This is a genomic window from Streptomyces sp. NPDC036813 (genome assembly GCF_055609245.1).
In genome coordinates this window covers 56042-112591 of record NZ_JBVJPV010000008.1, presented here as the reverse complement: position 1 = coordinate 112591, position 56550 = coordinate 56042, and the positions used below count along the sequence as shown (strand labels likewise).

49 protein-coding genes and 1 tRNA gene (2 of these 50 only partly in view) are annotated in these 56550 nt (G+C 71.7%); 23 read left to right on the top strand and 27 right to left on the bottom strand.

The window, feature by feature from the left end:
* Positions 1–494, top strand: partial view of a LacI family DNA-binding transcriptional regulator gene (locus ACZ67Q_RS18365; RefSeq protein WP_471182973.1) — the final stretch only. Its footprint begins 568 nt before the window's first position; the window shows 494 of its 1062 coding nt (coding positions 569–1062); the start codon falls outside the window, past its left edge; it ends in the stop codon at positions 492–494.
* Between the two features lie 6 nt (positions 495–500).
* Here ACZ67Q_RS18365 and ACZ67Q_RS18360 read toward each other — a convergent pair whose 3' ends face one another.
* The 5 genes from ACZ67Q_RS18360 to ACZ67Q_RS18340 form a co-directional block, all read right to left on the bottom strand.
* Positions 501–1016: a GNAT family N-acetyltransferase gene (locus tag ACZ67Q_RS18360; protein WP_471183435.1), complete on the bottom strand. Its 516-nt coding sequence runs from the start codon at positions 1014–1016 to the stop codon at positions 501–503.
* 119 nt (positions 1017–1135) lie between these two features.
* Positions 1136–1208, bottom strand: a tRNA-His gene (locus ACZ67Q_RS18355).
* 111 nt (positions 1209–1319) lie between these two features.
* Positions 1320–1928, bottom strand: a complete 609-nt coding sequence (orn, locus tag ACZ67Q_RS18350) for an oligoribonuclease (RefSeq protein WP_471182970.1) — start codon at positions 1926–1928, stop codon at positions 1320–1322.
* Positions 1929–2517: 589 nt separating this feature from the next.
* Complete coding sequence (locus ACZ67Q_RS18345; protein ID WP_471182968.1) at positions 2518–3732, bottom strand: helix-turn-helix domain-containing protein; 1215 nt, start codon at positions 3730–3732, stop codon at positions 2518–2520.
* Between the two features lie 378 nt (positions 3733–4110).
* A complete protein-coding gene (locus tag ACZ67Q_RS18340; RefSeq protein WP_471182965.1) occupies positions 4111–4425 on the bottom strand; it encodes a hypothetical protein in 315 nt (104 codons plus the stop codon).
* A 311-nt stretch (positions 4426–4736) separates the two neighbouring features.
* Here ACZ67Q_RS18340 and ACZ67Q_RS18335 point away from each other — a divergent pair, with 311 nt between their 5' ends.
* Positions 4737–5264, top strand: coding sequence for a universal stress protein (locus ACZ67Q_RS18335; protein ID WP_469813503.1), 528 nt, complete (start codon positions 4737–4739; stop codon positions 5262–5264).
* A gap of 147 nt (positions 5265–5411) precedes the next feature.
* A complete protein-coding gene (locus tag ACZ67Q_RS18330) occupies positions 5412–5963 on the top strand; it encodes a hypothetical protein (protein ID WP_471182962.1) in 552 nt (183 codons plus the stop codon).
* Between the two features lie 206 nt (positions 5964–6169).
* Here ACZ67Q_RS18330 and glmS read toward each other — a convergent pair whose 3' ends face one another.
* Both glmS and ACZ67Q_RS18320 read right to left on the bottom strand, forming a co-directional pair.
* On the bottom strand, positions 6170–7987 hold the full coding sequence (gene glmS, locus ACZ67Q_RS18325; RefSeq protein WP_471182959.1) for a glutamine--fructose-6-phosphate transaminase (isomerizing): 1818 nt from the start codon (positions 7985–7987) through the stop codon (positions 6170–6172).
* Between the two features lie 13 nt (positions 7988–8000).
* Positions 8001–8258, bottom strand: coding sequence for a hypothetical protein (locus ACZ67Q_RS18320; RefSeq protein WP_471182957.1), 258 nt, complete (start codon positions 8256–8258; stop codon positions 8001–8003).
* 165 nt (positions 8259–8423) lie between these two features.
* Between ACZ67Q_RS18320 and ACZ67Q_RS18315 the strand changes: the two genes are divergently transcribed.
* The gene (locus ACZ67Q_RS18315) at positions 8424–9989 is read left to right on the top strand and encodes a purple acid phosphatase family protein (protein ID WP_471182954.1); all 1566 of its coding nucleotides are present in this window, start codon (positions 8424–8426) and stop codon (positions 9987–9989) included.
* A 30-nt stretch (positions 9990–10019) separates the two neighbouring features.
* On the opposite strand, the gene ACZ67Q_RS18310 is transcribed toward ACZ67Q_RS18315, so the two are convergent.
* Positions 10020–10907: a DUF4429 domain-containing protein gene (locus ACZ67Q_RS18310; protein ID WP_471182951.1), complete on the bottom strand. Its 888-nt coding sequence runs from the start codon at positions 10905–10907 to the stop codon at positions 10020–10022.
* A gap of 62 nt (positions 10908–10969) precedes the next feature.
* Here ACZ67Q_RS18310 and ACZ67Q_RS18305 point away from each other — a divergent pair, with 62 nt between their 5' ends.
* On the top strand, positions 10970–12604 hold the full coding sequence (locus ACZ67Q_RS18305; protein ID WP_471182948.1) for a beta-N-acetylhexosaminidase: 1635 nt from the start codon (positions 10970–10972) through the stop codon (positions 12602–12604).
* A gap of 65 nt (positions 12605–12669) precedes the next feature.
* Here the strand turns inward: ACZ67Q_RS18305 and ACZ67Q_RS18300 are convergent, their stop codons facing one another.
* From ACZ67Q_RS18300 to ACZ67Q_RS18255, 10 genes are all read right to left on the bottom strand, one after another.
* Positions 12670–14442: an IucA/IucC family protein gene (locus ACZ67Q_RS18300; RefSeq protein ID WP_471182945.1), complete on the bottom strand. Its 1773-nt coding sequence runs from the start codon at positions 14440–14442 to the stop codon at positions 12670–12672.
* Complete coding sequence (locus ACZ67Q_RS18295) at positions 14439–14963, bottom strand: GNAT family N-acetyltransferase (protein ID WP_471182942.1); 525 nt, start codon at positions 14961–14963, stop codon at positions 14439–14441. The genes ACZ67Q_RS18300 and ACZ67Q_RS18295 overlap by 4 nt, the downstream gene beginning before the upstream one ends.
* The gene (locus ACZ67Q_RS18290; RefSeq protein ID WP_471182940.1) at positions 14960–16240 is read right to left on the bottom strand and encodes a lysine N(6)-hydroxylase/L-ornithine N(5)-oxygenase family protein; all 1281 of its coding nucleotides are present in this window, start codon (positions 16238–16240) and stop codon (positions 14960–14962) included. The genes ACZ67Q_RS18295 and ACZ67Q_RS18290 overlap by 4 nt, the downstream gene beginning before the upstream one ends.
* On the bottom strand, positions 16224–17666 hold the full coding sequence (gene desA, locus ACZ67Q_RS18285; RefSeq protein WP_471182937.1) for a lysine decarboxylase DesA: 1443 nt from the start codon (positions 17664–17666) through the stop codon (positions 16224–16226). The genes ACZ67Q_RS18290 and desA overlap by 17 nt, the downstream gene beginning before the upstream one ends.
* Positions 17667–17775: 109 nt before the next feature.
* Positions 17776–18630: a siderophore-interacting protein gene (locus tag ACZ67Q_RS18280; protein WP_471182934.1), complete on the bottom strand. Its 855-nt coding sequence runs from the start codon at positions 18628–18630 to the stop codon at positions 17776–17778.
* Between the two features lie 34 nt (positions 18631–18664).
* Positions 18665–19714, bottom strand: a complete 1050-nt coding sequence (locus tag ACZ67Q_RS18275; protein ID WP_471182932.1) for an ABC transporter substrate-binding protein — start codon at positions 19712–19714, stop codon at positions 18665–18667.
* A gap of 182 nt (positions 19715–19896) precedes the next feature.
* Positions 19897–21057, bottom strand: a complete 1161-nt coding sequence (locus ACZ67Q_RS18270) for an acyl-CoA dehydrogenase family protein (RefSeq protein WP_471182928.1) — start codon at positions 21055–21057, stop codon at positions 19897–19899.
* Positions 21058–21062: 5 nt separating this feature from the next.
* On the bottom strand, positions 21063–22004 hold the full coding sequence (locus ACZ67Q_RS18265; protein WP_471182925.1) for a hydroxymethylglutaryl-CoA lyase: 942 nt from the start codon (positions 22002–22004) through the stop codon (positions 21063–21065).
* Positions 22001–23932, bottom strand: a complete 1932-nt coding sequence (locus ACZ67Q_RS18260) for an acetyl/propionyl/methylcrotonyl-CoA carboxylase subunit alpha (RefSeq protein WP_471182922.1) — start codon at positions 23930–23932, stop codon at positions 22001–22003. Before ACZ67Q_RS18260 ends, ACZ67Q_RS18265 begins: the two co-directional genes overlap by 4 nt.
* Before the next feature lie 11 nt (positions 23933–23943).
* Complete coding sequence (locus ACZ67Q_RS18255) at positions 23944–25560, bottom strand: carboxyl transferase domain-containing protein (protein ID WP_471182920.1); 1617 nt, start codon at positions 25558–25560, stop codon at positions 23944–23946.
* A gap of 95 nt (positions 25561–25655) precedes the next feature.
* On the opposite strand from ACZ67Q_RS18255, the gene ACZ67Q_RS18250 reads away from it, so the two are divergent.
* Entirely contained in the window at positions 25656–26252 is a 597-nt protein-coding gene (locus ACZ67Q_RS18250) for an SACE_7040 family transcriptional regulator (protein WP_471182917.1), read from the top strand.
* A gap of 196 nt (positions 26253–26448) precedes the next feature.
* On the top strand, positions 26449–27021 hold the full coding sequence (locus tag ACZ67Q_RS18245) for a hypothetical protein (RefSeq protein ID WP_471182915.1): 573 nt from the start codon (positions 26449–26451) through the stop codon (positions 27019–27021).
* Positions 27022–27036: 15 nt separating this feature from the next.
* Here the strand turns inward: ACZ67Q_RS18245 and ACZ67Q_RS18240 are convergent, their stop codons facing one another.
* A complete protein-coding gene (locus tag ACZ67Q_RS18240; RefSeq protein WP_471182913.1) occupies positions 27037–27462 on the bottom strand; it encodes a DUF3592 domain-containing protein in 426 nt (141 codons plus the stop codon).
* 160 nt (positions 27463–27622) lie between these two features.
* Here ACZ67Q_RS18240 and ACZ67Q_RS18235 point away from each other — a divergent pair, with 160 nt between their 5' ends.
* From ACZ67Q_RS18235 to ACZ67Q_RS18225, 3 genes are read left to right on the top strand one after another with little or no spacing between them, the layout of a single operon-like run.
* Positions 27623–28780 carry an acyl-CoA dehydrogenase family protein gene (locus ACZ67Q_RS18235; RefSeq protein WP_471182912.1) on the top strand — a complete coding sequence of 386 codons (1158 nt, stop codon included), beginning with the start codon at positions 27623–27625 and terminating at the stop codon, positions 28778–28780.
* A gap of 35 nt (positions 28781–28815) precedes the next feature.
* A complete protein-coding gene (gene tesB / locus ACZ67Q_RS18230) occupies positions 28816–29688 on the top strand; it encodes an acyl-CoA thioesterase II (RefSeq protein ID WP_471182909.1) in 873 nt (290 codons plus the stop codon).
* Positions 29689–29714: 26 nt separating this feature from the next.
* Positions 29715–30743: a cation diffusion facilitator family transporter gene (locus ACZ67Q_RS18225; RefSeq protein WP_471182906.1), complete on the top strand. Its 1029-nt coding sequence runs from the start codon at positions 29715–29717 to the stop codon at positions 30741–30743.
* On the opposite strand, the gene ACZ67Q_RS18220 is transcribed toward ACZ67Q_RS18225, so the two are convergent.
* Positions 30682–31470, bottom strand: coding sequence for a phosphatase (locus ACZ67Q_RS18220; RefSeq protein WP_471182904.1), 789 nt, complete (start codon positions 31468–31470; stop codon positions 30682–30684). The two genes, ACZ67Q_RS18225 and ACZ67Q_RS18220, sit on opposite strands and share 62 nt — an antisense overlap.
* A 104-nt stretch (positions 31471–31574) precedes the next feature.
* Positions 31575–33062 carry a PucR family transcriptional regulator gene (locus ACZ67Q_RS18215; RefSeq protein WP_471182901.1) on the bottom strand — a complete coding sequence of 496 codons (1488 nt, stop codon included), beginning with the start codon at positions 33060–33062 and terminating at the stop codon, positions 31575–31577.
* A gap of 185 nt (positions 33063–33247) precedes the next feature.
* On the opposite strand from ACZ67Q_RS18215, the gene ACZ67Q_RS18210 reads away from it, so the two are divergent.
* From ACZ67Q_RS18210 to ACZ67Q_RS18175, 8 genes are all read left to right on the top strand, one after another.
* On the top strand, positions 33248–34708 hold the full coding sequence (locus tag ACZ67Q_RS18210) for a sodium:solute symporter family protein (RefSeq protein WP_471182899.1): 1461 nt from the start codon (positions 33248–33250) through the stop codon (positions 34706–34708).
* Positions 34709–34766: 58 nt separating this feature from the next.
* Positions 34767–35747: an agmatinase gene (speB, locus tag ACZ67Q_RS18205; protein ID WP_471182896.1), complete on the top strand. Its 981-nt coding sequence runs from the start codon at positions 34767–34769 to the stop codon at positions 35745–35747.
* Positions 35744–37429 carry a thiamine pyrophosphate-binding protein gene (locus ACZ67Q_RS18200; RefSeq protein WP_471182894.1) on the top strand — a complete coding sequence of 562 codons (1686 nt, stop codon included), beginning with the start codon at positions 35744–35746 and terminating at the stop codon, positions 37427–37429. The genes speB and ACZ67Q_RS18200 overlap by 4 nt, the downstream gene beginning before the upstream one ends.
* 105 nt (positions 37430–37534) lie before the next feature.
* Complete coding sequence (locus ACZ67Q_RS18195) at positions 37535–38452, top strand: serine hydrolase (protein ID WP_471182891.1); 918 nt, start codon at positions 37535–37537, stop codon at positions 38450–38452.
* A 53-nt stretch (positions 38453–38505) separates the two neighbouring features.
* Positions 38506–39510 (top strand): esterase-like activity of phytase family protein, encoded by a 1005-nt coding sequence (locus ACZ67Q_RS18190; RefSeq protein ID WP_471182888.1) that lies wholly within the window; start codon positions 38506–38508, stop codon positions 39508–39510.
* A 124-nt stretch (positions 39511–39634) separates the two neighbouring features.
* Positions 39635–43375 carry an ABC transporter ATP-binding protein gene (locus ACZ67Q_RS18185; RefSeq protein ID WP_471182886.1) on the top strand — a complete coding sequence of 1247 codons (3741 nt, stop codon included), beginning with the start codon at positions 39635–39637 and terminating at the stop codon, positions 43373–43375.
* A 280-nt stretch (positions 43376–43655) separates the two neighbouring features.
* The gene (locus tag ACZ67Q_RS18180; RefSeq protein ID WP_471182884.1) at positions 43656–44051 is read left to right on the top strand and encodes a hypothetical protein; all 396 of its coding nucleotides are present in this window, start codon (positions 43656–43658) and stop codon (positions 44049–44051) included.
* 87 nt (positions 44052–44138) lie between these two features.
* The gene (locus ACZ67Q_RS18175; RefSeq protein WP_471182883.1) at positions 44139–45551 is read left to right on the top strand and encodes a S28 family serine protease; all 1413 of its coding nucleotides are present in this window, start codon (positions 44139–44141) and stop codon (positions 45549–45551) included.
* A 1-nt stretch (position 45552) separates the two neighbouring features.
* Here the strand turns inward: ACZ67Q_RS18175 and ACZ67Q_RS18170 are convergent, their stop codons facing one another.
* The gene (locus ACZ67Q_RS18170; protein ID WP_471182882.1) at positions 45553–46164 is read right to left on the bottom strand and encodes a hypothetical protein; all 612 of its coding nucleotides are present in this window, start codon (positions 46162–46164) and stop codon (positions 45553–45555) included.
* A 116-nt stretch (positions 46165–46280) separates the two neighbouring features.
* Positions 46281–48119, bottom strand: a complete 1839-nt coding sequence (locus tag ACZ67Q_RS18165; RefSeq protein ID WP_471182879.1) for a glycoside hydrolase family 3 protein — start codon at positions 48117–48119, stop codon at positions 46281–46283.
* Between the two features lie 446 nt (positions 48120–48565).
* Here ACZ67Q_RS18165 and ACZ67Q_RS18160 point away from each other — a divergent pair, with 446 nt between their 5' ends.
* Positions 48566–49210, top strand: a complete 645-nt coding sequence (locus ACZ67Q_RS18160) for a GNAT family N-acetyltransferase (RefSeq protein ID WP_471182876.1) — start codon at positions 48566–48568, stop codon at positions 49208–49210.
* A gap of 80 nt (positions 49211–49290) precedes the next feature.
* Here ACZ67Q_RS18160 and ACZ67Q_RS18155 read toward each other — a convergent pair whose 3' ends face one another.
* Together ACZ67Q_RS18155 and ACZ67Q_RS18150 are read right to left on the bottom strand one after the other, a co-directional pair.
* Positions 49291–50091, bottom strand: a complete 801-nt coding sequence (locus ACZ67Q_RS18155; RefSeq protein WP_471182873.1) for a sugar phosphate isomerase/epimerase family protein — start codon at positions 50089–50091, stop codon at positions 49291–49293.
* Between the two features lie 46 nt (positions 50092–50137).
* Entirely contained in the window at positions 50138–50734 is a 597-nt protein-coding gene (locus ACZ67Q_RS18150; RefSeq protein ID WP_471182870.1) for a dihydrofolate reductase family protein, read from the bottom strand.
* Between the two features lie 155 nt (positions 50735–50889).
* On the opposite strand from ACZ67Q_RS18150, the gene ACZ67Q_RS18145 reads away from it, so the two are divergent.
* The gene (locus ACZ67Q_RS18145; RefSeq protein ID WP_471182868.1) at positions 50890–51282 is read left to right on the top strand and encodes a tautomerase family protein; all 393 of its coding nucleotides are present in this window, start codon (positions 50890–50892) and stop codon (positions 51280–51282) included.
* Positions 51283–51897: 615 nt separating this feature from the next.
* Here the strand turns inward: ACZ67Q_RS18145 and ACZ67Q_RS18140 are convergent.
* A complete protein-coding gene (locus tag ACZ67Q_RS18140; RefSeq protein WP_471182865.1) occupies positions 51898–52944 on the bottom strand; it encodes a LacI family DNA-binding transcriptional regulator in 1047 nt (348 codons plus the stop codon).
* Between the two features lie 238 nt (positions 52945–53182).
* On the opposite strand from ACZ67Q_RS18140, the gene ACZ67Q_RS18135 reads away from it, so the two are divergent.
* Genes ACZ67Q_RS18135 through ACZ67Q_RS18125 form a run of 3 tightly spaced genes read left to right on the top strand, consistent with a single transcriptional unit; the run spans position 53183 to position 56315 of the window.
* Positions 53183–54334 (top strand): Gfo/Idh/MocA family protein, encoded by a 1152-nt coding sequence (locus ACZ67Q_RS18135; RefSeq protein ID WP_471182863.1) that lies wholly within the window; start codon positions 53183–53185, stop codon positions 54332–54334.
* Complete coding sequence (locus ACZ67Q_RS18130; protein WP_471182860.1) at positions 54331–55482, top strand: dihydrodipicolinate synthase family protein; 1152 nt, start codon at positions 54331–54333, stop codon at positions 55480–55482. Before ACZ67Q_RS18135 ends, ACZ67Q_RS18130 begins: the two co-directional genes overlap by 4 nt.
* Before the next feature lie 32 nt (positions 55483–55514).
* Positions 55515–56315: a sugar phosphate isomerase/epimerase family protein gene (locus ACZ67Q_RS18125; protein WP_471183432.1), complete on the top strand. Its 801-nt coding sequence runs from the start codon at positions 55515–55517 to the stop codon at positions 56313–56315.
* Between the two features lie 180 nt (positions 56316–56495).
* Here the strand turns inward: ACZ67Q_RS18125 and rbsD are convergent, their stop codons facing one another.
* Positions 56496–56550, bottom strand: the 3' portion of a protein-coding gene (rbsD, locus tag ACZ67Q_RS18120) for a D-ribose pyranase (protein WP_471182858.1). Its footprint extends 335 nt past the window's final position; only the last 55 of its 390 coding nucleotides appear in the window; its start codon lies beyond the right edge, outside the window — the gene reads right to left on this strand; its stop codon occupies positions 56496–56498.

Below are 56550 nucleotides of genomic sequence, written 5' to 3'. Positions count from 1 at the left end.
GTGGCCGCTCCCGCATCGCCCACATCACCGGCCGCCTCGACGTCTACGGCGCCCAGCGGCGCGTCGACGGCTACCGGGACGCGCTGCGGGACGCGGGGCCGGGCGTGGACGACACGCTGATCGAGCCCGGCGACTTCACGGAGGAGGGCGGCCGGCGGGCGATGACCCGGTTGCTGGCGCGATGCCCGGAGCTGGACGCGGTGTTCGCCGGCTCCGACGTCACGGCGGCCGGGGCGCGGCAGGTGCTGCGGGAAGCCGGGCGGCGCATTCCGCAGGACGTGGCGCTCGTGGGGTACGACGACTCCGCGATCGCCCGGCACATGGAGCCGCCGCTGACGAGCGTGCGGCAGCCGATCCAGGAGATGGGGCGCCGGATGATCGATCTGCTGCTCACCGAGATCGCGGATCGCCGGCCGGCGGTGTCGCGGGAACTGGATGCCGTGCGGCGCCAGGTGGTGCTGGCGGCGGAGTTGGTGGTGCGGGCGTCGTCGTGAACCCCCTCAGCGGGTGAGGCGCCAGCGGATCTCGCCGTCGTGGTGTTCGTCGGTGGGGTGCAGGCCGGCCGCGCGTGCCACGGCGGCGGAGGCGTGGTGGGCCGGGTGGATGTGGGCCACGATCGTGCGGATCGGGGAGGGCCGGGCTGTCAGCAGGGTCACCAGCTCGCGGGCGGCCTCCGCGGCGTAGCCGCGGCCCTGCCAGGGGGTGCCGATCACCCAGGCGATCTCGGCCTCGGCGGCGCCTGGGGCGATCGTCGCCTGGACGGTGCCGATGAGACGGCCGTCCTCGGGGTGCTCTGCGCGCAGGCGCAGGACCCAGTTGCACCAGATGACGGCCGGGTCGGGGGAGCCGGCGACGAGACGCTCGTAGCGGGTGAGCAGTGCCTGCGGCGTGGCCGGGGAACCGCCGATGAACGTGTGCAGGGCGGGGTCGGCGAGGACCTCTGCCATCTCCGGGGCGTGCTCGGTCCGCAGCGGTACGGCGTCGAGGCGGTCGGTGCGGAATGGCTCGGCGTACAGGGCGGGCCCCCCGGGGGTGCTGGTCGGTGGAGTACCGGTGGTCGAGTACCGGTCGGTTGAGTGTCGGTGAACGCAATCAGCCGGTGACCTTGGATCAAGGTCACCGGCTGATTACTCAGGGTGAGTGACGGGACTCGAACCCGCGGCATCCTGGACCACAACCAGGTGCTCTACCAGCTGAGCTACACCCACCATGACCGGCACCGGGATTCTTCCGTCTCCCTGACCGGCCGAGAAAAAGTGTACAGGGTCCGAAGGGGTGCTCGCGCCCGCCTTTCGCGGCGCCCCCTTCGGGGGGCCCGGTCAGTGCGGTTGAGCTGGGAGGACGTGCTTGGCTGCGATCGTCCTGGCGGTGTCGGAGTCCGGTCCGGGCTGGGGGACGAAGATGGCCTCGCGGTAGTAGCGCAGCTCCGCGATGGACTCGCGGATGTCGGCGAGGGCGCGGTGGTTGCCGTTCTTCTCCGGGCTGTTGAAGTAGGCCCTCGGGTACCAGCGGCGGGCCAGCTCCTTGACGGAGGAGACGTCGACGATGCGGTAGTGGAGGTAGTCCTCCAGCGTGGGCATGTCGCGGAGCAGGAAGCCGCGGTCCGTGCCGACGGAGTTGCCGCACAGGGGGGCCTTGCCGGGTTCCTTCACGTACTCCTTCACGTACGCCAGGACCTGCTCCTCGGCGTCCTTCAGGGTCGTGCCGTTCGGGAGCTCCGCGAGCAGCCCGGACGCGGTGTGCATCTGACGCACCACTTCCGGCATCGTCTCCAGGGCGCGGTCCGGCGGGCGGATGACGATGTCCACGCCGTCACCGAGCACGTTGAGCTCGGAGTCGGTGACGAGGGCGGCCACCTCGATGAGCGCGTCGTCGGACAGCGAGAGGCCGGTCATCTCGCAGTCGATCCACACCATGCGATCGTTCATGTGTCTCACCTTACGGGGGCGAAGGGTGGGTGCGGCGGCCTGTGTGGGTTTCGTTGTGGCTGCTCGCGGGTGCCTGCGGGTGCCTGCGGGTGCCTGCGGCGTCTCGTCGTGGTTCGGCTGCGGGTGGGTGGGGGGTGCTCGCGGGTGCCTGCGGCGCCGGGTTGTGGTTCGGCTGCGGGTGCCTGCGGCGCCGGTTTGTGTTTCGTCTGCGGGTGGGTGGGGGTTGCTCGTGGGTGCCTGCGGCGCCTGGTTGGGTTTCGGCTGCGGGCCGGTGGGGGTTGCTCGCGCCGTTCCCCGCGCCCCTTTTTGCCTGCGGCGGCCCGTTGCGGTCGCGTCGGGGCGTGGTAGCGCCTACGGCCGGTGGTCACGGCGGGGCCGGGGCGGGGGGTGTCCGTCCTCGGTCCGGCCGGCCGTTTCCGACGCGGCGCTGCTGGTCGGTGCCGGCCGCTGCGGGCGGACACCCCCCGCCCCGGCCCCTTCCCGCCGTACGCGGGTGCGGGACGTCGTCACCTCCGTGCGTGCGGGCCCGCCGCGCTATGGCAACGCGAAGGGCCCGTGGGGAGTGCCTCCCCACGGGCCCTTCGCTCGGTCAGGAGCCGCTGCGTTGGCTCGGGAGGGACAGTGGGCCCGGGTTTGCGGAGCTCATCGCGCCTACCGGGGCGCGACGGGACTGCAGGGGGACCGAGGGGTCCGGGTGCAGGGCCGTCGGGGCGGGGGCGCCGGTGTGTGGTCCGGTGAGCGCGGCGGACTGCTGCGTCGGGTCGGACTCGGCCGGTTTCTCAGCCTGGGGGCGCCTGGCCCGGTACGCGGCACGGTACGCCGCCGGGGACGAACCCAGCTGACGGCGGAAGTGGCCGCGCAGCGCCACCGGGGAACGGAAGCCGCAGCGGCCCGCGACCTCGTCCACCGAGTAGTCCGACGTCTCCAGCAGTCGCTGGGCCTGCAGCACCCGCTGCGTGATCAGCCACTGCAAGGGCGCGCTCCCGGTCAGCGAACGGAAGCGGCGGTCGAACGTACGGCGGCTCATGTACGCCCGCGCGGCCAGCGTCTCCACGTCGAACTGCTCGTGGAGATGCTCCAGTGCCCAGGCGACGACCTCGGCGAGCGGGTCGGCGCCGATCTCCTCCGGTAAAGACCGATCGAGATAGCGCTCCTGCCCTCCGGACCGGCGCGGCGGCACCACCAGGCGGCGGGCGAGCGCGCCGGCCGCCTCGTTGCCGTGGTCCGTGCGCACGATGTGGAGGCAGAGGTCGATTCCGGCCGCCGTACCGGCGGAGGTGAGGACGTCTCCGTCGTCGACGAAGAGCTCTCGCGGATCGACGTGCACCGACGGGTAGCGCTTGGCCAGCGTCGGTGCGTACATCCAGTGGGTCGTCGCCGGGCGGCCGTCCAGCAGGCCGGCCGCGGCGAGTACGAAGGCGCCGGTGCACAGCCCGACGATGCGGGCACCTTCCTCGTGCGCCCGGCGCAGTGCGTCGAGCGCCTCCTCCGGTGGCGGTGAGGTGATCGAGCGCCAGGCCGGTACGACGACCGTGCCCGCGCGTGAGATCGCCTCCAGCCCGTGTGGCGCGGAGAGTTCCAGGCCTCCTGTGGTCCGCAGGGGGCCTTCCTCGCCCGCGCACACCAGCAAGCGGTAGCGCGGAACGCCGGCGTCCTGGCGGTCAACCCCGAACACCGACAGCGGAATGGAACTCTCGAAAATGGGGCCGCCGCTGAACAGCAGCACCGCGACGATCTCCTTGCGACGTCGCCCGGACAGCTTCCGGGCCGCGGTTTCCGGCGCGGCAGTGGAGTCGTGGCTCATCCTGCTAAGCCCCCCTCGGTGGTCGCGGCTCCTCGGTTGTGTCGCTCCTGCACGTTTCCCCTCGGTCCTGCACGAGTCCCCCGCCGTAAGACAGTCAAGATCGAATCTACTGTGTCCCGCCAAGCCGCGGTGACCGGTTCGCCACCCCACGGAAAGTCGACATGACAACTTGGCGTAAAGCATTCGATCACGAAGCGTTGCACTCGGGGAGGGCGCAGGGAAGTGCGCCTCGTCGCGGTGGCCAATCCACGTAGGGTGCGGGAGGCCCCCGGGACCCTTTCCTTGCAGGTCGAACGGGGGGTGGCGGGTGTTCGGGGGCGGTCGGGGGCGGTATCCAGAAGTTGGCTGAAAAGAGACGGGTGCGTGCGCGGAAACCGGTCAGCCGACCGGTGTGTTTCCCTCCGTGTGCGCCGGGGGCGCGGAGCGGTGCCCTCCGCGGTGTGTCACGCCCCCTGTGCGCTGGTGGCGCCCGCGCTGCGGCGCCGGTTCCTCCAGCAGCCGGGCCGGACAGCGCTCGGAGCGGCGCAGCAGCAGCCGGCAGGCGGCGGTGACCGCGGCGAGGCCCAGCGCGGTGCCGGTGGCGCCGCCGAGCGAGGTGCCGTACCAGAGCAGCACGACGGGGACCAGGACGCAGCTGAACGCCGCCCAGCGGACGACCTCGGTCGAGGTGTCCTCGGTACGGGTTGCGGGCATGGCGCCTCCTGGAGTCGATCACCGGGTTCAACGCCTGTTCGACCGGTGGGTCACCGTATGACAGCAGCGGGATGATCGTCCGGACCGACGTCAGCCGATCTCGTGGGAACCGCCTGTACGGGGCAGCAACCATTGCGTTGCGGGCGCCGACTCGTGCATGCTCCCTGGAACCCCGCTGTGCAGGCGCGGGATCTGGGCGAAGGAGGCGTGCCGCCGTACCCTTGGGGGTATGGGGTTGGGAAGATGTTTCCCGGACACAGCTCCGCCGCACACTGTCGTCCCCCATAAAGGATCACAACGCCGAGACAGCCATGGCCGGTCACGAATTCTTCGAACCCGCGGACCGCAAGCGGCCGGTCGCCGACCCGTCGGCGATGGAGCCCCAGGCGGCCGAAGAGGCACGCCATCCCTGCGATCCCGCCTTCCAGCACGGTGTGGTCGTCGGCTTCGACGGCTCGACGTCCAGTGAGCGTGCGCTGGCGTATGCGATCGGCATGGCGCACCGGTCCCGTTCGGGGCTGATCATCGTCCATGTCGCCAACCGGCTGCCGACCACGGTATGGGCCGGCTGCGAGCCGCCCGTCTTCGTGGATGTCCCCGACCACCGCACCGAGGTGCTCGGACTGGAACTGGCCTGTGCGGACTACCTCGCCGAAGTGCCGTGGATCCTGGTCGAGCGCGGCGGCGACATCTGCCACGAACTCGAAGAAGTCGGGCGGGAGTACGAGGCCGACGCGATCGTCGTGGGTTCGACGCACGGCATCGTCGGCCGGATCTTCGGCTCCGTGGCCGGACGCCTCGCCAAGCGGGCGAAGCGGCCCGTGATCGTCATCCCCTGACGGGTTCGGCATTCCCGCGCGCCGTTCACGGCGCGTCAACCTCCCTGTGCACTGAGTGAAGTTACTCGCGCGTTGCAGGTGTTTGTGCGGTTGTGAAGGGCATATACCAGTCACCGCACAACTGCACATGCATGAAGGGAGCCCGCCGTGGACAACGACGTCTCTGCGGGAAGCACCACCACCATCGCCGGCCGACTCGCCCTGGGCATCACCCTGTTGGCGTTCGGTCTCGGTACGACCGGTGTCATCGACGGCGTGGCGACGTCCGACGCCATGTCGCTGGCCCACTACGTGGGCGGGGTCGCCCTCTTCCTCGTCGGTCTGCTGGCCCTGCGTGACGGCGCCTTCGGAGTGGGGTACGTCGCTCTCGGCGCCCTGTGGTTCACCTGGGCCGTCTCGGCGCACGGCTCGGCCAACGCGGCGGGGCTCTTCCTGCTGCTCTTCGCCCTCGTGGCGCTCACGCTGACCCTCGCGGGCGGCGACACCCTCGGGCAGGCCACGCACGGGCTGCTGTTCCTGGCGATGCTCGTGCTCGGCGTCGCCGCCTTCGCCGACAGCTCGGCCCTGACCAAGGTCGGTGGCTGGATCGCCGTCGTCTCCGGCGCGGTGGCCTGGTACGCGGCGACCGCGGCGCTCGCGCACTGGCCGACGGCGCTTCCGGGACGTGCGGCGGGCCGGGGGGTGACGGCCACCGGGTAGCTGCCGCCGGCTGGGGAGTGGGCGGCTCCCCGGCGTTGTGAGCGGACCCCTGGGTGATGGGGCATCACCCAGGGGTCCGTTCTGTTGTGCGGCCTCTGCGGGGTGTGTTGCGGTTGCTCGCGCAGTTCCCCGCGCCCCTTTCGGGGCGCAGGCCCCCCGCAAAACCTTGCGGGGCCGCAGGTCACGCGGCCCACAAGGGTGCGCTCCTACTCGACCGTGACCGACTTCGCGAGGTTGCGGGGCTTGTCGATGTCGCGGCCCAGGGCCTTGGCCGTGTGGTAGGCGAGGAGCTGGAGGGGGATGCCCATCAGGATCGGGTCGAGCTCGTCCTCGTTCTTCGGGACGACGATCGTGTGATCGGCCTTCTCCTGGTCCTGGTGGGCGACGGCGATGATGCGGCCGCTGCGGGCCTTGATCTCCTCCATCGCGGCGCGGTTCTTCTCCAGCAGGTCGTCGTCGGGCACGATGGCGACCGTCGGCAGGGCCGGCTCGATCAGGGCCAGCGGACCGTGCTTCAGCTCGGAGGCCGGGTAGGCCTCGGCGTGGATGTAGGAGACCTCCTTGAGCTTCAGGGAGGCCTCGCGGGCCACCGGGTAGCCACGGACGCGGCCGATGAAGAGCATCGAGCGGGCCTCGGCGAGCTCCTCGGCCAGCTTCTTGATGTCGTCCTCGTTCTCCAGCATCGCGGAGATCTGCGCGGGCAGCTTGCGCAGGCCCTCGATGATGCGCTTGCCGTCGCGGACCGAGAGGTCGCGGGTGCGGCCGAGGTGCAGGGCGAGCAGGGCGAAGGCGACCGTGGTGTTGGTGAAGCACTTCGTGGAGACCACGCAGACCTCGGGGCCGGCGTGCACGTAGATGCCGCCGTCGGCCTCGCGGGCGATCGCCGAGCCGACCACGTTCACCACGCCGAGGACGCGGGCGCCCTTGCGCTTGAGCTCCTGGACGGCGGCGAGGACGTCGTAGGTCTCACCGGACTGGGAGACCGCGATGTAGAGGGTGTCGGGGTCCACGACCGCGTTGCGGTAGCGGAACTCGGAGGCCGGCTCGGCGTCGGCGGGGATACGGGCCAGCTCCTCGATCATCTGGGCGCCGATCATGCCCGCGTGGTACGAGGTGCCGCAGCCGAGGATCTTCACGCGCCGGATGCGGCGCGCCTCGCGGGCGTCCAGGTTGAGGCCGCCGAGGTGCACGGTGGAGAAGCGGTCGTCGATGCGGCCGCGCAGTACGCGGTCCACGGCGTCGGCCTGCTCGTGGATCTCCTTGTGCATGTAGGTGTCGTGGCCGCCCATGTCGTAGGAGGCGGCCTCCCACTCCACGGTGGTGGGCTCGGCCGTGGTGCGGGTGCCCTCGGTGGTGTAGGTGCGGAAGTCGTCGGCCTTGAGGGTGGCCATCTCGCCGTCGTCGAGGGTCACTATCTGCCGCGTGTGGGCGACCAGCGCGGCGATGTCGGAGGCGACGAACATCTCCTTCTCGCCGATGCCGAGGACGACCGGCGAGCCGTTGCGGGCGACGACGATCCGGTCGTTGAAGTCCGCGTGCATGACGGCGATGCCGTAGGTGCCCTCGACCAGGCGCAGCGCGTCGCGGACCTTGTCCTCGAGCTTGTCGGCCTGCGAGCGGGCGATGAGGTGGACGAGGACCTCGGTGTCCGTCTCGGAGAGGAACTCGACGCCGTCGGCCTCCAGCTTGCGGCGCAGGTCGGAGGCGTTGTCGATGATGCCGTTGTGGACGACGGCGACCTTGCCCTCGGCGTCCATGTGCGGGTGGGCGTTGACGTCGGAGGGGGCGCCGTGGGTGGCCCAGCGGGTGTGGGCGATGCCGGTGGTGCCCTTGAAGCGCGCCGGGACCTTGGCCTCCAGGTCTCGCACCCGGCCCTTGGCCTTGACCATCTTCAGGCCGGCGGTCTTCGGCGAGGTGACGACGATGCCCGCGGAGTCGTAGCCGCGGTACTCCAGCCGCTGCAGGCCCTCCAGCAGGAGAGGGGCGACGTCACGCTTGCCGATGTATCCGACGATTCCGCACATATACAGATATTCCTCAGCCGTAGACGATGCGCCGCAGCTGCCGGAGCGACAGCTCCGGAGGTGCCACTGCGCGATACTTCAGATCCGCCGCGATCCGCTCGAAGATCGTCGTGTTCACCAGCCCCTGGGCCTGGAGCTCCCGGTGGCGGCGACGGACGTAGTCCTCGGTCGTCTCGTCGAAAAACGCGAGCACGTCCTGGATCACACGCAGCGCCTCGCCCCTGTTCAGGGGCGTGGATCGCGTCAGGTGATCTACGAGTTCGTCGTGCACCCGGTAGATCCTGGGGTACCGGCCGCTCTTTCGCAAGAAACCTGCCCGATTTCGGGCAAGTGCCTGTTGAAACTCTCATGAGCGGCTGTTCGGCCGTTGTCCATCCGGCGTCCCGATTCCCGACGCCTGCGCAGACGAGTTTCAGACGCCATGGACATTCCTCGTATGGGAGTACCGGACCAGCTCGCCGACCGCATGAGCATGGCCGAACAGCACGAGTACCTGCGGTCGAGATTCTCGCGCCGCACCATGTTCCGCGGCGGCGCCGTCACCCTGGGCGCCGTGGTGGGTGGCGCGTTCGTGACGGGTGCCACGGCCCAGGCCGCCGTGCCGACCCAGCGTACGGCGCCGGCCACCGAGTCCGTCGACGGTGCCCTGGTCGCCCCCTTCGGCCGCCACCTCGCCTACGGCAACGACCCGCGCACCGAGATGACCATCTCCTGGCAGGTCCCGGTCGCCGTGAAGAAGCCGTTCGTGCGCATCGGCGCCCACCCCTGGGATCTCTCCCGCAAGATCGAGGCCGAGGTGCGCACTCTGTACACCCCGGCCGGCGTCGGCGCGAGCGGCGACCACACCCAGTACTACCTGCACGCCCAGCTGGCCCACCTGCGCCCCGGCCGCACCTATTACTACGGTGTCGGCCACGAGGGCTTCGACCCGGCCGAGTCCCACCTGCTCGGCACCCTGGGCACCTTCACCACCGCCCCCGCCCACAAGGCACCCTTCACCTTCACCGCCTTCGGCGACCAGGGCGTCAGCTACCACGCGCTGGCCAACGACGCGCTGATCCTCGGCCAGAACCCGGCCTTCCACCTGCACGCCGGCGACATCGCCTACGGCGACCCGTCCGGCGCCGGCAAGACCAGCGACACCGGCTTCGACTCGCGCACCTGGGACCAGTTCCTCTACCAGACCGAGTCGGTCGCCAAGCAGGTCCCGTGGATGGTGTCGTACGGCAACCACGACATGGAGGCCTGGTACTCGCCCAACGGCTACGGCGGCGAGGAGGCCCGCTTCACGCTGCCCGACAACGGGCCGGACGCCAAGAACCTGCCGGGCGTGTACTCCTTCGTCTACGGCAACACGGCGATCATCTCGCTCGACCCCAACGACGTCTCGTTCGAGATCCCGGCCAACCTCGGCATATCCGGCGGCACGCAGACCAAGTGGTTCGAGGCCCAGCTGAAGAAGTTCCGGGCGGCGCGGGACATCGACTTCGTCATCGTCTTCTTCCACCACTGCGCCTACTGCACCTCCACCGCGCACGCCTCGGAGGGGGGCGTGCGCCAGGAGTGGGTGCCGCTGTTCGAGAAGTACCAGGTCGACCTGGTCATCAACGGCCACAACCACCAGTACGAGCGCACCGACGTGATCAAGGGCGACCAGGTCGCGAAGAAGCTGCCGATCGGCGGCACGGCCTACCCCGAGACCGAGGGCGTCGTGTACGTCACGGCCGGTGCGGCGGGCCGCAGCCTGTACGCGTTCACCGCGCCGGACTCCTACGAGGGCCACGAGCACGAGGTCGACTCCGTCGCCTCCTTCGTCAACCTCAAGGGCGGCAAGCAGAACGAGACCGTCGCCTGGTCCCGGGTGCGCTACCTGAACTACTCGTTCCTGCGCGTGGACGTCGAGCCCGCGCCGCAGGGGCACTGGACCACTCTGAAGGTCCAGGGCATCGCCGAGACCGGCGACCGGATCGACCACTTCACGGTGGCCCGCCGGGCGAAGTAGCCCCCGGCGCGAGGGCGGGCGGTCCCGGCGTCACAGACGCTTCAGGACCGCCTGCTTGGCCAGCGTGAACTCCTCCTGGGTCAGCACTCCCGCGTGATGCAGCTCGCCCAGCTCCCGCAGCCGCCGCAGCAGGGCGTCGGTGTCGTCCTCGGCGGCTGCGGGCCCGGCCGGCGGCGCCGTCACGGCCCGGGGCCTGTCGTCCGAGGCGTCCGACGGTGCGGCCGGGTGCGGCAGCCGCGCCTGCACCGCCGCCGCGACCAGCGCCATCAGCGGGTCCCGCTTGAACCCCCACAGCTCCACCGCGTGCGGGTCGAACTTCGGCGGGGCCTTGGTGGGCGCGTCCTTCACCGTGAAGCGCAGCAGGCCGTTCTCCAGACCGGCCGCCGGCTGCCACTCCACGGCCGCGATGTCCTTCAGGGCGAGCGTGCGAGGACCGGCGGCGGCCTTCACGTCCTCCGTCTTCCAGTTCCACTCCAGGCGGACCTGTTCCCCGTCGAAGCTCGCCGTGCCGTCCCCGGCGGACATGGACAGCGGCACCTGCGGGCCCGGCAGCAGATACTCGCTGACGGGACCGGAGGGGACCTCGTCCAGCAGCAGGGCGTTGCGCACCTCGTCCGTGAAGTACTCGGCGACGCCGTACCGGTCGGGCTCCACCACCAGCTGGTAGGGGTCGTGCGGCTCGGTGAGCCGGCCCCCGGTCGCCTGCAGCAGCGGGTCGGCGCCGTCGCGCAGTCTGAGCCGCAGGCGCCCGGCCTTCTTCCCCTGCTCGAACGACACCCCGGCCAACGCCCCGAGCGGTACGACGACTTCCCCCAGCGTCCGGCGCAGCAGGCCGACGGACTTGTCCCGCCCCGGCGTCAGCCGCAGGGCGTCGCCGTCGAACGCCCAGGTGCCGTCCTTCTGGATGATTTCCGCCATGCGGGGATTGTTTCACCGGATCTGCGGGACAGTGGTCTCAACCACTTCCGAAGGGAGCGCATGTGAGACGGCACCACAGCACGACTCCCCGACAGCGGACCACGGCCGGTCGTCCGTCCCGGGTCCTCGGCGCGCTGCTGCTGACCGCGGCGGGCGTCCTCACCGTGGGCGCGACCGCCCCCCGGGCCATACCGCAGGCCCCCGCCGCCCGGGCCACACCGCTCGGCCAGGTGGTCCCGGCGCCCGCGTCGGTCACCGCGAGCGGACAGCCGTACCGCATCACCAGTGGCACCGTCCTGCGCGTCGACGACGATCCCGCGGCGGAGCGGGTCGCCGCCTACCTCGCCGGCGTGCTGCGGCCCTCCACCGGCTACCGCCTGCCGATCGTCCACGAGGGCACGAACGGCATCGCCCTGCGCCTGACCCCCGGTCAGTACGGCGCCGAGGGCTACCGGCTGCGCAGCGGCCCCGGCGGCGTCACCCTCACCGCGGGCACATCCGCCGGCCTCTTCCACGGCGTGCAGACGCTCCGTCAGCTGCTGCCCGCCGCCGTCGAGAAGGACACCGCGCAGCGCGGCCCCTGGCTGGTGGCGGGCGGCACCATCACCGACACCCCGCGCTACGGCTACCGCGGCGCGATGCTCGACGTCTCGCGGCACTTCTTCACCGTCGAGCAGGTCAAGCGCTACATCGACGAACTCGCCCTCTACAAGATCAACAAGCTGCATCTGCACCTCAGCGACGACCAGGGATGGCGCATCGCCGTCGACTCCTGGCCGCGCCTGGCCACCTACGGCGGCTCCACCCAGGTCGGCGGCGGCCCCGGCGGCTTCTACACCAAGGACGACTACCGGGAGATCGTCCGCTACGCCGCCTCCCGCTACCTCGAGGTCGTCCCCGAGATCGACATGCCCGGCCACACCAACGCGGCCCTCGCCTCCTACGCCGAACTGAACTGCGACGGCACCGCACCCCCGCTGTACACCGGCACCAGCGTCGGCTTCAGCTCCCTGTGCGTGCCCAAGGACGTCACCTACACCTTCGTCGACGACGTCATCCGCGAGCTGGCCGCGCTCACCCCGGGCCGGTACCTGCACATCGGCGGCGACGAGGCGCACTCCACCAGCCACGAGGACTACGTGGCGTTCATGAACCGGATCCAGCCGATCGTGGCCAAGTACGGCAAGGCGGTCATCGGCTGGCACCAGCTCACCGGCGCCACTCCCGCCCCCGGCGCCCTCGCCCAGTACTGGGGACTGGACTCCACCGCCGCCTCCGAGAAGGCCCAGGTCGTACAGGCCGCCCGGAACGGCACCGGGCTGATCCTGTCGCCCGCCGACCGCTTCTACCTCGACATGAAGTACGACAGCACGACCAAGCAGGGCGCGACCTGGGCCGGCTACGTCGAGGTGAAGAAGTCCTACGACTGGGACCCGGGCGCCTATCTGCCCGGCGCCCCCGCCGGCGCGGTCAGGGGTGTCGAGGCACCGCTGTGGACGGAGCGTATCCTCACGTCCGCCGACATCGAGTACATGGCCTTCCCGCGCGTCGCGGGCGTCGCCGAACTCGGCTGGTCCCCGGCGGCCGCCCACGACTGGGACGCCTACAGAACGCGCCTGGCCGCCCAGGGCCCGCGCTGGGACGCCCTCGGCATCGGCTACTACAAGTCGCCCCAGGTCCCCTGGCCGGCGAACTGAACCCCAGCACATCGACGGGCGCCCCGGTGGACCGTACACCGGGGCGCCCGCCCGCTTCCGGCAGGTCAGAACCCGGCGATCGGGTTCTGAAGCGTGCCGACCAGCTGGAGCGCTCCGGAGGGGTCCGCCAGGTCGACCATCTGCCGGTTGTCGCGCAGCTGGAGCCGGTTGAGGCAGGACAGCGCGAACTCGGGGGCGAACATGTCGTACTGCCGGAACCGGTCGGCGAGTTCCGGGTGCGCCTGCTGGTACTCGCGGGTGACCTCGGCGACCGTCCGCCAGAAGCCGTCCTCGGTCAGCACCCCCTCGGCGGCGAGCAGCGCGGCGAGGAAACGGAAGAAGCAGTCGAAGACGTCCGTGAAGATCGACAGGAGCTTCTTGTCCTCCGGCACCTCCACTCGGATGCGCGCCACCTCGGGCGGCAGCACCGCGTCCGGGTCCATCACCGCGATCTCCTCGGCGATGTCCTTGTAGATCGCCCGCTGCACCACCCCGTCCCGCAGCACCAGGATGGTGTTCTCCCCGTGCGGCATGAAGACCAGGTCGTAGGCGTAGAAGCAGTGCAGCAGCGGCGTGTAGTAGGCCCGCAGCCAGCGGCGCAGCCACTCGGTGGCCGCCAGACCCGACCGCTCGACCAGCGCCGCCGCGAAGCTCCGGCCCTCGTGGTCGACGTGCAGCAGCGAGGCCATGGTCGCAAGCTGCTCACCGTCCGCCAACGACGGCACCGGGGACTCCCGCCACAGCGCGGCGAGCATCTTGCGGTACGGCGAATACCGGTCGGTCGCCCGCTCGTACTCCAGGTGCCGGTAGCCGACGGCCGCCCGCTCCCGGATGATCGACAGGCCCGCCGACTTCAGCACCGGGTCGCCCTCGATCAGCTGCGCCAGCCAGTCGTTGATGGCCGGGGTCGCCTCCATGTACGCGGCCGACAGCCCCCGCATGAAGCCCATGTTCAGCACGGACAGAGCCGTCTTGACGTAGTGCTTCTGCGGGTGCGAGGCGTTGAAGAAGGTCCGTATGGACTGCTGCGCCAGGTACTCGTCGTCGCCCTCGCCCAGGCACACCAGGTGCCGGCGGGCGACCTCGGCGGCGAAGGTGACGGTGAGCTTGTTCCACCACTGCCACGGGTGGACCGGTATCAGCAGATAGTCCGCCGGGTCCAGCCCCTGCTCGCGCAGCACGCCGTGGAACCGCTCGACGGTCCCCTCACCCAGCTCCTCGCGGACAAAGCTCTCGTACTCGATGCCGACACCCGCGGTGAACGCCGCCCGGGACCGGTGGGCCGCCAGCCACACCAGCCGGACCGGGCTCGCGGTCTCCGGCGCGTACGACAGGTACTCGTGGACGCCGAAGCCGAGCCGCCCGTTGTTGGCGACGAAGCAGGGGTGGCCCTCGGTCATCCCGGTCTCGATCGCCTGGAAGTCGCTCCTGGCCAGCTCGGTGGCGCTCACGCGTGGTTTCGTGAGCTTGAAGCAGGTGCCGGAGAGCGTGGAGGAGATCTCCTCCAGATACACCGGCAGGATCTCGTCGCTCAGCCCGAGGGACTCCTTCAGTTCGATGAAGAAGTCCAGTGCCGCGAGCGGCAGTTCGGCGCCGTCGCGGTGCCGGGTGATCGAGGCGGCGTCCACCTCCCAGTGGTCCAGGGCGCGGCGCACCGCGGTGAAGCGGTACCGGGTCAGCCCGTCGTCGCTGCGGACGACGTACTGCCCGGGCCCGGTCTGCTCCGGCGTGATCAGCCGCTCGTGCGCGAACTCGGCGAGCGCCTTGCGCAGCAGCAGCCGGCTGGCCTCCTCCCAGTGCTCGGGCGACAGGTGGGCCACGGCGTCGGCGAGGGTCATGCGCGCACCGCCTTCTCGAACTGCTCGCGGGTGCAGAAGCTCAGCAGGGCCCGCTTCTCCGGCTTGTCGATCTCCCGCTCCGGGACAAAGCCCACGGCCGCGTTGAGCGCGTGCACGGCCGTGTTGCGCACGTCAGGCTCCACGACGACGCGCCGCACCGCCGGGTCCTCGAAGAGACGGGCCATGATCGTGGTGATCACCGCCCGGGTGAACCCGTGCACGGGCGTGTCGGTCGGCGGCGTCAGGAAGTGCATGCCGACGTCACCGGGCTGCGCCTCGTACAGGCCGGCCAGCTCCCGGTGGGCGGGGTCGTACCGCTCCATGAGGAAGACGGGCTCGCCGTCCCGCAGTCCGAGGAACGCCTCGTGGTGCGCGTCCGCCGCGATCTCCATGTACGCCCGCTCGACGTCCTGGAGTTTCGCGTCCTGCATCATCCAGAAGGCGGCCTTGGGGTGCGTGACCCAGGAGTGCAGCAGCTCGGCGTCCCTCAGCGGGTCGAGGGGGCGGAAGTCGAAGGTCATACGGCGAACTCCTGGAAGGCGATGGTCTTCTCGACCGGGTAGTACTCGCTGCCGAGCAGCTCCCGGATGATGTAGCTGTTGCGGTACGCGCCCATGCCCAGGTCGGGGCTGGTGATGCTGTGGGTGTGGACGCCGGCGTTCTGCAGGAAGACGCCTCTTCCGGTGACGTCGACGGCGTAGTTGCGGGCCACGTCGAGGCTGCCCCGCGAGTCGTACACCAGCCGGTGGCGGACCGGCTTCAGGAACTCCGGTTCGACGTAGCGGTATCCGGTGGCCAGGATCAGTCCGTCGGTGACGATCTCGAAGTCCTTGCCCTGCTCCTGCTGGTGGAAGGTGAGGGTGTACGAGCCGTCTGCGTACGCCGCCCGCGTCAGCGCGGAGTTGGTGAGCAGCCGGGTGGGGACCGGGCCGCCGAGGTTCTTCTGGTAGAGCAGGTCGAAGATCTCGTTGATCAGATCGCCGTCGATGCCCTTGAACAGGCCCTTGTGCCGGCCCACGAGCCGGTAGCGGGTCGCCTCGGGCAGGGCGTGGTAGTAGTCGATGTACTCCGGACTCGTCATCTCCAGCGTGAGCTTGGTGTACTCCAGCGGGAAGAAGCGCGGGGAGCGGGTGACCCAGTTCAGCCGGTAGCCGTGGACGTCGATCTCGCTGAGCAGGTCGTAGTAGATCTCGGCGGCGGACTGCCCGCTGCCGACGAGCGTGATCGACTCCTTGCGCTGCAACTCGGCCTTGTGCTGCACATAGCGCGAGTTGTGCAGGAGGTCGCCGCCCAGGCCCTGGCAGGCCTCGGGGAGATGGGGCGGGGTGCCGGTGCCGAGGACCAGGTGGCGGGCGCGGAACGTCTCCCCGGCGGCGGTCCGCACGGCGTACAGCTCGTCGCCCTCGTCGTACGTCACCTCGGCGACCGTCGTGTCGAAGCGGACGCTGCTCAGCTTGTTCGCGGCCCAGCGGCAGTAGGCGTCGTACTCGACGCGCAGCGGGTAGAAGTTCTCCCGGATGTAGAAGGAGTACAGCCGGCCCTGCTCCTTCAGGTAGTTCAGGAAGGAGTACGGCGAGGTCGGGTCGGCCAGGGTGACCAGGTCCGACATGAACGGCGTCTGCAGGTGGGCGCCGTCGAGGAACATCCCGGCGTGCCACTCGAAGTCCGGCTTGGACTCCAGGAAGAGCCCGTCCAGCTCGGCGATCGGTTCGGTCAGGCAGGCGAGGCCCAGGTTGAAGGGCCCGAGCCCGATCCCCACGAAGTCGTACGTGCGGCGGGATTCAGCAAGCGCGGTCAAGGGACTCTCCCAGGTACTGCTCGGCGTGGCCGGCGATCAGGTCGAGGACGGCGGCGATGTCCTCGGCCGTCGTCTCGGGGTTGAGCAGGGTGAACTTCAGGTAGTGGCGGTCCGCGACCTTGGTGCCGGCGACGATGGCGTCACCGGAGGCGAACAGGGCCTTGCGGGCGTGGAGGTTGGCGCGGTCGATCGCGGCCGGGTCGGTGACGGCGGCCGGGATGTAGCGGAAGACCAGGGTGGACAGGGCCGGTTCGACGACCACGTCGTAGCGCGGGTCGCCGGCCAGCAGCCGGAAGCCCTCCTGCGCCAGATCGCACACCTCGTCGAAGAGCTTCCCCACACCCTCGGCACCCATCACCCGCAGGGTCAGCCACAGCTTCAGCGCGTCGAAGCGCCGGGTGGTCTGCAGGGACTTGTCGACCTGATTGGGGATGCGCTCGGCGACCATGCGGCGCGGGTTGAGGTACTCGGCGTGGTAGGTGGCGTGGCGCAGGGTGGCGGCGTCTCGGACCAGTACGGCGGAGGAACTCACCGGCTGGAAGAAGGACTTGTGATAGTCGACGGTGACCGAGTCGGCGCGCTCGATGCCGCTCAGCAGCGCGCGCCGGGTGGGGGAGACCAGCAGGCCGCAGCCGTAGGCGGCGTCGACGTGCATCCAGGTGCCGTACTGGGCGCACAGTTCGGCGATCTCGGGCAGCGGGTCGATGGAGCCGAAGTCGGTGGTGCCGGCGGTGGCCACGACGGCCATCGGCACCAGGCCGTCCTCACGGCAGCGCTGGAGTTCACGGGCGAGGGCGACGGTCTGCATCCGCTTGTCGTGGTCGACGGGGAGCGTCACGACGGCGTCGGGTCCGAGGCCGAGGAGTTTGGCCGACTTCTTCACGCTGAAGTGGCTGACCTCGGAGGCGAAGACGCGCAGCCGGTCCGGCGCGTCCGTCTTGGCCTCCTCCCGGGCCAGCAGCAGCGCCTGGAGGTTGGACTGGCTGCCGCCGGAGGTGAAGACACCGTCGGCGGCCGGTCCGAGGCCGATGCGACCGGCGGTCCAGTCGACGATCCTGCGTTCGATGAGGGTGCCGCCGGCCGACTGGTCCCAGGTGTCGAGGGAGGAGTTGACGGCGGACAGGACGGCCTCGCCGAGCACGGCCGGGATGACGACGGGGCAGTTGAGGTGGGCGAGGTAGCGCGGGTGGTGGAAGTAGACGGCGTCGCGGAGGTAGACCTCCTCCAGCTCGTCCAGGGCGGCCGTGGTGTCGAGGAGCGGCCGGTCCAGGTCGATGCCCTCGATGCGGGGGGCGAGGTCGTCGACGGTGACGCCGGTGAACGGACGGTCGGTGGTGGCGAGTTTCGCGGCCACCCGCTCGACTCCTTCGGTCACGGAGCGGCGGTAGTGCTCCGCGGTCAGGTCATTGAGCAGGTGCGAACGCATGTGGGGGTCCTCCGGTGGGGACAGTCCGTGCGGGGAATGTAGGTTAGCCTAACCTAAGTTGATCAGGTGGAGACATGGCTGTGCCGTGACCGCGGTCACGGCAGGGGAGTTACTCCGCCGCGCGGAGCTGTTCCTCGGTCATGCCCTGCCGCCAGTACCCGACGAACGTCACCCGCCGCCGGTCGACGCCCCGCTCGCCGACGAAGTGCCGGCGCAGCGCCTTGACCCGGCCGGACTCACCGGCGAGCCACACGTACGGCCGTGCCGACGCGGGCAGAGTGGCGGCCCGTACGGCGTCGACGGTCGTGGGGGACCCGTCGTGCCGTACGAGCCAGGTGATCTCGGCGTCGGCCTCGGTCGCCACGTCCTGGATGTCGCCGGCGTGCGGCACCTCCAGCCAGGCCCGCACCCGCGTACCGGCCGGCAGGGACTCCAGGACTGCGGTCGCGGCGGGCACGGCGGTCTCGTCGCCCCACAGCACGACGAGGTCGGCGTCCGCGGGCGGACGGAAGCGGATGGCCCGGTTGTCGGCGATCGCCGGCCCGAGCAGCAGCACCCGGTCCCCGGCCGCGGCCCGGGCGGCCCAGCGGGAGGCGGGTCCGGCGGGCGTGGCCGCGCCGGGCTCGACGCCGTGCAGTGCGAAGTCGATGTCGATCCCGGTGGTGCGCCCCCAGGCGTCCTGCCGCAGCGAGCGCAGGGTGTACGACCGCATCACGGCCCGTACGTCGTCCGGGAGTTCCCGCCAGGCCTGCCACCAGCCGTCGCCCAGCTCGATGGGCACGACCGGCTCCGGCTGCCCCGGATGCGGCAGGAACAGCGACAGCGACTGATCACGTCCGAGGGAGCGGAAGGCGTCCAGGTCGGACCCCGCGAAGGAGACCCGGACCAGAGACGGCCCGAGCCGCCTCGTCCGCACGACCTGAAGGGAGAAGAAACGGAACGGGGCGGCCACGGCCGTGGTCATGCGTACTCCTGGGGGGTTCAGGAAGGGGCGGGGATCAACTGGCCTTCTTGGCCTTCTCCAGCGCCTCGGCCAGCTGCTCCAGCAACGGCGCGCACTTGTCGTAGGAAAGGATCGGCTCGGGATTACGGGAGATGACCTGCCCCGCCTTCACGGCGGGCAGCTTCTTCCACGTGGCCTCGGAGATGTCGGCGGGCTGAATCGCCGACGTCCGGTTGTCCATCATGATGATGTCCGCCGGGTACTTGTCGACGTTCTCCCAGCTCAGCGACTCGAACCAGCCGCCGCCCTGCTTCTTGGCGCTCTCCGGCGGCTCGACGAAGTTCACGCCGAGGGCCTTGAAGTACTCCAGGTCGATGGAGAGGTTGGTGCCGGAGACGTAGAACAGGTCCTGGCTGGCGGAACCGGCCAGCACCTTGATGCCGGGCTTGGCCTTGGCCGCCGCACGCAGCCGGGCCGCCGCGTCCTCGAACCGCTTCTTCGCCTGCGTGACCTTCGTGGCATTCACGTCCCCGCCGAGCGACTTCGCCAGCTCCAGCATGCGCGCGAGCGGCCCGGTCAGCTGGCGGTCGTAGACGGAGATGCCGACGCTGGGCGCGCCGACGGCCTCGATCTTCTTCTTCGACTCCTCCGGGACGTACCAGAGGGTGCCGGCGTCGTCGAACATGGTGGAGACGAGCAGGTCCGGCTGGAGTGCGGCGTACTTCTCGATGTTGAACTGGCCCCACTCGTTGCCGAGGACCGTCACCTTGTTCACGTCCAGGCCGCCGGCCTGCACGTCGGGCTTGCCGTCCTTGGTCCTGGTCGGGCCGAAGACGCCCTTCACCTCGACGCCGTAGTCGTGCAGCGCGGCGGCGGCACCGGTGAACGCGACGATGTGCGACGGCACCTTGTCGGCCTTGGCCGTCTGCCCGCGGTCGTCCTTGAAGGTCCAGGGGCCGGACTTGGCGGCGGCGGTGTCCTGGCCCGAGCCCCCGGATTTCGCGTCGTCGTCACCGCAGGCGGCGAGCGCGGCCCCGAGGCCGATGACGCCGCCCGCGGCCAGGATCCCGCGGCGGGTGAGGTGGGTGGCACGGGCGTTGGGCATGGGTATGACTGCTTTCGAACGGGGCGGAGTGCCGCCGGACAGGTCGAAGGTAGGTTAGCCTAACCTCAGTTCCTGTCCAGAGGGTGCCCTCGCTCTCGGCTCACCAGGCCCGGCACCTCACCTCGCCGTGAGCTCGCCGTACCCGGCGCCCGGCGCACCGGAAGCTCGCCGCACCCGACGTCTCAGCTGACCAGCCCCAACTCCCGTGCGATCAGCATCCGCTGGACCTCGCTCGTGCCCTCGCCGATCTCCAGGATCTTCGAGTCGCGCCACATGCGGGCCACCGGGTACTCGTTCATGAAGCCGTAGCCGCCGTGCACCTGCGTGGCGTCCCGGGCGTTGTCCACCGCGATCGTGGACGAGTACAGCTTCGCCAGTGCCGCCTCCTTCTTGAACGGCTCGCCGGCGACCAGCCGGGCCGCCGCGTCACGCCAGGCCAGGCGGGCGGTGTGGGCCCGCATCTCCATGTCGGCGATCTTGAACTGGATGGCCTGGTTGGCGCCGATCGGCTTGCCGAAGGCGTGCCGCTCCTTGGCGTACTTCACCGACTCGTCCACGCAGCCCTGCGCGAGGCCGGTCGCGAGCGCCGCGATGGCGATGCGGCCCTCGTCCAGGATGCGCAGGAACTGCGCGTACCCGCGGCCCTCCTCGCCCAGCAGGTTGGCCGCCGGGACGCGGACGTCCTGGAAGGACAGCTCACGGGTGTCGGAGGCGTTCCAGCCGACCTTGGAGTACGGCGCCGCGACGGTGAAGCCCGGGGTGCCGGACGGCACGATGATCGCGGAGATCCGCGGCCGGCCGTCGGGCTTGCGGCCGGTGACGGCGGTGACCGTGACCAGACCGGTGATGTCGGTACCGGAGTTGGTGATGAAGCACTTGGTGCCGTTGATCACCCATTCGTCGGTGTCCGGGTCGAGCCGGGCCGTGGTGCGGGTGGCGCCGGCGTCCGAACCGCCGTCCGGCTCGGTCAGGCCGAACGCGCCCAGCATCTCGCCCGCGCACAGCCGGGGCAGCCACTCACGCTTCTGCTCCTCGGTGCCGAACAGGTGGATCGGCATCGCGCCCAGCGACACCCCCGCCTCCAGCGTGATCGCCACGGACGAGTCCACCCGGGCGAGCTCCTCCAGCGCGATGCCGAGCGCGAGATAGTCACCGCCCATGCCGCCGTACTCCTCCGGGAACGGCAGCCCGAACAGACCCATGCGACCCATCTCCCGCACGATCTCGTACGGGAACTCGTGCCGCTCGTAGAAGTCGCCGATCTTCGGGGCCACCACGTCGTGCGCGAACTCCTCGACCGTGCGCCGGAGTTCTTCCAGTTCGGGGGAGAGTCGGTAGTCCATGCTGATCACTGGTCCTTGTGGGAGAGGGCGCGGACGGTACGGGAGGGGCTGGGGCGGCCCAGCCGTTCGGCCATCCAGACGCTTGTGGCGACGAGACGGCCGAGGTCGACCCCGGTGTCGATGCCGAGGCCGTGCAGCATCCACACGAGGTCCTCGGTGGCGAGGTTGCCGGTGGCGGACTTCGCGTAGGGGCAGCCGCCCAGGCCGCCGGCGGAGGCGTCGACGGTGGTGACGCCGTGCTGCAGCGCGGCCAGGGTGTTGGCGAGGGCCTGGCCGTAGGTGTCGTGGAAGTGCACGCCCAGCCGGTCGGTGGCCACGCCCGCCTGAGTGAGTGCGGTGAGCAGCGCCGTGACGTGCCCCGGGGTCGCCACCCCGATGGTGTCGCCGAGGCTCAGCTCGTCGCAGCCCATGTCCAGCAGCGCCCGGCAGACCCGGACGACCTGGTCGACGGGGACCGGGCCCTCCCAGGGATCGCCGAAGCACATGGACAGATAGCCGCGGACATGGACGCCCTCGGCCTTCGCCCGCGACACGACCGGCGCGAACATCGCGAGCGCCTCGTCCACCGTGCGGTTGAGGTTGGCCTTGGCGAAGGACTCGGTGGCGCTGGCGAAGACGGCGACCCTGCGGGCGCCGAGCGCGAGCGCCCGGTCCAGGCCGCGTTCGTTCGGCACGAGGACCGGCAGGTCCACGGGCAGGTCGCGCACGCTCGGGAACAGCTGCTCGGCGTCGGCGAGCTGGGGCACCCACTTGGGGTGCACGAAGCTGGTCGCCTCGATCGTGGTCAGGCCCGCGTCGGCGAGGCGGCGCACGAACTCGGCCTTCACCTCGGTCGGCACGGCCGCCTTCTCGTTCTGCAGCCCGTCACGCGCGCCGACCTCGTGGATGCGCACCCGGGCGGGCAGCCCGGCGGCCGGGACGGTCATGGGGAGCCCGTCGACCGTCATGCGGTCACCTCCTCGTGCGGGGTGATCACGGCCAGCACCTGGTCCATGGCGACCGTCGTGCCGGGTGTGACGTCCAGTTCGGCGACCGTGCCGGCGTGCGGGGCGGAGATGACGTGCTCCATCTTCATGGCCTCCACCACCAGCAGGCTCTGCCCGGCGGCCACCTCGTCGCCGACGGCCACCTTCACCACGGTCACCGTGCCCGGCATCGGCGCGGTCAGCGAGTCGGCGCCCGCGTGCCCGGCGCGGGTCAGGGACGCGGCGACCGGGTCGTGGTCGCGCACGTGCCAGGCGTCGCCGTCCCGGCCGAGCCAGTCGGCGGCGCGGTGGAAGGTGTGCCGGACGCCGTCGAGGGTCACGGTGACCGTGTCGTCGGTGACCGTGTGGGCGGCGCGCGGGGTGTGGTCCACCGGCTCGGTGACCCGCAGCGGGAAGGAGACGGGCCGTGGAGTGCCGCCCATCCGCCAGCCGCTCGGCACGGAGAAGGGATCGACCCAGCCGTCCCCGTCCGGCTTCAGCGCGTGCAGGCGTACGGCCGCCGCCGCCTCGTAGACCTCCTCCGGTACGCCGGCGGGGACCAGGTCGTCCACCACCCGCTCCACCAGCCCGGTGTCCAGGTCCCCGGCGACGACGGCCGGGTGGGCCAGCAGCCGGCGCAGGAAGCCCGCGTTGGTCTGCACGCCGAGCGTCACGGTGTCCGCGAGGGCGGAGCGCAGCTTCCGGATCGCCGTGGCCCGGTCGGGGCCGTACGCGATGACCTTGGACAGCATCGGGTCGTACAGGCTGCCGACCTCGGTGCCCTCGCTGAGGCCGGAGTCGGTGCGCAGGCCGTCGCCCCCGGGCTCGCGCAGCTTCAGCACCGTGCCGCCCGAGGGGAGGAAGCCGCGCGCCGGGTCCTCGGCGCAGATACGGGCCTCGATCGCGTGCCCGGTGAGGCGGATGTCCTCCTGCCCGAAGCCGAGCTTCTCGCCCGCGGCCACCCGCAGCTGCCACTCGACCAGGTCCAGGCCCGTGATGAGTTCGGTGACCGGGTGCTCGACCTGGAGACGGGTGTTCATCTCCATGAAGTAGTACTGCGAGGGGTCGTTGCCGGGGACGATGAACTCCACCGTGCCCGCGCCGCGGTAGCCGCAGGAGCGGGCCGCCTGCGCGGCCGCCTCGCCCATCGACGCGCGCGTGGCCTCGTCGAGGAGCACGCTCGGCGCCTCCTCGATGATCTTCTGGTGGCGGCGCTGGAGCGAGCACTCGCGCTCGCCGAGGTGCACGACGCTGCCGTGGCCGTCGGCCAGCACCTGGATCTCGATGTGCCGGGGCCGGTCGATCCAGCGCTCCACCAGCAGCGTGTCGTCGCCGAAGGAGGCGCGGGCCTCGCGGCGGGCGGCGGCGATCTCGTCGGTGAGCTTCTCGATGTCCCTGACCAGCCGCATACCCTTGCCGCCGCCGCCGGCCGACGGCTTGAGCAGCACGGGCACGCCGATCTGCCGGGCCGCGTCGGCGAGCTGCTCGTCACTGAGCCCGCTGCCGCTGGAGCCCGGCACGACCGGCACCCCGGCCGCCTGCACGGTCTCCTTCGCCCGGATCTTGTCGCCCATCAGCGCGATGGCGTCGGCCGGCGGGCCGATGAACACGATCCCGGCCTCCTCACAGGCGCGGGCGAAGGCCGCGTTCTCGGCGAGGAAGCCGTAGCCGGGGTGGACGGCCTGGGCGCCGGTGCGCCGGGCCGCGTCCAGCAGGTTCTCGATGGACAGATAGCTCTCGGTCGCGGGCGGCGGACCGATCCGGACCGCCGTGTCGGCCTCCCGGACGTGCCGGGCGTCGGCGTCGGCGTCGGAGAAGACGGCCACCGAGCGCACGCCCATCGACCGCAGGGTGCGGATGACCCGGACGGCGATCTCGCCCCGGTTGGCCACGAGTACGGTGTCGAACACGAGTCCCCTCCTCACATCCGGAAGACGCCGAACTGGGGGTCACCCAGGGGCGCGTTGGCGCAGGCCGTCAGGGCGAGCCCGAGGACCTGACGGGTGTCCAGCGGGTCGATGACGCCGTCGTCCCACAGGCGGGCGGTGGCGTAGTAGGCGTTGCCCTGGCGCTCGTACTGCGCCCGGATGGGTGCCTTGAAGTTCTCCTCCTCCTCGGCGGCCCAGTCCTCCCCGCGTGCCTCCATCTGGTCTCGCTTCACGGTGGCGAGGACGGAGGCGGCCTGCTCGCCGCCCATCACGGAGATCTTGGCGTTGGGCCACATCCACAGGAAGCGCGGCGAGTACGCCCGGCCGCACATGGAGTAGTTGCCCGCGCCGTACGACCCGCCGACGACGACGGTCAGCTTCGGCACGCGCGTGCAGGCGACGGCGGTGACCATCTTCGCGCCGTGCTTGGCGATGCCGCCGGCCTCGTAGTCCTTGCCGACCATGAAGCCGGAGATGTTCTGCAGGAACACCAGCGGGATGCCGCGCTGGTCGCACAGCTCGATGAAGTGCGCGCCCTTCTGGGCGGACTCGGCGAACAGGATGCCGTTGTTGGCGACGATCCCGACGGGGTGGCCCATGATCCGGGCGAACCCGGTGACGAGGGTCTGCCCGAACTCGGACTTGAACTCGGCGAACCGCGACCCGTCGACGACACGGGCGATGACCTCACGGACGTCGTAGGGGGTGCGGGAGTCGACCGGCACGGCGCCGTAGAGGCCGTAGGGGTCGACCTTGGGCTCGGCGGCGGGCGTGACCTCCCAGGGCAGGGAGGTGCGCGCCGGGAGGGTGGCGACGATGTTCCGCACGATCCGCAGGGCGTGCGCGTCGTCCTCCGCGAGGTGGTCGGTGACGCCGGAGACCCGGGAGTGGACCTCGCCGCCGCCCAGCTCCTCGGCCGTGACGACCTCGCCGGTGGCGGCCTTCACCAGGGGCGGCCCGCCGAGGAAGATGGTCCCCTGATTACGGACGATGACGGCCTCGTCGCTCATCGCCGGGACGTACGCGCCGCCGGCCGTGCACGATCCGAGGACGGCCGCGATCTGGGGGATCCCGGCGCCGGACATCCGGGCCTGGTTGTAGAAGATCCGCCCGAAGTGGTCGCGGTCGGGGAAGACCTCGTCCTGCATGGGCAGGAAGGCCCCGCCGGAGTCGACGAGATACACGCAGGGCAGGCGGTTGTCGAGCGCCACCTCCTGCGCCCTGAGGTGCTTCTTCACGGTCATCGGGTAGTACGTGCCGCCCTTGACGGTGGCGTCGTTGGCGACGATCACGCACTCACGGCCGCTGACCCGGCCGATCCCGGCGATCACGCCGGCCGCCGGGGCCTGCCCGTCGTACAGCCCGTCGGCGGCCAGCGGCGCCAGCTCCAGGAACGGCGAGCCCGGGTCGAGCAGGGTGTCCACCCGGTCCCTCGGCAGCAGCTTGCCGCGCGCGGTGTGCCGTGCCCGCGCCTTCTCACCCCCGCCCAGGCGGGCGGCTGCCAGCTTGCCGCGCAGCTCCTCGACGAGGGCGCGGTGCGCCTCCTCGTTGGCCTGCCAGGCCTCCGACGCGGGGTCGGCCGCGCTCGTCAGCTCCGGTGCCTCTTGCATCCTTGCGGTCCCCTCACCCAGCGATCACTGTTAATGAGCGTTAACCATTTCCTCCAGGTTAACGACCGCTAACCTGCCTGTCTAGAATTACTGGCATGGCCACCAGAACCGACGCCCCGACCCGCCGCGACCAGATCCTCAAGGCGGCTGCCCGGCTGTTCGCCGAACGCGGTTTCCACGGTGTCGGCGTGGACGAGATAGGCGCGGCGGTCGGCATCAGCGGCCCCGGCCTCTACCGGCACTTCCCGGGCAAGGACGCGATGCTCGCCGAGCTGCTCGTCGGCATCAGCGGCCGCCTCCTGACCGGCGCGAAGCGCCGCCTCGCGGAGGCGGACGGCGTACCTTCGAGCGCGGTCCTGGACTCCCTGATCGAGGGCCACATCGACTTCGCCCTGGACGACCGGCCCCTGATCACCCTCCACGACCGCGAACTGGACCGCCTGCGCGACAGCGACCGCAAGCTGGTGCGCCAGCTCCAGCGCCAGTACGTCGAGCTGTGGGTGGAGGTCGTACGGGAGGTGTACCCGGGCCTGGCGGAACCGGCGGCCCGGTCCGCCGTGCACTCGGTCTTCGGCCTGCTGAACTCCACCCCGCATTTGGGCCGCGGCGGCACGCTGCCCGGCCGTGGGGTCACGGCGGAACTGCTGCACCGGATGGCCCGGGGGGCGTTCTCGGCGGCGGAATCGTCCTAGCGGACGGCGTGTGACCTACCGGCGGCAGATGTCTGCGCAGGGCGTGACGTGGAGGGTGAAGCGATCAACCGGGGTGTGGGGCCGCGACAACGCCTTGCGTGGGTGTCGGGTGCGGGTGCGGGTGGTGGGCGCGTGGGCTTCCGCCCGTGTCAGTCACGTGATCTGATGCCCGGGCAGTGATCAAAAGGGGGGCGTCATGGTCGGTGTGGGTCGCAGAGCCGTGGGTGTGGGGGTGCGGCGGGGCGTCGTCGTCGTTGCCGCGTTGCTGTTGTCGACGGGCGCCGTCGGGGGTGACCGGGCCCGGGCCTGGGCGCAGGGGCGGGGGCTCGGCGCAAGCGGGGGCAGCGAGTTCGGCTCCGAGCACGTCCAGCTCGGCGGTGAGTACTGGGTGAGCATGCCCCTGCCGGACAATGTCAGCGCGGAACCGCTCACCGTCGTACGGGCCCAGTGGCTGCACGTCCCGCAGGGGTTGCGGGTCCTGCGCTACGGCGTGACGGCCGTCGACGAAGACGGCATCTGCGCGCTCGGCGTCGGCGACGACGCGTCGTTCGCGGCGGGGGCGCGCGGTGTCCGGGCCTTGAGCGAGCGGCCGGTCCGCGTGCCCGCTCACGGCCGTGCCGACGCCTGTCTGCTGGCCCGCGTGAAGGTGGCCGGGGCGGCGCGGGACGGCCTTGAAGGCGTACGGGTCTGGTACCGCCAGGGCGCGGTCGTCTACCGGCAGGACTTCGAGTGGGAGGCCGGCCTGCGGCTCGGGCCCGAGGACGAATGACCCACGGCGCTGCCCTCAGAGGGTGACGGCCAGCACCAGGACCACCAGGATCGTGCCGGCCGTGAGCGCCGCACCCAGTGCCGTGAACAGCTTGTCGACCGCCGGGGTGTCCCAGCCCTGGATGATGAACCGGCTGGGCTTTGCCGGGTCGTAGAGGACCACGACCGAGGCGCCCACGCCGAAGCGGGGGGCGACCTTGTCGCGGCCGAAGCGGGACGCGTGCGTGCACTCGCGGCCGTCCTGGGCCGTCCAGGTCGCGACCGGGTGGTGGAACGTGGCGCCTTCGTCGCTGCGTGAGGTGTTGTGACGGACGATCCGGCCCCGCGCGGTGACTCCGGTGCGGCGCAGGACTTCCGCGCGGCGCAGGCCGGAGACGCCGAAGGCGAGGAAACCCGCGCCGACCGTCAGCGGGATGAGCGAGAAGAGCCATACGGGGTGCATGCCCTGTGCGACGCGGGGAGGGCCGGGCCGGTTGCCGCGGGGGCGTGGGCGGCGGCGTGACCAGCGTTACCCCCCACCGTCTCTGGACGCAGTCCCTACTCACCGGTACCGTTGGTCTGAGCAAGCGCTTAGACAGTCGACGTACGTGGAGGTGGCGGCCGTGCGCCGTACGGTGTTCAACGAGGATCACGAGGCGTTCCGGGAGACCCTCCGCGCCTTCATCGAGGCCGAGGTCGTCCCCGTCTACGACGAGTGGTTCGCCGCCGGCCAGGCCCCGCGCGACTTCTACTACAAGCTCGGTGAGCTGGGCATCTTCGGCATCAGCGTGCCGGAGGAGTTCGGCGGCGCCGGCCTGGACACCCACAAGTTCGAAGCCGTCATGTACGAGGAGACCGCCCGCGCGGGCGTGCAGTTCGGCGGCTCCGGCGTGCACGTCCTGCTCGCCCTGCCGTACATCAAGATGCTGGCCACGGACGAGCAGAAGAAGCGCTACCTGCCGAAGTTCGTCACCGGCGAGGAGATGTGGGCCATCGCCATGACCGAGCCGGGGACCGGTTCGGACCTGGCCGGCATGAAGTCCACCGCCAAGCTCTCCGAGGACGGCACGCACTACGTCCTCAACGGCGCCAAGACCTTCATCACCGGTGGTGTGCACGCCGACCGCGTGATCGTGTGCGCGCGGACCGCCGCGCCGACCGCCGAGGACCGCCGCCACGGCATCTCCCTCTTCGCCGTCGACACCAAGTCCGAGGGCTACTCCGTCGGCCGCAAGCTGGACAAGCTGGGCCTGAAGACCTCCGACACCGCCGAGCTGGCGTTCGTCGACGTCAAGGTCCCCGTCGAGGACCTGCTCGGCGAGGAGAACAAGGGCTTCTACTACCTCGGCCACAACCTCGCCTCCGAGCGCTGGGGCATCGCCTTCGGCGCCTACGCGCAGGCCAAGGCCGCCGTCCGGTTCGCGAAGCAGTACGTGCAGGAGCGCACCGTCTTCGGCAAGCCCGTCGCGCACTTCCAGAACACCAAGTTCGAGCTGGCCGCCTGCCAGGCCGAGGTGGACGCCGCCGAGGCCGTCGCCGACCGCGCCACCGAGGCGCTGGACGCCGGTGAGCTGACCCCCGCCGAGGCCGCCTCCGCCAAGCTGTTCTGCACCGAGGTCGCCCACCGCGTCATCGACCGCTGCCTCCAGCTGCACGGCGGCTACGGCTACATGAACGAGTACCCGATCGCCCGCCTGTACGCGGACAACCGCGTCAACCGCATCTACGGCGGCACCAGCGAGATCATGAAGACGATCATCGCCAAGGACATGGGTCTGTAGGACGCCGGGAATCGCTGGCCGGTACAACTACTGCCATGAGCCAGGCACTCCAGGATCTCCTCGATCTGCTCGACCTCGAGCAGATCGAGGAGAACATCTTCCGCGGCCGGTCCCGCTCCGCCGTCGTCCCCCGCGTCTTCGGCGGGCAGGTCGCGGCCCAGGCACTGGTCGCCGCCGGGCGGACGGTCCCCGCGGACCGGCTCGCCCACTCGCTCCACGCGTACTTCCTGCGCATGGGCGACCCGGGCGCGCCCATCGTCTACGACGTCGAGCGCATCCGTGACGGCCGTTCCTTCACCACCCGGCGCGTGGTCGCGATCCAGCACGGCCGGCCGATCTTCTCGCTGTCCGCCTCCTTCCAGGCGTACGAGGAGGGCCTCGACCACCAGGCCCCCATGCCGCCCGCGCCGGACCCGGCGGCGCTGCCCACCTCGCAGGAGCGGCTGCGCGGCTACGACCACCTCGAGCCGGAGGTCGTCGAACGCTTCCTCGAAGCGCGCGAGGCGATCGACCTCAGGTACGTGGACGAGCCGCCGTACGGCCGCTTCGGCGAGCCGCGCGAGCCGCACTCGCAGGTGTGGTTCCGCACCAACGGCAAGCTCGACGACGACCCCCTGCTGCACGTCGTGCTCGCGACCTACGTCTCCGACATGACCCTGCTCGACTCCGTGCTGCTCGCGCACGGGCGCGGTGGCTGGGCCGTCGGCGACGTGGTCGGCGCCTCGCTGGACCACGCCATGTGGTTCCACCGGCCCTTCCGCGCCGACGAGTGGCTGCTGTACGACCAGGAGTCCCCGTCGGCGTCCGGCGGCCGGGGCCTGGGGCAGGCGCGGATCTACACGCAGGACGGGCGGCTGGCCATCTCGGTGATCCAGGAGGGCGTGGTCCGCGTTCCCCGCGAACACTGACGGCCGTCCCGGGAACACTGAGGGGCATGGCCCCAGCACAGCAGGCGGAACAGACAGCACCGCAGGGCGGCGGCGAGTCCACGGTCACCGTGATCGTCGCCGCCCTCGCCAATCTCGGGATCGCCCTGGCGAAAGCGGTCGCCGGAGTGATCAGCGGCTCCAGCGCGATGCTGTCCGAGGCCGCGCACTCGGTCGCCGACACCGTCACCGAGGTACTGCTGCTCACCGCCCTCAAACGCAGCGAGAAACCCGCCGACGAGGACCATCCGCTCGGCTACGGGCCCGAGCGGTACATCTGGGCGCTGCTCGCCGCCGTCGCCACCTTCGTCGGCGGCGCCGTCTTCTCCCTCTACGACGGTGTGCACACCCTCCTCGCGGGCGAGGAACTGGGTGATCCGCTCGTGTCGTACCTCGTCCTCGCCGTGGCCTTCCTGCTGGAAGGGTTCTCGCTGCGGACCGGCGTGCGGCAGGCGCGCGGTGAGGCGGTCCGCCTCGACGTGCCGTTCCGGCACTATCTGCGACGCACCCCCGACACCGCCGTGAAGGCGGTCGTGCTGGAGGACTCCGCCGCGCTGATCGGCCTCGTGCTGGCCGCGCTCGGGCTGCTCGGCGGTCAGCTCACCGGCTCGGGCGTGTGGGACGCGCTCGCGTCCCTGTGCATCGGTGTCCTGCTGCTGTACGTCGCCTGGGTGCTCGGCCGCTCCAACGCCGAGCTGCTGATCGGGCGGCCGCTGCCCGAGCCGGTGCGGGAGCGGATCCGGGCCGAGCTGCTGGCCGTGGACGAGATCGAGGACGTACTGGAGCTGACCACGCTGGTCCAGGGGCCGCGCGAGGCCCTGGTGGCGGCGAAGGTCGACTTCCGGGACGTGTCCACGGCCGGGCAGATCGAGCGGGCCTGCGAGCAGGCCGAGCGCCGGCTGCGGGAGCTGCTTCCCGCGATCGGCCGGGTCTACCTGGATCCCACACCGGGCAGGCGGGCGCGGAGCGACGGGTTCACGCCAGACCCGCCTGGTCCAGCAGATACGCCGTCATCGGGTCGTAGTGGCGCGGGCTGACCACGTGGTCGTCGAGCGGCACCGTCACCTGCACGGTGCCCTCGGCCTCGGCGAGGAAGAGCGCCGGGTCGTTGCAGTCGGCGTACCCGACGGAGTCCACGCCGTGCTGTCCGGCGTACCCGGCCCAGCCGTGGTCGGCGACGACCAGGTCGGGCAGCGGCCGCCCCTCGCGCTCCAGGCCGGTGAGGATGGCCCGCATCGGCTCACCGGAGTGGGTGTGCCACAGCGACGCCCCGTGCTCCAGCACCGCCACGTCCGCGAACTGCATGACGTACCCCTCCTCGGTGCTCAGGCCCTCGGGGATGACGACGATCTCGCAGCCCGCCGCCCGCAGCGCGGCGGCCGTGGCGCGGTGCACGTCGAGCAGGCCGCCGGGGTGCCCGGTGGCGAACAGCACCCGCTGCCCGCCGTCGGCCGCCTTGCGCAGCCGTCCCGCCATGCGCTCCAGGGCGTCGACGGTCAGCTCGGGGTCGATGGTGTCCTGGCCGTAGCGGTACTCGGGGTCGTCGTTGACGCCGGCCCGTTCCGCCATCACCGCGAGGACGTCCTGCTCGTCGCTCCAGCGGTCACCGAGTTCCAGGCCGAGCCAGTAGTGACGGTTGCCGTTCGCCAGCTGCCGGTAGTGGGAGAGGTTGTTCTCGCGGGGCGTGGCGACGTCGCCCGCGATACGGGTGCGGACGAGGTGGGCGACGAGTTCGGCGCGGCTGGGCGTCCCGGGTATCGGCATGGGCACCATTGTGAGGCAGATCGCTGTGCAAGCCGACGGTGTACCGGCGGCTGGGACGCGGGTCACGTGCCGGCAGCGGGACCACATGGGTCGCCCGGCCGCCCTCACAGATGCTTCAGCGCCAGCCACAGCTCCATCCGTACGTCCGTGTCGTCCAGGTCGGCGTCCAGCAGGGTCGCGCAGCGGGCGATGCGCTGGCGGACGGTGTTGCGGTGCACGGACAGGGCGACGGCGGTGCGGTCCCAGCTGCCGTGCAGGGACAGCCACGTGCGCAGGGTCTCGGTGAGCGCGGGGGTGAGCGGGGCGAGCAGGGTGCGGGCGTGCGCGGCGGCCTCCTCGACGGGCAGCAGGTCGGCCAGCGCGGGGCGGGTGGCGTGCCGGACCAGCGGGGTGCGGCCGGCGCGGGCGCGGGCCAGCGCACGGGCCGCCTGGCGGTCGGCGGCCGCCCAGTCGGCCGGTCCGGCGGCCGCGCTCACGCCGAGGACCCAGCCGGGCTGCTCCGGCACCTCGTGACCGGCGGGCACCAGCAGGCGTACGACGTCGTCGGTCAGGTCGACCAGCGGGGTGCCGAGGGCCGCGCCGAGCGCGGAGGCGGCCACCGGGTCCGGGGTCCGGCTGCGGGCGCCCCCGCCGGCTCGAGGGGGCTGGGGAAGGGCGTGCACGACGACGCGGCTGTCCGCGCCGAGCAGCGCGGCCACCTCGTCGGGCGCCGCGCCGAGCAGCAGCCGGACCAGCGCGGAGGAGCGGGCGGCGCCGGTGCCGCTCTGGTGCTCGCCGGTGAGCAGGGTGAGCAGGACGGCGGCGACCGAGGCGATGGTGTGGTCGGCGGGGTCGCGCTGCGGGGCGGCGACGCCGAGCGCGAAGCCCTGGCCGGCGCCGAGGGCGTAGGCGGCGAGGTGGACGCCGGCGGCGGTGTCGGTGGCGGTGGTGGTGGAGCGGCCGGTGACCACGGTGGCCAGCTCGGCCAGCGCGCCCATGGCCGCCTCGGGCTGCTCCCGTCCCGCCTCGGCGATCCGGGCGCCCTCCGGGCCGTACAGCACCGCCCGGCCGCCCACCCGCTGGGCGAGCTGGCGCAGCACCGACGGCACCGGGTCGGGGCGGGCCGCGGCGGCGGCCAGGGACTGCTGGGCCTCGGTCACCCGGCGCAGTTCGGCGAGGCGGGCCTGCGCCATCAGCTGCCACACCGCGCGGGCGACGCCCGAGAACGTCGTCTGCGGCGGGACCTCCAGCAGCGGCAGCCCGTGCGCCTCGCACGCCTCCACCAGGGCGCGCGGCACGGTGTCGTGCACGGGCGCCACCCCGAAACCGAGGGCGGCGCCGCCCGCGGCGACGATCCGGGAGACGTAGTCGTGGAAGTACGCGCCGAGGCTCCCGTCCGTCCCGGCGGACTCGGGGATGTGGACGCCCGCGGTCAGCAGCAGCTCGCCGCCGAGCAGGTACGGGTAGGGGTCGGCCATCTCGGAGGTGTGCGCCCAGCGGATGGCGATACCGGGATCGCGGGGCCCGGCGATCTGCCGCAGGGCCAGGTCCTCACGGGCCAGGAGTGAGGTGAGGGGAACGGGCGGCGTGGGGGGTACAGGCTGCTCCGGCATGGTGTGCACTCCCTCCACCCTCCGGTCCTGCGAATGGAGGAAACGTACACTTCGCAGTCGCTTTTCGGCCACCTAGTGTCAGTCGGGAACCGGCAGCCGCGGGTACGGGCGGATGTCCCCGCGAACCGCTGCCGACTCTCCCCGAATCTCACGACACGCCACCGAGAACGGTGGAAGGAGGCCCCATGGCCGTCGACTACACAGTCATCGTCCTGTACTTGGCCGGCATGCTGGCCATGGGCTGGTGGGGCATGCGCCGCGCCAAGTCGAAGAGCGACTTCCTGGTGGCGGGCCGCCGCCTGGGGCCCGCGATGTACTCCGGCACCATGGCGGCCATCGTCCTCGGCGGCGCCTCCACCATCGGCGGCGTGGGCCTCGGCTACCAGTACGGCCTCTCCGGCGCCTGGATGGTCTTCACCATCGGCCTCGGCCTGCTCGCGCTGTCGGTCTTCTTCTCGGCGCGCATCGCCCGGCTGAAGGTCTACACCGTCTCCGAGATGCTCGACCTGCGCTACGGCGGCCGGGCCGGCGTCATCTCCGGCGTGGTGATGTGGGCGTACACCCTGATGCTCGCGGTGACCTCCACCATCGCCTACGCCACGATCTTCGACGTGCTGTTCGACATGAACCGGACGGTCGCGATCATCCTCGGCGGCGCGATCGTCGTCGCCTACTCCACGCTCGGCGGCATGTGGTCGATCACGCTGACCGACATGGTCCAGTTCGTCGTGAAGACCATCGGCGTGCTGCTCCTGCTGCTGCCCATCGCGGTGGTCAAGGCGGGCGGCTTCTCCGAGATGAAGGCCAAGCTGCCGACCTCGTACTTCGACCCGCTGGGTATCGGCGGCGAGACGATCTTCACCTATGTGCTGATCTACACCTTCGGCATGCTGATCGGCCAGGACATCTGGCAGCGCGTGTTCACCGCCCGCAGCGACAGGACGGCACGGTACGGCGGCACCGTCGCCGGCACCTACTGCCTGCTCTACGCCCTCGCCGGCGCCGTCATCGGCACCGCCGCCAAGGTCATGTACCCCAAGCTGGGCAGCCCGGACGACGCCTTCGCGACCATCGTCAAGGACGAACTCCCCATCGGCGTGCGCGGTCTGGTGCTCGCCGCCGCCCTCGCCGCGGTGATGTCGACCTCCTCCGGCGCGCTGATCGCCTGCGCCACCGTCGCCAACAACGACATCTGGTCCCGGCTGCGCGGTGTCGTCAAGCGGGGCGGCGAGGAGCACGACGAGGTCAAGGGCAACCGGGCCTTCATCCTGATCATGGGCATCGCCGTGATCTGCACGGCCATCGCCCTGAACAACGTCGTCGAGGCGCTGACCGTGGCGTACAACCTGCTCGTCGGCGGTCTGCTGGTGCCGATCCTCGGCGGGCTGCTGTGGAAGCGCGGCACCGTGCAGGGCGCGCTCGCCGCCGTGCTCGTCGGCGGTCTCGCCGTCATCGGTCTGATGGCCGGCTACGGCATCCTCGCCAACGAGCCCGTCTACTACGGCCTGCTGGCCTCCCTCGCCGCCTACGTCGTCGTCTCCCTGGCGACGAAGCCCACCGACGAGGCCGTCCTGACCGCCTGGCGCGACCGCCTGGCCGGCCGGGCCCCCGAACCCGTGTCCGAACCGGTCCCGGCTCACCAGTAGAGTCGTAAGGACCAAGCAGTACATACGCGAAGAAGCGTAGGAAAGAAGGCAGTCCACCATGAGCAGCAACGAGACGCCCCGCGGCCCCGTCGACTCGTCCCGTATCCCGCGGTACGCCGGTCCCGCGACCTTCGCCCGGCTGCCCCGCCTCGACGAGGTCGGCCGCGCCGACGTCGCCGTCGTGGGCGTGCCGTTCGACTCCGGCGTCTCGTACCGGCCGGGCGCCCGCTTCGGCGGCAACGCCATCCGTGAGGCGTCCCGGCTGCTGCGCCCCTACAACCCGGCGCAGGACGCCTCCCCGTTCGCCCTCGCGCAGGTGGCCGACGGCGGCGACATCGCGGTGAACCCCTTCAACATCAACGAGGCCGTCGACACCATCGAGGCCGCCGCCGACGACCTCCTCGGCACCGGCGCCCGCCTGATGACCCTCGGCGGCGACCACACCATCGCGCTGCCCCTCCTCAGGAGCGTCGCGAAGAAGCACGGCCCCGTCGCCCTGCTCCACTTCGACGCCCACCTGGACACCTGGGACACCTACTTCGGCGCCGAGTACACCCACGGCACCCCGTTCCGCCGGGCCGTCGAGGAGGGCATCCTCGACACCGAGGCGCTCTCCCACGTCGGCACCCGCGGCCCGCTGTACGGCAAGCAGGACCTCACCGACGACGAGAAGATGGGCTTCGGCATCGTGACGTCGGCGGACATCTACCGCCGCGGCGCCGACGAGGTGGCCGACCAGCTGCGCCAGCGCATCGGCGACCGCCCGCTGTACATCTCCATCGACATCGACTGCCTCGACCCGGCCCACGCCCCCGGCACCGGCACCCCCGAGGCGGGCGGCATGACCTCCCGCGAGCTGCTGGAGATCCTGCGCGGCCTGGCCTCCTGCAACCTGGTCTCCGCGGACGTCGTCGAGGTGGCCCCCGCCTACGACCACGCCGAGATCACCTCGGTGGCGGCCTCCCACACGGCGTACGAACTGACCACCATCATGAGCCGCCAGATCGCGGCCGCCCGCAAGGAGAACGAGGGCAAGTGACCCACGACCACGACCTGGAGCTCCGTCCGAGTGCCGCCCAGACGGAGGCCGCGCTGAATCCGCCCGCCGGGCGCAACGGCGGAGACCTGGTCGTGGAGACCCTGGCCGGGCTCGGCGCGACGACCGTCTTCGGCCTGCCCGGCCAGCACGCCCTCGGCATGTTCGACGCCCTGCGCCGCTCGGACCTCAGGTACGTCGGCCTGCGCGTGGAGAACAACGCGGGCTTCGCGGCCGACGCCTACGGCCGGATCACCGGCGAGGCGGCCCCGCTGCTGCTGTCGACCGGCCCGGGAGCCCTCACCTCCCTGGCCGCGCTGCAGGAGGCGGCGGCCGCCTCGGCCCCCGTCCTCGCCATCAGCAGCCAGATCCCGACGGCGGGCCTCGGCGGCGGCCGCCACGGCTATCTGCACGAACTCCCCGACCAGGCCGCCTCCTTCCGGGGTGTCGTCAAGTCCGTGCACACGGTCCGCACCCAGTCGCAGATCCCGTCCGCGATCGCGGCGGCCTGGAAGTCGGCGCTGAGCGCCCCGCACGGCCCGGTGTGGGTGGAGATCCCGCAGGACGTCCTGCTCGCCGAGACCCACCTGCCGGTGGTGACGGCGCTGGACGCCACCCCGGACGAGCTGGTCCCGCGCCCGGAGCTGACAGCGGTGGCGGCCGACCTGCTGTCGCGTGCCGAGCGCCCCGCGATCATCGCGGGCGGGGGAGTGGTCCGCGCGGACGCCTCCGGCAAGCTGCGCGCGCTCGCCGAGACGCTTCAGGCGCCGGTCGTGACGACCTTCGGCGGCAAGGGCGCCTTCCCCTGGGAGCACCCGCTGTCCCTCCAGTCCTGGCTGGAGGACCGGCACACCACCGACCTCCTCGAGGACGCCGACGTCCTGCTGGTCGTCGGCTCGGGCCTCGGTGAACTCTCCTCGAACTACCACACGTTCAAGCCCCGCGGCCGCGTGATCCAGATCGAGGCCGACCTCGGCAAGCTGGAGTCCAACCACCCGGCCCTCGGCATCCACGCCGATGCCCGGCTCGCCCTCCAGGCCCTGCTGGAGACGGTCACCGAGCGCCCCGACCCGAAGGCCCCCGAGCGGGTCCGGGACCTGCTCGCCAAGGTGCGCGAGCGGATCGACGCCCAGGACCTGACCCTGGAGCAGCAGGTGCTCGCGTCGGTGCGCCGCGCGCTCCCGGCCGGCGCCCCCTCCTTCTGGGACATGACGATCCTCGCCTACTGGGCGTGGTCCGCGTTCGACGCCAAGGCCCCCAACGCCATGCACTCCGCACAGGGCGCCGGCGGCCTCGGCTACGGCTTCCCGGCCGCCCTCGGCGCGGCGGCGGCCGACCCGACCCGCCCGGTCCTGGCGGTCTCCGGCGACGGCGGCGCTCTGTACTCCATCGCCGAGCTGGCCACGGCCCGCCAGTACGACCTGAACGTCACCTGGCTGATCGTCGACGACGGCGGCTACGGCATCCTGCGCGAGTACATGACGGACGCCTTCGGCCAGGCCACGGCGACCGAGCTGACCCGCCCGGACTATGTGGCGCTGGCGGAATCCTTCGGGGTGCCGGGGGTGCGCACCACCGCCGAGTCCCTGGAGGCCGACCTGGCGAAGGCACTCGCGACGCCGGGCCCGACCGTGGTCGTACTGCCCGCCGTCCTGCGCATGTTCGCGCCGACGCACCTGGACTGACGCCCTCTCACCCGCCGCTGCCTCACCCGCCCCTGAGTCACCCCACTTCCGGCACATTCGTCGATCCGTACAACCATTCGGTCGAACTCGTGCGTCAACAGGGGCATGACTCAGGGGATATCCAGGCGCGCCCGTCTGCTGGCGGTCGCCGTCGGCGCGGGCGTTCTCGTTCCGGGCGTGGTCGCGGCCACGCCGGCCGCTGCCGCCGCACCGACCGTCAGCTGTACGTCGGCCAAGGCCGGCCTCGCCGCCAAACTGCAGAAGGACATCACGGGCGCGCTCGCCGGCCGCAAGGGCACCGTCGCGCTCGGTGTCTACGACCGCACCACCAACACGACGTGCACGCTGCGGGCCACCAGCAGCTTCGACTCGGCGAGCACCGTCAAGGTCACCGTTCTCGCCACGCTGCTGTGGGACGCGAAGAAGCACAACCGCTATCTGACCGACCGTGAGGCGTCCCTCGCCAAGGCCATGATCACCCAGTCGGACAACAACGCCACCAGCGCGCTGTGGAAGCAGCTCGGCCTGACGAAGATCAAGGGCTTCCTCGCCGCCGCCGGGATGACGAAGACGACACCGGGCACGGGCGGTTACTGGGGCCTGACCCAGGTCAACGTCACCGACGAGCAGAAGCTCCTCAAGCTCGTCACCGCGAAGAACAGCGTGCTCAGCGACAACTCCCGCGCCTACATCCTGAAGCTGATGGGCCAGGTCGTCTCCTCGCAGCGCTGGGGCACGCCCGCCGGCGCGCCCTCCTCGGTCGCCGTGCACGTGAAGAACGGCTGGCTGCAGCGGGCCACGCACGGCTGGCGGGTGCACAGCCTCGGCACCTTCAACGGCGCCGGCCACGACTACACGATCACGGTGCTCACGCAGGACAACAGCACCATGAGCTACGGCGTCACCACCATCCAGAACGTCGCCAAGGTCATCCACAAGGACCTGGTCCCGGCCGCAACGGCCCGCTACACGCCGACCAGCCGGCCGAGCGAGGCGTTCGTCGCGGTCCCGCCACAGGGCTGACGTTCCGTCACGCCGCCGCCCGCCGGTCACCGCACCCGCCTACGGTGACCGGCATGCGCTTCGGACCCGTACTCGCCGGCCTGGCGGTGGTCGCCTCCCTGACCGCCGCCTGGCCCGCCGACGTCCAGGAACACGCCTGTTCGCCCACCGTGACCCTCGAGGGCTTCTCCGACGCCCTCGACAAGAAGACGTACCGGGGGGAGTTCGTCGGCAACCTCTCCGCGCTCGCCGTCGACCGGGACGGTTCCTTGGCCGCTCTCTCCGACCGCTCCTTCCTGTTCCGCCTGGACCGGCGGACGCTCGCACCGACGTCCGTGGTGCCGCTCGCCGACGAGAGCGGGGCGCGGCTCGACTCCGAGGGCCTGGCGGTCGACCGGGACGGCAGCCGGCTGATCACCTCCGAGACCGAGCCGTCGGTACGCCGCTACGACCCCGACGGCCGTCTCCTGGGGCGCCTGCCGGTGCCGGACGCGCTGTGGACCGCCCCGTCCGGCCGGGCACGGCCCAACGGCACCTTCGAGGGCCTGACCCTCCTGCCGGACGGCCGCACCCTGCTGGCGTCGATGGAGTACCCGCTGACCGGCGATCCGGCGGACACCGTCCGCTTCCAGACCTGGGAGCGCCGCGCGGGCGGCTTCAGCCTCGCCGCCCAGTACGCCTACCGCACCGACCCCGGCCTCGGCGTCGCCGAGGTCCAGGGGATCGGGCACGGCCGCCTCCTCGTCCTGGAGCGAGCCTTCACCACCGGCGTCGGCGACACCGTGCGCCTCTACCTGGCCGACCTGCGCCACGCGACGGACGTCAGCGGGATCGCACGGCTGACCGGGCGGCCAGGCGTCCGCCCGGTCGGGAAGACCCTGCTGGCCGACATCGCGGCCTGCCCGTCCCTCGGCGCCACCGCGAAGCAGCCCCAGCCGAACCCGCTGCTCGACAACATCGAGGGCATGGCCGTCACCGGCCGGGACCACGGCACCCTGAGGGTGACCCTGGTCAGCGACGACAACCAGAACCCGGCGCAGACGACCCGGTTCTACTTCCTGCGTCTGCGGATCGGGTGAGCGGCCCGGTGCGGGCGGCGGCCCCGGACCCGTCGGCCGGCCGCCCGTTTGTTGCGCGGGGATGAAATCGCAGCCCGCGGGCGTTGCAGCCTTGCGGTAGCGCAGGACCACTGGGAGGCACGGAGTGACACCGCAACGGGGATGGGCTCGGCGACTGTGGGGGTACGCCTGGCGGTATCCCAAGGACGTGGTCCTCGCCCTCGGCTCCTCCCTCGGCGGCATGGCCGTCATGGCCGTCGTGCCGCTGGTCACCAAGGTGATCATCGACGACGTGATCGGCGACCACAGCCGCCGTATGGCCCCATGGGCCGGCGCACTGATCGGCGCCGCCCTGATCGTGTACGTCCTCACCTACATCCGCCGCTACTACGGCGGCCGCCTCGCCCTCGACGTCCAGCACGACCTGCGCACGGAGATGTTCGGCACGATCACCCGGCTGGACGGCCGGCGGCAGGACGAGCTGTCCACCGGGCAGGTCGTCGGGCGGGCCACCAGCGATCTCCAGCTGATCCAGGGTCTGCTGTTCATGCTGCCGATGACCATCGGGAACGTCCTGCTGTTCCTGATCTCCCTGGTGGTCATGGCCTGGCTCTCCCTGCCGCTGACCCTGGTCGCGCTGGCCGTCGCTCCCGCGCTCGGGTACATCGCCCGGCGCAGCCGCACCAAGCTGCACCCGGCCACCTGGTACGCGCAGGCCCAGGCCGCGGCCGTGGCCGGCGTGGTCGACGGCGCGGTCAGCGGCGTCCGCGTGGTCAAGGGCTTCGGGCAGGAGGAGCAGGAGACGAACAAGCTGCGCGAGGTCGGCCGCCGCCTCTTCGCCGGCCGCCTGCGCACGATCCGCCTCAACAGCCGGTACACCCCCGCCCTCCAGGCCGTCCCGGCACTCGGCCAGGTCGCGATGCTGGCGCTCGGCGGCTGGCTCGCCGTGCGCGGGCACATCACGCTCGGCACCTTCGTCGCCTTCTCCACCTACCTCGCCCAGCTGGTCGGCCCGGTCCGCATGCTCGCCATGGTCCTCACCGTCGGCCAGCAGGCCCGCGCCGGCACCGAACGCGTCCTGGAGCTGATCGACACCGAGCCGACCCTCAAGGACGGCACCAAGGAGCTGCCCGCCGACGCACCGGCGTCGGTCGAGTTCGACGACGTGTCGTTCGGATACGACCGCGCCCCCGGCAAGACGCGCCCCGTGCTCCAGGGGCTCAGCTTCGAGATCCGGCCCGGCGAGACCCTCGCCGTCGTCGGTTCCTCCGGCTCCGGCAAGTCCACCCTCTCCCTGCTCCTGCCGCGCTTCTACGACGTCTCCCACGGCGCCGTCCTGGTCGGCGGCCACGACGTGCGCGAGCTGACCCTTCAGTCGCTGCGGGCCGCGATCGGCCTGGTCCCCGAGGACTCCTTCCTCTTCTCCGACACCGTCCGCAACAACATCGCCTACGGCCGCCCCGACGCGAGTGACGAGGAGGTCGAGGCCGCCGCGCGCGCCGCACAGGCGGACCGTTTCATCAAGGAGCTGCCCGACGGCTACGCCACCACGGTCGGCGAGCACGGACTGACCCTCTCCGGCGGCCAGCGCCAGCGCATCGCGCTCGCCCGCGCCCTGCTCACCGACCCCCGCCTGCTCGTCCTGGACGACGCGACCTCCGCCGTCGACGCCCGCGTGGAGCACGAGATCCACGAGGCGCTGAAGGAGGTCATGCGGGGCCGCACCACCCTGCTGATCGCGCACCGCCGCTCCACCCTCAACCTCGCCGACCGCATCGCCGTCCTCGACGACGGCCGGCTCGCCGACCTCGGCACCCATGACGAGCTACAGGAACGCTGCGCCCTGTACCGGCGGCTGCTCACCGATCCCGACGAGCTCGGCGGTGTCTCCCCGGGCCACGCACAGCCTTCCGCGCCCGCCGAGGACACCTCGCTGCGTGAGGAACTGGACGCCGAGTTCGACGCCGAGCGCGGCATCACGCCCCGGCTGTGGGCGGGCGAGCGCGAGCGCCGGGACGCGGCACTGCACGGCACCCCGGCCACACCGGAGCTGCTGGCCCAGGTCGAGGCGCTGCCCCCGGCCACCGACACCCCCGGCGTCGACGAGGCGGCCGCGGTCCGGCCGGAGGACTCCTACGGTCTGCGCCGCCTGCTGCGCGGCTTCGGGCTGCCCCTCCTGGTCAGCCTCGCCCTGGTCGCCGTGGACGCCGGGGTCGGCCTGCTGCTGCCGGTGCTGATCCGGCACGGCATCGACAGCGGTGTGACCAGGATGGCACTGGGTGCCGTCTGGTCGGCGTCGCTGCTCGCGCTGCTCTCGGTGGTCGTGCAGTGGGCGGCCCAGGTCGGCGAGACCCGTATGACCGGCCGGACCGGCGAGCGCGTCCTGTACTCCCTGCGTCTGAAGATCTTCTCCCAGCTCCAGCGGCTCGGCCTCGACTACTACGAGCGGGAGCTGACCGGCCGGATCATGACGAGGATGACGACGGACGTCGACGCCCTCTCCACCTTCCTGCAGACGGGGCTGGTCACGGCCTTCGTCTCGGTCGTCACCTTCTTCGGCATCATGGCCGCCCTGCTCGTGATCGACCTCCAGCTCGCACTCGTCGTCTTCGCCACGCTGCCGCCGCTGATCGTCGGCACGTACTTCTTCCGCAGGGCCAGCGTGAAGGCGTACGAGCTGGCCCGCGAGCGGGTGTCGGTGGTCAACGCCGACCTCCAGGAGTCCGTGTCGGGCCTGCGGATCGTGCAGGCGTTCCGGCGCGAGCGGGACGGCGGGCGGCGGTTCGCCGAGCGCAGCGACAGCTACCGGCAGGCACGCATCCGCGGCCAGTGGCTGATCTCGGTCTACTTCCCCTTCGTGCAGTTCCTGTCGTCGGCCGCCGCGGCCGCGGTGCTGATCGTCGGCGCGGGCCGGGTGGACGCGGCGACGCTCACCACGGGCGGGCTGGTGGCGTACCTGCTGTACATCGACCTGTTCTTCGCGCCGGTCCAGCAGCTGTCCCAGGTCTTCGACGGCTACCAGCAGGCCACGGTCTCGCTGGGTCGTATCCAGGAGCTGCTGCGCGAGCCGACGTCCACGAAAGCCGCGCGGGAGCCGCTGGAGGTGCTCTCCCTGCGGGGCGAGATCGCCTTCGAGGACGTCCACTTCGCATATGGCGCTGCCGACGAGAACGACGCGGCCCTCCGCGGCATCGACCTGCGCATCCCCGCCGGGCAGACGGTCGCGTTCGTCGGCGAGACGGGCGCCGGCAAGTCGACCCTCGTCAAGCTGGTGGCCCGGTTCTACGACCCGACCGGTGGCCGGGTGACGGCCGACGGCACGGACCTGCGCGACCTGGACCTCACGTCGTACCGTCACCGGCTCGGCGTGGTGCCGCAGGAGGCGTATCTCTTCCCCGGCACGATCCGTGACGCCATCGCCTACGGCCGTCCCGACGCCACCGACGCGGAGGTGGAGGCGGCGGCCCGGGCGGTCGGCGCGCACGACATGATCGCCACGCTGGAGGGCGGGTATCTGCACGAGGTCGCCGAGCGCGGCCGCAACCTGTCCGCCGGGCAACGGCAGTTGATCGCGCTGGCCCGCGCCGAGCTGGTCGACCCCGACATCCTGCTGCTGGACGAGGCGACGGCCGCGCTGGACCTGGCGACCGAGGCCCAGGTCAACCAGGCCACGGACCGCCTCGCCGGCCGCCGTACCACCCTGGTCGTGGCCCACCGTCTGACCACCGCCGCCCGCGCGGACCGGGTGGTGGTCATGGACCACGGCCGCGTCGCGGAGGACGGCACCCACGAGGAACTCCTCGCCCGCGACGGCCACTACGCCCGGCTGTGGCGCACGTTCATCGGCGAGGCCGAACCGGAAGAACCGGTCGGCGCCGCCCGCTGACCGCCACGCCCGGGAAGAAGCGCGGGAACCTCCGCGCCCCGGAAGAAGCGCGCCGACCTCCGCGCCCCGAAAGGGGCGCGGGGAACTGCGCGCCCCGCCACAACCCACCCGCGGCCGAACGCAATCAGACCGGCCCCCCCGCACCGATTCCCTGACGGTCGTGCAACCATCCGACACACGCGCTGCGTCCGTACATCCGTACGCTTCTTGACGCGCGGGGGCGCACCATCGCGAACCCGCACGCGCGGACGCGCAATCGCGGACGTAGGGAGGGACGACTGTGGACTGGGGTGGGATACGGCGGCGGACGGCGGTCGCGCTGGGCGTGCTGACCGCGGCCGGGCTGTTCGCGCTGGCCGCGCCCGGCAGTGCCGAGGCCGCCGCGGCGCCCACGCGGTGCGGCGGACACAGGGTGGCGACACTGCCCTTCTCCACCGGCAGCGTGCAGGTCTACCGCAACGACGGCTACGTCTGCGCGATCACCCTGCCCCGGCGCCCCGGCCCCCGCCAGGTCATGTCGGTCGGCGTGCAGGCGCGCGGCGGGCGGCCCGTGGTGGACAAGGGCCCGTTCACCCGGCGGGCCGGACCCGTCACCGTGCACGCCGGTCATCGCTGCGTCCGCGTCACCGGCTCGGTGGGCGGCGGATCGGTCAACTCCGGTTGGATTCTGTGCTGAACCGTTTCCGCTTTCTTTAACTCCCCCTGGTGGAAACGATGTTGCTCCGATAGCTTCCGGCGCACATCTGTCTCACAGGGAGGGTGCATGCGCAAGGCACTCAGATGGCTGCTGGCGTTCACCGTGCTCATAGGCACGCTGAGCGCGGCGGGCGCGGCCACCGCCGCCGACGCTTCCGGCAGCCAGGACATCAAGGACCGGCTGCTCTCCATACCGGGCATGAGCCTGATCCAGGAGAAGCCGTATCCCGGCTACCGCTACTTCGTCCTGAACTACACCCAGCCCGTCGACCACCGCCACCCCTCGGCCGGCACGTTCCAGCAGCGCATCACCGTGCTGCACAAGGACGTCAGCCGCCCGACCGTCTTCTACACGAGCGGCTACAACGTCTCCACGACCCCGTCGCGCCGCGAGCCCACCCAGATTGTGGACGGCAACCAGGTCTCCCTGGAGTACCGCTTCTTCACCCCGTCCCGTCCCGCCCCGGCCGACTGGTCCAAGCTCGACATCTGGCAGGCCGCCAGCGACCAGCACCGCGTCTTCGAGGCACTGAAGCCGGTCTACTCGAAGAACTGGCTCGCCACCGGCGGTTCCAAGGGCGGCATGACCGCCACCTACTACGAGCGCTTCTACCCGCGTGACATGGACGGCGTGGTCGCCTACGTCGCCCCCAACGACGTGGTGAACAACGAGGACTCGGCTTACGACCGTTTCTTCGCCTCCGTCGGCACCAAGGAGTGCCGCGACAAGCTGAACGCGGTGCAGCGCGAGGCACTGGTGCGCCGCGAGCCGCTGGAGCAGAAGTACGCCGCGTACGCCGCCGGGAACGGCTACACCTTCACCACCATCGGCTCCCTGGACCGCGCCTACGAGGCCGTCGTCCTCGACTACGTGTGGGGCTTCTGGCAGTACAGCCTGCTCGCCGACTGCGACAGGATCCCCGCGAACGCGGCCACGGCGAGCGACGACGAGATCTGGAACTCGATCGACGAGATCTCCGGTTTCTCCGCCTACACCGATCAGGGTCTTCAGACGTACACGCCGTACTACTACCAGGCGGGCACCCAGCTCGGCGCGCCCACCATCCACTTCCCGCACATCGAGAAGCAGTACATCCGCTACGGCTACCAGCCGCCGCGCAACTTCGTCCCGCGCGAGATCCCGATGCGCTTCCAGCCGTGGGCGATGCGCGACGTCGACACCTGGGTGCGGCACAACGCCCGCCACATGCTCTTCGTGTACGGCCAGAACGACCCGTGGGGCAGCGAGCGCTTCCGCGTCGACAAGGGCGCCAAGGACGCCTACGTCTTCACCGCGCCCGGCCTGAACCACGGCGCCAACGTGGCCGGTCTGGTGCCCGCGCAGAAGGAGCTGGCCACCGCCCGCATCCTTCAGTGGGCCGGCGTCCAGCAGGACACCGCGCAGGCCAGGCCGCTGGCCAAGTTCGACAGTCGGCTGGACGTGCGCGACGTGGAGCGCGAGCCGGCGCTGCGTCCGTAGGTCACATCCGGCGGGCGCAGCCGACCGGCTGCGCTCCGCCGAGCCGCACGTACAGGGCCGTGGCCGCCGGGCACAGCGACCGGACGGCCACGGCCCGCACCACGCGGTACTGCGGCGCGCGGCGGCCGCTGCCGTCGCAGGCCGTCTCACGGACCTGGCCGTCACCAAGGGCGTAGACGCAGTCGCCGGCGATGGTGCGCGGCCCGCCCCCGCCGCCCGGGTCGCCCGGGTGCGGCGGCTGGAGGGTGCGCATGCAGGCGTACCCCTGCGGGATCATCCCGTCGCCGTCCTCGTCGGACGCGGGCCGCTGTTCGCTGATGTGCAGCACGAAGTCGGTGGTCGGCGGACAGGGCGGACCGTCGTTCACCGCCCCGTCGTAGCGCGCCACGACCCGCGCGGCCGCCCGTTCCCCCGTGCAGGGCACCTCGGTGGAGGTCGTCGTGCCGAACGAGCTGCACTCGCCGACGTCCAGGAACCGTGCCCCGTAGCCGGCCGTCGACCCGACGGGCGCCGGTGGCCGCCCGCCCTTGTCACCGCCCCCGGACGGCTGCCGGCACCCGGCCAGCACCGCCGCCAGCAGCGCGCACACCCCCACGGACCGGCTTCCGCGCATCCTGGCCCCCCTCGGCACTCCCCGCGTCCAGCGTGACCCGTGGCCGCGGGCGCACGCCAGACGCGCGAGGAGTTCCGGGCCGGTCGCGCGGGGCGCGCCGGGGGCGGACCGCAGCGTCAGTACGCCAGGCCGTGCCCGATGGGATACAGCACCTGCGCCGGATCGTCCGCCCGCATCACCGGCACCGGCAGCTTCCCGCGCGGAGCGACCTGCCCCGCGATCACCCGGGCGGCGGCCCGCAGTTCGACGTCGGTCCACGAGTAGGACGCCAGGCAGGCGCGCACCTCGGGCAGTTGGGCCACGTCGTAGGGGTTGCGCACGGCCACGGCCACCACCGGCTTGCCCGTGGCGAGGAGCCGCCGCACCAGCGTGCGCTGGCTGCTGCCCGCGGTGACGTTGTACGTCCCGACGACGACCGCGTCCGCGTCGGCCGCCGCGGCGACGGCCCGGTCGATCGTCGCCGTGGACGGTGCCGTACCGGTGGACAGGGCGGTCGCGGTGAAGCCCAGCTCGGTCAGGGCGGCGGCGAGAACCCCGGTGGGCGGGCCGGTGGTTCCCGAAGGGGAGGCCGGGTCGGCTCCGACGACGAGCAGCTTCTTGTGCGCGCGCCGGTCCAGCGGCAGCAGTGCGCCCTCGTTCACCAGCAGCGTCGTCGTCCGCTCCGCGATGCGGTCGGCTGCCGCGAGATGCGCGGGCGTGCCCACCGTCCGCTCCACGCCGGCGTGGCTGACGTACGGCGCGTCGAACAGCCCGAGGCGCGCCTTGAGCCGCAGGATGCGCAGGATCGACTGATCGAGCCGCTCCTCGGTGAGTTCCCCGGTGCGTACGGCGGTGAGGACGGCGTTCCACGCCACGTCCAGGTCCGGCGGGTTGAGCAGTTGGTCCACGCCCGCCTTCAGGGCGAGCACCGGCACCCGGTCGTCGCCGTACTTGGAGCGCACGCCCTCCATGCCGAGCGAGTCGGTGACCACCACCCCGTCGTAGCCCAGCTCCTCGCGCAGGATGCCGGTGAGGATCGGGCGGGAGAGGGTCGCCGGGTCGCCGGAGGGGTCCAGCGCCGGGAACTGGATGTGCGCGGTCATGATCGAGTCGATGCCGGCCCTGATGGCCGCCCGGAACGGCACCGCGTCCAGCGTCTCCCACTGCTCGCGGCTGTGGGTGATGACCGGGAAGCCGTAGTGGCTGTCGACGGAGGTGTCGCCGTGCCCGGGGAAGTGCTTGGCCGTCGCCGCGACCCCCGCGTGCTGGTACCCGGTCACCTCGGCGGCGACCAGTCCCGCCACCGCGTCCGCGTCCGCGCCGAAGGAGCGCACGCCGATGACCGGGTTGGCGGGGTTGACGTTCACGTCGGCTACGGGGGAGTAGTCCTGCCGGATGCCTATGGCGCGCAGTTCGGCGCCGGAGATCCGGCCGAGGGTCCGCGCGTCGGAGCGGGAGCCGCCGGCGCCGATCGCCATCGCTCCGGGGAACAACGTGGCGGGCTTGCCCACGCGGCAGACGATGCCGTGTTCCTGGTCGGTGGAGACGAGCAGCGGCAGCCCGCGCGGCAGCGTCAGGGACGCCCGCTGGATGCCGTTGGACAGGTCGGCGATCTGCTGCGGGTCGCGGGTGTTGTGCGCCCACACGAAGTAGATGATGCCGCCGACGCGGTACTTCTCGATCAGCTCGGCGGCCGTGCGGACCCCGATCTCCTTGAGGTTGGCGTCGATGTCTGCCTGGTCGGGCGCGGTCGCCGAGTGGCCGTAGACCCGCATGACGAAGAGCTGGCCGACCTTCTCCTCCAGGGACATCCGGGAGATGAGGGCGCGCAGTTTCCGCTCGTCGTGCGGGGCGGCGGTGGCCGCCGTGGCGGGCCCGACGGCGAGGGCGGCGGTCAGCGCGGCCGTCGCGGCGAGGACCGTGCGTCTGGCGGGTCGTGCGGTGTTTCCCGTGCTGTCCGTGCTGGCGTGGTGCACGTGCGCTCCTTCCGGAGGGGGAACCGCTGAAGGAAACTTCCGAGAGGCCACCAATATCCGGGAAGTTTCTGCCAGTCAAGACAGTGCGCAGAGCACGGACTTGTCCGGACAGGGGCCGCCATCGGCGCCGCCGGCCGCGGTGCCGCGGAGAGGGGGCGGCGTCCGAGGCCGACACCGCGCCGCGGTGACCCACCGGCAGTTCGCGACGTGGACGGGCCGCCCCGGGGCAGGGTTCCGGGCGCCGCCCTGCGCTGTCCGACCGGCCGGCCGGACCGACACCTCCGGCCAGTGCTCGCACTCTCCCCCTCCTGGCAGACCCATGCGCGACCACGACGCCCTGCGCACCCCCGACCGGCAGGCTCCCTATTTCGGTCGACGGCCACAACCGACTGCGGAAGACTCTCCGCTCGTCGGCAGCGCTGCACGCGAGTGAGAGGTGACACGGGGTGGGCTTCACGCTGAAGGGCCCGGTTCTGGAGGGCGGGCTGGTGCGCCTGGAGCCGCTGGAGCACCGGCACGCCGCCGGTCTCGCGGCGGCCGCGGAGGAGAACCGGGACACGTACGTCTTCACCTGGGTGCCCCGCGCCCACGAGATCCAGGCGTACGTCGACGCCCAGCTGGCCCGCGCGGCGGCCGGAATGCTCGCCCCCTACGCCCAGGTGTCCCGCGCGACGGGACGGGTCGTCGGCACCACGTCGTACTGGGACCCGCGCAGCTGGCGGTCCGAGGACGTGCTCGACGCGATCGAGATCGGCTTCACCTGGCTGGCCGCCTCCGCGCAGGGCACGGGCATCAACGCCGAGGCCAAGCTGCTGCTGCTCCGCCACGCCTTCGAGGAGTGGGGCGTGGCCCGCGTCGACCTGAAGACCGACGCCCGCAACGCCCGCTCCCGCGCGGCCATCGAATCGCTCGGCGCCCGCTTCGAGGGCGTCCTGCGCAACTGGTCCCGCTCCTGGGTGCCCGGCGAGGAGAACGTCCTGCGCGACTCGGCGATCTTCTCGATCACGGCGCCGGAGTGGCCGCAGTGCCGCACGAGGCTGGAGCAGCGGGTCGCACGCTACCCACAGGGGCGTACGACGCCGACGGGATGAGCCGGGGGCCGCTCGCCGGCCCCCGGCCTCGTCCCCGGGCCGCTCGCCGGCCCCCGCCGAAGCACGGCGTACGACGTCGGTCAGGCCGACTCGTTCAGCAGTCGGCTCAGATGGTCGCGTCCGGCGTCCAGCAGTCCCGGCAGCGGCGCCGCCGCCTCGTGCCAGCGCTTCTCGTACTCCCAGCACAGCCAGCCGTCCCAGCCGTTCCGGGAGAGCACCTCCACCACCTCGGCCAGCGGCAGCACCCCCGCGCCCAGCGCCAGCGGGGTCGTGTCGTCGGCGGAGGCGATGTCCTTGACCTGGACGTAGCCGAGGTGCGGGGCGAGTGCGGCGTACGTCTGCGACGGCTGCTCACCGCCCAGCCAGGTGTGCATCACGTCCCACAGCGCGCCCACGCTGCCGTGCCCGACGGGCCCGAGGATCCTGATCAGATCCGCTCCGGTGCGATGCGAGTCGTGGGTCTCCACCAGCACCCGCACACCGAGCGCGGAGGCGTCCTCGGCGGCCGTGCCGAGCCGCCGCGCGGCCGTCGCGTCGGCCTCCTCGCGCGACGGCGCGTCGCCGCCGCCGGGGAAGACGCGGACGAAGGGCGCGCCGAGGTCACGGGCCAGCTCCAGCAGGGCGCGGATCTCGTCCAGGACCGGCCCGTCGTCGCCCGGCGCGGCCACCCGCGCGTACCCGGCGATGCCGAGCAGCTCCACGCCGGCCGCTTTGAACGCGCCGGCCACGTCGGCCCGCTCGGCCGGGGAGAGTCCCGGATGCACCGGCTCCTCGGGATGGGCGCGCAGCTCCACGCCGTGATAGCCGTGCGCGCCGGCCAGGCTCAGCACGTCGGAGAGGGGCAGACCGGGAACGCCGAGAGTGGAGAACGCCAGCTTCATGCTCTGGACCCTACTCGCAGCCCGCCGCTTCAAACGTTTCCCACGGCTACTCCTGTGCCACGGCCCGGTAGACGCACACCTCGGCCCCCGTCTTCGCGGTCACCGTCGAGACCAGCTGGAACGGCCGCCGCACCCCGTCCGCCGGGAAGATCGACATACCGCCGCCCAGCAGCACCGGCATCCGCATCAGCATCAGCTCGTCGAGCATCCCCTCGGCCAGCAGCGAGCGCACCAGGCGCGGGCTGCCCGCGATCAGCAGGTCGCCCCCCGGCGTGGCCCGCAGGTCCTCGATCCGGTCCATGACCTCACCGGCCCGGATCAGCCGCATGTTGTCCCAGGGCAGATCGGACTCGTCCAGGGTGCCGGAGACGAGATAGGTGCGGACCGTGTTCATCCGGTCGGCGAAGATCTCCCCGGCCCGCTCCGGCCACAGGGTGGCCATGGCCTGCCAGGTCCGCTCCCCGCACAGCAGCGCGTCCGCCTTGGCGAGCGCCCCCTCGAACGCGCCGCCGACGACCTCCGGATCGACGTACGGCAGCGACCAGCCGGAGTGCGCGAAGTCGAGGTCGGTCTCGTCCTCCGGCTCGCCGGGCGCCTGCACGACACCGTCGAGACTGATGAACTCGCTGGCCACGGTACGCATGGGACTCATTCCTGCCGGTGCGGTGCCCGCCGCCCAGTATCGGGGCGTTATGCCCTTAGGTGGCCCATTTGCGCCCGCCGAAACGCGAAAGCCGTCACCGGCACGATTGTACCTACTAGTATGTACGGAACCGTCAGTCCGACCTTGGAGCCCGCATGCCACTGGTCCGCATCGACACCCTGGGCGCGGACACCGCCCGCCTGCACGCGCTCGGCGACGCGGTGCACCAGGCCCTCATGGACGCCCTGGGCATCCCGCCCGAGGACCGCTTCCAGATCCTGACCGCCCACGACGGCACGACCAGCACCCTGCGCCACGGCGACCACCTCGGCATCCCCCACGACGACGGCGTCGTCTTCGTCGCCGTCACCCTGCGCACCGGCCGCCCGGCCGAGCAGAAACAGGACCTCTACCGCCGCATCGCCGAACTGGCCGAGACCCACGCAGGCGTCGAACCACGCAACGTGGTGATCACCCTGTACGAGAACACCTCACCCGACTGGTCCTTCGGCCACGGCGAGGCCCAGTACACCATCCCCACGAAGTGACCGGCTCCCCCAATGCCGCACCCGCGTACGGCGGGAAGGGGCCGGGGTGGGGGGTGTCCGCCCGCAGCGGCCGGCACCGGGCAAGGCTGCACGCGTCGGGAACGGGCGGCCGGACCGAGGACGGACACCCCCCGCCCCGGCCCCGACCCACGACGAACCGCAGGCGCGACCGCAACCGACCACGCACCGCAACGGGCCGCCGCAGGCAAAAAAAGGGGCGCGGGGAACGGCGCGATCAGCCCCCACCGGCCCGCACCCAAAACACAACCAGGCGCCGCAGGCGCAAAAGGGGACGCGGGGAACGGCGAGACCGGCCCCCACGCGCCCGCACCCGAAACACGACCAGGCGCCGCAGGTGCAAAAGGGGGCGCGGGGAACGGCGCGACCGGCCCCCACGCGCCCGCAGCCGAAACACGACGAGGCGCCGCAGGCGCAAAAGGGGGCGCGGGGAAGGGCGCGACCAGCCCCCACCGGCCCGCACCCAAAACACAACAAGCCGCCGCAGGCACAACGCACCCCGCGCCGCAGCCACAACGCACGCCGCCGCAGGCACACCGCACGCCGCCGCAGGCACACCGCACCCAGCGCCGCAGGCACACCGCCGCAAGCCCAGCCCTACCCCCGCGGCCCCCCACACGACCCCCGAACCATCAGCTCCCCCCGCACCGTGGCGATCCCCCCGGGCGGCGCATCCTCCCGCCCCATCGCGATGCGTCCCGCCCGGGCCCCCGCCTCCGCCAGCGGCAACCGCACCGTCGTCAGCGACGGCACCGCGTCGATGCTGAACGGCAGGTCGTCGAAACCGGCGACGGAGACGTCCTCGGGGATGCGCAGCCCAGACTCCCGCAGCGCGGCACAGGCCCCGAGGGCGACGGAGTCGTTCGCGGCGACGACAGCTGTGAGCGACGGGTCCCGCCGCAGCAGCTCCAGCGTGGCCTCGTAGCCGGACTGCCGGTCGTAGCGCCCGTGCACGGTCCAGCCGGGCCGCTCCTCGACGCCGGCCGCGGCCAGCGCCTCGCGGTGGCCCTCCAGCCGGTGCCGGGTGGTGGTGCGCTCCTCGGGCCCGGCGATGTAGCCGAGCCGCCGGTGGCCGAGGCCGATGAGGTGCTCTGTGAGCCGGCGGGCACCGCCCCGGTTGTCGAAGGTCAGCGCGACCGCCCCGGCGTCCGGCGCCGGAGGCCGCCCGCACAGCACCACCTTCGTCCCGGCCTCGGTCAGCTTGCGCAGCTTCGCCGTCATCGCCGCCTGGTGTGCCGCGTCCTCGATGGCCCCGCCGGTCAGCACCACGGCCGCGGCCCGCTGCCGTTGCAGCAGCGTGAGGTAGGTCAGCTCGCGCTCCGGTGAGCCGCCGGTGTTGCACACGACCGCGAGTCTCTCGCCGCCCGCGCGCCCGCCCGGCCCGCCGATCTCGCCCTGGATGGCGCTCGCCATGATCCCGAAGAAGGGGTCGGCGATGTCGTTCACCAGGATGCCGACCAGGTCGGAGGTGGCCGCGGCCAGTGAGCTCGCCGGGCCGTTCAGGACGTAGTCCAGCTCGTCCACGGCCTTGAGCACCCGCTCCCGGGTGGAGGCCGCCACCGGGTAGTTGCCGTTCAGTACGCGCGACACCGTCGCGGGGGAGACCTGCGCGCGGGCCGCCACGTCCGCCAGGGTCACCGTCATCTCGTCCTCCGGTCGCGCATCTCGTCGTACGCCCTCGTACACACCCGGGCCCACCGCCACGGTTCCGAGCAGACCTTAAGGCCACCCGGCGCGGGTGTTCGCCCCCTCGAACAACTCGTCCGGTCCGCAGCCTTGTACAGACCACTGCTCAGAGGCTAGCTTTTCACGATAGAAAGCGCTTGCTGTACGGCTTGCAGGGCCGATCTACCGGGCGCCCCGCGCCCACGAAGGGACTGACGTGACACGCAAGACGGTGCGCATCGCCATGAACGGCGTGACCGGGCGCATGGGGTACCGCCAGCACCTGGTCCGCTCGATCCTGGCCATCCGCGACCAGGGCGGGCTCGACCTCGGCGACGGCACCGTGCTGTGGCCCGAGCCGGTCCTGCTCGGCCGCCGCGAGCACGCCCTGAAGGCGCTTGCGGAAAAGCACGGCCTGGACCACTGGTCGACGGACCTGGACGCCGTACTGGCGGACGGCACGATCGACATCTATTTCGACGCCCAGGTCACCTCCGCCCGCGAGGAAGCCATCAGGAAGGCCATCGCCGCCGGCAAGCACGTCTACACCGAGAAGCCCACCGCGACCGGCCTGGAGGGCGCCCTGGAACTCGCCCGCCTCGCCCGGGAGAAGGGGATCAAGCACGGCGTCGTCCAGGACAAGATCTTCCTGCCGGGCCTGCTGAAGCTGAAGCGGCTGATCGACGGCGGCTTCTTCGGCCGGATCCTGTCCGTGCGCGGCGAGTTCGGCTACTGGGTCTTCGAGGGCGACTGGCAGGAGGCCCAGCGCCCGTCGTGGAACTACCGCGCCGAGGACGGCGGCGGCATCGTCGTCGACATGTTCCCGCACTGGGAGTACGTCCTGCACGAGCTGTTCGGCCGCGTGACCTCCGTCCAGGCCCTCACCGCCACCCACATCCCGCAGCGCTGGGACGAGAACGGCAAGCCCTACGACGCCACCGCCGACGACGCCGCCTACGGCATCTTCGAACTCGAAGGCGGAGCGATCGCCCAGATCAACTCCTCCTGGGCCGTGCGCGTCAACCGCGACGAACTGGTCGAGTTCCAGGTCGACGGCACCGAGGGCTCCGCGGTCGCGGGCCTGCGCAACTGCCGCGTCCAGCACCGCTCCGCCACCCCCAAGCCGGTGTGGAACCCGGACATCCCCGCCACCGAGGACTTCCGCGACCAGTGGCAGGAGGTCCCCGACAACCAGGACTTCGACAACGGCTTCAAGGCCCAGTGGGAGCTGTTCCTCAAGCACGTCCACGCCGGTGCCGACTACCACTGGGACCTGCTCGCCGGCGCCCGCGGTGTGCAGCTCGCCGAGCTGGGCCTGAAGTCCTCGGCCGAGGGCCGCCGTATCGAGGTTCCGGAGATCGCGCTGTGACCGTCCGACTGCCCGACGCCCAGGGGGCCCTGCGGACGTACGAGCCGCGCACCGAGCCCCTCCTCGTCACCCCCGGCACCCCCCTCGCCTCCCGCACGGTCTTCTCGGCGGCGCACGTCGTCGCCGACCCGTTCGCCGACGTCACCCCCGACTCCCCGGCCGCCGTCGACTGGGAGGCCACCCTTGCCTTCCGCCGCCACCTGTGGTCCCACGGGCTCGGCGTCGCCGAGGCCATGGACACCGCCCAGCGCGGCATGGGCCTGCACTGGGCGGGCGCGGCCGGACTGATCCGCCGCTCCGCCGCCGAAGCGCGTGCCGTGGGCGGCCGTATCGCCTGCGGGGTCGGCACCGACCAGATCACCGGCGGCTCCCTCGCCGAGATCCGGGCCGCCTACGAGGAGCAGCTCGCCGTCGTCGAGGAGGCGGGCGCGCAGGCCGTCGTGATGGCCTCCCGAGCGCTGGCCGCGACCGCGAAGGGTCCCGAGGACTACCTCGAGGTGTACGGCCACCTGCTGCGCCAGTCCGCCGAGCCGGTGATCCTGCACTGGCTGGGCCCGATGTTCGACCCGGCGCTTCAGGGCTACTGGGGTCCGGCGGACCTGGACGCGGCCACCGACGTGTTCCTGGAGGTCATCGCCGCCCACCCGGACAAGGTCGACGGCATCAAGGTGTCGTTGCTGGACGCCCGGCGCGAGGTGGATCTGCGCCGCCGCCTGCCGCGGGGCGTTCGCTGCTACACCGGTGACGACTTCAACTACCCGGAGCTGATCGCGGGTGACGAGCAGGGCTTCAGTCACGCCCTGCTCGGCATCTTCGACCCGCTGGGCCCGCTCGCGGCCGAGGCGGTCCGTGTCCTGGACACCGGCGACACGGCCGGCTTTCGCGCCCTGCTCGATCCGACGGTCGAGCTGTCCCGCCACCTCTTCGAGCCCCCGACCCGCTACTACAAGACCGGCGTGGTCTTCCTCGCCTGGCTGGCCGGCCACCAGTCGCACTTCTCGATGGTCGGCGGCCTGCAATCGGCCCGCTCGCTGCCGCACTTCGCCCGCGCCTACGAACTCGCCGACGGGCTCGGCCTGTTCCCCGACCCCAAGCTGGCCGAGGAGCGCATGAAGACCTTGCTGAGCCTGTACGGAGTGGACCAGTGACCGGCGACCTGTCCCGTTTCTCCATCAACCAGATGACGGTCAAGCAGTTGTCGCTGCCCGAACTCACCGCGGCCTGCGAGGAACTGGGCGTCGACAAGGTCGGCCTGTGGCGCGAACCGGTCCAGGCGTACGGCCTTCAGGCGGCCGCCAAGCTGGTCCGCGACGCGGGCCTGAGCGTCACCACCCTGTGCCGCGGGGGCTTCCTGACGGCCACCGACCCGGCCGAGCGCGCCCGCGCCCTCGAGGACAACCGGCGTGCGGTCGAGGAGGCGGCCACCCTCGGCACGGACGTCCTGGTCCTGGTCTCCGGCGGCCTCCCGGCCGGCTCGAAGGACCTGCGCGGCGCCCGCGAACGCATCGCCGACGCGCTCGCCGAGCTGGGCCCCTGGGCCGAGGGGCACGGCGTGAAGCTGGCGATCGAGCCGCTGCACCCGATGTTCGCCTCCGACCGCTGCGTGGTCTCCACCCTCGCCCAGGCGCTGGACCTCGCGGAACGCTTCCCCGCCCACCAGGTGGGCGTGACCGTGGACACGTACCACATCTGGTGGGACGACCAAGCGCCCGCGCAGATCGCCCGGGCCGGCGCGAGCGGCCGTATCCACACCTTCCAGCTCGCCGACTGGACCACCCCGCTCCCCGAGGGCGTTCTCAACGGCCGCGGCCAGATCGGTGACGGCGCGGTCGACATGCGCGAGTGGACGGCGTACGTGGAGGCGGCCGGCTACGCCGGTCCCATCGAAGTCGAGCTGTTCAACGAGGAGTTGTGGGCGCGGGACGGGCGGGGGGTGCTTGCGGAGACCACGGAACGGTTCGTCGCACACGTGATCGAATGACGGTCCGGAAAAATAATCGCGGAAGCGGTACAACCGTTTCCGCACCTCGCCGGTCGTACTGGGCGTCGGAGCTTTTGGGGGAGGGAACCCGGGGGGATTCACGGGGCTTCGACGGGGGGAAAGCCGAGGGGCCCGGTCGACGGACCGGGCCCCTCGAAGACGTCCCTGGCGCGGCCCGCGCTAGAAGAACACCCCGCACCGCAGCAGCACATTCGCGTATGGCCGTGCCTCGCCC

What these genes read in the sequence shown, in the direction of transcription:
- orn (WP_471182970.1), bottom strand. Translation starts at nt 1,928, where the DNA reads ATGAACGATCGCATGGTGTGGATCGACTGCGAGATGACCGGCCTCTCG.
- ACZ67Q_RS18345 (WP_471182968.1), bottom strand. Translation starts at nt 3,732, where the DNA reads ATGAGCCACGACTCCACTGCCGCGCCGGAAACCGCGGCCCGGAAGCTG.
- ACZ67Q_RS18340 (WP_471182965.1), bottom strand. Translation starts at nt 4,425, where the DNA reads ATGCCCGCAACCCGTACCGAGGACACCTCGACCGAGGTCGTCCGCTGG.
- ACZ67Q_RS18335 (WP_469813503.1), top strand. Translation starts at nt 4,737, where the DNA reads ATGGCCGGTCACGAATTCTTCGAACCCGCGGACCGCAAGCGGCCGGTC.
- glmS (WP_471182959.1), bottom strand. Translation starts at nt 7,987, where the DNA reads ATGTGCGGAATCGTCGGATACATCGGCAAGCGTGACGTCGCCCCTCTC.
- ACZ67Q_RS18315 (WP_471182954.1), top strand. Translation starts at nt 8,424, where the DNA reads ATGGGAGTACCGGACCAGCTCGCCGACCGCATGAGCATGGCCGAACAG.
- ACZ67Q_RS18310 (WP_471182951.1), bottom strand. Translation starts at nt 10,907, where the DNA reads ATGGCGGAAATCATCCAGAAGGACGGCACCTGGGCGTTCGACGGCGAC.
- ACZ67Q_RS18300 (WP_471182945.1), bottom strand. Translation starts at nt 14,442, where the DNA reads ATGACCCTCGCCGACGCCGTGGCCCACCTGTCGCCCGAGCACTGGGAG.
- ACZ67Q_RS18295 (WP_471182942.1), bottom strand. Translation starts at nt 14,963, where the DNA reads ATGACCTTCGACTTCCGCCCCCTCGACCCGCTGAGGGACGCCGAGCTG.
- desA (WP_471182937.1), bottom strand. Translation starts at nt 17,666, where the DNA reads ATGCGTTCGCACCTGCTCAATGACCTGACCGCGGAGCACTACCGCCGC.
- ACZ67Q_RS18280 (WP_471182934.1), bottom strand. Translation starts at nt 18,630, where the DNA reads ATGACCACGGCCGTGGCCGCCCCGTTCCGTTTCTTCTCCCTTCAGGTC.
- ACZ67Q_RS18275 (WP_471182932.1), bottom strand. Translation starts at nt 19,714, where the DNA reads ATGCCCAACGCCCGTGCCACCCACCTCACCCGCCGCGGGATCCTGGCC.
- ACZ67Q_RS18270 (WP_471182928.1), bottom strand. Translation starts at nt 21,057, where the DNA reads ATGGACTACCGACTCTCCCCCGAACTGGAAGAACTCCGGCGCACGGTC.
- ACZ67Q_RS18265 (WP_471182925.1), bottom strand. Translation starts at nt 22,004, where the DNA reads ATGACGGTCGACGGGCTCCCCATGACCGTCCCGGCCGCCGGGCTGCCC.
- ACZ67Q_RS18255 (WP_471182920.1), bottom strand. Translation starts at nt 25,560, where the DNA reads ATGCAAGAGGCACCGGAGCTGACGAGCGCGGCCGACCCCGCGTCGGAG.
- ACZ67Q_RS18250 (WP_471182917.1), top strand. Translation starts at nt 25,656, where the DNA reads ATGGCCACCAGAACCGACGCCCCGACCCGCCGCGACCAGATCCTCAAG.
- ACZ67Q_RS18245 (WP_471182915.1), top strand. Translation starts at nt 26,449, where the DNA reads ATGGTCGGTGTGGGTCGCAGAGCCGTGGGTGTGGGGGTGCGGCGGGGC.
- ACZ67Q_RS18240 (WP_471182913.1), bottom strand. Translation starts at nt 27,462, where the DNA reads ATGCACCCCGTATGGCTCTTCTCGCTCATCCCGCTGACGGTCGGCGCG.
- tesB (WP_471182909.1), top strand. Translation starts at nt 28,816, where the DNA reads ATGAGCCAGGCACTCCAGGATCTCCTCGATCTGCTCGACCTCGAGCAG.
- ACZ67Q_RS18225 (WP_471182906.1), top strand. Translation starts at nt 29,715, where the DNA reads ATGGCCCCAGCACAGCAGGCGGAACAGACAGCACCGCAGGGCGGCGGC.
- ACZ67Q_RS18220 (WP_471182904.1), bottom strand. Translation starts at nt 31,470, where the DNA reads ATGCCGATACCCGGGACGCCCAGCCGCGCCGAACTCGTCGCCCACCTC.
- ACZ67Q_RS18215 (WP_471182901.1), bottom strand. Translation starts at nt 33,062, where the DNA reads ATGCCGGAGCAGCCTGTACCCCCCACGCCGCCCGTTCCCCTCACCTCA.
- ACZ67Q_RS18210 (WP_471182899.1), top strand. Translation starts at nt 33,248, where the DNA reads ATGGCCGTCGACTACACAGTCATCGTCCTGTACTTGGCCGGCATGCTG.
- speB (WP_471182896.1), top strand. Translation starts at nt 34,767, where the DNA reads ATGAGCAGCAACGAGACGCCCCGCGGCCCCGTCGACTCGTCCCGTATC.
- ACZ67Q_RS18195 (WP_471182891.1), top strand. Translation starts at nt 37,535, where the DNA reads ATGACTCAGGGGATATCCAGGCGCGCCCGTCTGCTGGCGGTCGCCGTC.
- ACZ67Q_RS18190 (WP_471182888.1), top strand. Translation starts at nt 38,506, where the DNA reads ATGCGCTTCGGACCCGTACTCGCCGGCCTGGCGGTGGTCGCCTCCCTG.
- ACZ67Q_RS18175 (WP_471182883.1), top strand. Translation starts at nt 44,139, where the DNA reads ATGCGCAAGGCACTCAGATGGCTGCTGGCGTTCACCGTGCTCATAGGC.
- ACZ67Q_RS18170 (WP_471182882.1), bottom strand. Translation starts at nt 46,164, where the DNA reads ATGCGCGGAAGCCGGTCCGTGGGGGTGTGCGCGCTGCTGGCGGCGGTG.
- ACZ67Q_RS18155 (WP_471182873.1), bottom strand. Translation starts at nt 50,091, where the DNA reads ATGAAGCTGGCGTTCTCCACTCTCGGCGTTCCCGGTCTGCCCCTCTCC.
- ACZ67Q_RS18150 (WP_471182870.1), bottom strand. Translation starts at nt 50,734, where the DNA reads ATGCGTACCGTGGCCAGCGAGTTCATCAGTCTCGACGGTGTCGTGCAG.
- ACZ67Q_RS18145 (WP_471182868.1), top strand. Translation starts at nt 50,890, where the DNA reads ATGCCACTGGTCCGCATCGACACCCTGGGCGCGGACACCGCCCGCCTG.
- ACZ67Q_RS18140 (WP_471182865.1), bottom strand. Translation starts at nt 52,944, where the DNA reads ATGACGGTGACCCTGGCGGACGTGGCGGCCCGCGCGCAGGTCTCCCCC.
- ACZ67Q_RS18125 (WP_471183432.1), top strand. Translation starts at nt 55,515, where the DNA reads ATGACGGTCAAGCAGTTGTCGCTGCCCGAACTCACCGCGGCCTGCGAG.